The 54,495-nt window shown below is 63.5% G+C and carries 57 protein-coding genes and 1 pseudogene (1 of these 58 only partly in view); 25 read left to right on the forward strand and 33 right to left on the reverse strand.

Annotated features, from left to right (window positions below):
- Positions 1-118: 118 nt before the first annotated feature.
- Entirely contained in the window at positions 119-580 is a 462-nt protein-coding gene (locus ACIPZB_RS16205; protein WP_008097628.1) for an Lrp/AsnC family transcriptional regulator, read from the reverse strand.
- 125 nt (positions 581-705) lie between these two features.
- Between ACIPZB_RS16205 and ACIPZB_RS16210 the strand changes: the two genes are divergently transcribed.
- Positions 706-1,890 (forward strand): trans-sulfuration enzyme family protein, encoded by a 1,185-nt coding sequence (locus ACIPZB_RS16210; protein ID WP_400641536.1) that lies wholly within the window; start codon positions 706-708, stop codon positions 1,888-1,890.
- Positions 1,891-2,013: 123 nt separating this feature from the next.
- On the opposite strand, the gene ACIPZB_RS16215 is transcribed toward ACIPZB_RS16210, so the two are convergent.
- Complete coding sequence (locus ACIPZB_RS16215) at positions 2,014-2,250, reverse strand: YdcH family protein (RefSeq protein WP_400641538.1); 237 nt, start codon at positions 2,248-2,250, stop codon at positions 2,014-2,016.
- A 115-nt stretch (positions 2,251-2,365) separates the two neighbouring features.
- On the opposite strand from ACIPZB_RS16215, the gene ACIPZB_RS16220 reads away from it, so the two are divergent.
- The 5 genes from ACIPZB_RS16220 (at position 2,366) to ACIPZB_RS16240 (ending at position 6,992) form a co-directional block, all read left to right on the forward strand.
- Positions 2,366-2,731 carry a 5-carboxymethyl-2-hydroxymuconate Delta-isomerase gene (locus ACIPZB_RS16220; RefSeq protein WP_400641540.1) on the forward strand — a complete coding sequence of 122 codons (366 nt, stop codon included), beginning with the start codon at positions 2,366-2,368 and terminating at the stop codon, positions 2,729-2,731.
- 162 nt (positions 2,732-2,893) lie between these two features.
- Positions 2,894-4,531, forward strand: a complete 1,638-nt coding sequence (locus tag ACIPZB_RS16225) for a phosphoethanolamine transferase (RefSeq protein WP_400641542.1) — start codon at positions 2,894-2,896, stop codon at positions 4,529-4,531.
- Between the two features lie 102 nt (positions 4,532-4,633).
- On the forward strand, positions 4,634-5,767 hold the full coding sequence (rnd, locus tag ACIPZB_RS16230; protein WP_400641544.1) for a ribonuclease D: 1,134 nt from the start codon (positions 4,634-4,636) through the stop codon (positions 5,765-5,767).
- The gene (locus ACIPZB_RS16235) at positions 5,764-6,057 is read left to right on the forward strand and encodes a YcgL domain-containing protein (RefSeq protein WP_400641545.1); all 294 of its coding nucleotides are present in this window, start codon (positions 5,764-5,766) and stop codon (positions 6,055-6,057) included. The genes rnd and ACIPZB_RS16235 overlap by 4 nt, the downstream gene beginning before the upstream one ends.
- Positions 6,058-6,059: 2 nt before the next feature.
- Entirely contained in the window at positions 6,060-6,992 is a 933-nt protein-coding gene (locus ACIPZB_RS16240) for a D-2-hydroxyacid dehydrogenase (RefSeq protein ID WP_400641547.1), read from the forward strand.
- Between the two features lie 130 nt (positions 6,993-7,122).
- Here the strand turns inward: ACIPZB_RS16240 and ACIPZB_RS16245 are convergent, their stop codons facing one another.
- Positions 7,123-7,716, reverse strand: coding sequence for a nitroreductase family protein (locus ACIPZB_RS16245; RefSeq protein ID WP_008095686.1), 594 nt, complete (start codon positions 7,714-7,716; stop codon positions 7,123-7,125).
- Positions 7,717-7,861: 145 nt separating this feature from the next.
- On the opposite strand from ACIPZB_RS16245, the gene ACIPZB_RS16250 reads away from it, so the two are divergent.
- Positions 7,862-8,311, forward strand: coding sequence for a YcgN family cysteine cluster protein (locus ACIPZB_RS16250; protein ID WP_400641548.1), 450 nt, complete (start codon positions 7,862-7,864; stop codon positions 8,309-8,311).
- Between the two features lie 42 nt (positions 8,312-8,353).
- Positions 8,354-9,562 (forward strand): hypothetical protein, encoded by a 1,209-nt coding sequence (locus tag ACIPZB_RS16255; RefSeq protein ID WP_400641550.1) that lies wholly within the window; start codon positions 8,354-8,356, stop codon positions 9,560-9,562.
- Positions 9,563-9,689: 127 nt separating this feature from the next.
- Here ACIPZB_RS16255 and ACIPZB_RS16260 read toward each other — a convergent pair whose 3' ends face one another.
- The 3 genes from ACIPZB_RS16260 to ACIPZB_RS16270 all read right to left on the reverse strand — a co-directional run bounded on the left by ACIPZB_RS16260 (position 9,690) and on the right by ACIPZB_RS16270 (position 11,068).
- Complete coding sequence (locus tag ACIPZB_RS16260; RefSeq protein ID WP_400641552.1) at positions 9,690-10,013, reverse strand: DUF2892 domain-containing protein; 324 nt, start codon at positions 10,011-10,013, stop codon at positions 9,690-9,692.
- A 102-nt stretch (positions 10,014-10,115) separates the two neighbouring features.
- Positions 10,116-10,586, reverse strand: a complete 471-nt coding sequence (locus tag ACIPZB_RS16265; protein ID WP_400641554.1) for an RNA methyltransferase — start codon at positions 10,584-10,586, stop codon at positions 10,116-10,118.
- 110 nt (positions 10,587-10,696) lie between these two features.
- Positions 10,697-11,068, reverse strand: coding sequence for a YajD family HNH nuclease (locus ACIPZB_RS16270; protein WP_008095668.1), 372 nt, complete (start codon positions 11,066-11,068; stop codon positions 10,697-10,699).
- A 132-nt stretch (positions 11,069-11,200) separates the two neighbouring features.
- On the opposite strand from ACIPZB_RS16270, the gene ACIPZB_RS16275 reads away from it, so the two are divergent.
- Positions 11,201-11,479 carry a hypothetical protein gene (locus ACIPZB_RS16275; protein WP_400641556.1) on the forward strand — a complete coding sequence of 93 codons (279 nt, stop codon included), beginning with the start codon at positions 11,201-11,203 and terminating at the stop codon, positions 11,477-11,479.
- Between the two features lie 125 nt (positions 11,480-11,604).
- On the opposite strand, the gene ACIPZB_RS16280 is transcribed toward ACIPZB_RS16275, so the two are convergent.
- Positions 11,605-13,647, reverse strand: coding sequence for a S9 family peptidase (locus ACIPZB_RS16280; protein ID WP_400641558.1), 2,043 nt, complete (start codon positions 13,645-13,647; stop codon positions 11,605-11,607).
- A gap of 82 nt (positions 13,648-13,729) precedes the next feature.
- Between ACIPZB_RS16280 and ACIPZB_RS16285 the strand changes: the two genes are divergently transcribed.
- From ACIPZB_RS16285 to ACIPZB_RS16315, 7 genes are all read left to right on the forward strand, one after another.
- Complete coding sequence (locus ACIPZB_RS16285) at positions 13,730-14,230, forward strand: MFS transporter (protein WP_400641560.1); 501 nt, start codon at positions 13,730-13,732, stop codon at positions 14,228-14,230.
- Between the two features lie 15 nt (positions 14,231-14,245).
- On the forward strand, positions 14,246-15,019 hold the full coding sequence (locus tag ACIPZB_RS16290; RefSeq protein WP_400641562.1) for a class II glutamine amidotransferase: 774 nt from the start codon (positions 14,246-14,248) through the stop codon (positions 15,017-15,019).
- Between the two features lie 9 nt (positions 15,020-15,028).
- Positions 15,029-15,550: a DUF2937 family protein gene (locus ACIPZB_RS16295; RefSeq protein ID WP_400641564.1), complete on the forward strand. Its 522-nt coding sequence runs from the start codon at positions 15,029-15,031 to the stop codon at positions 15,548-15,550.
- A 127-nt stretch (positions 15,551-15,677) separates the two neighbouring features.
- Positions 15,678-17,048, forward strand: a complete 1,371-nt coding sequence (locus ACIPZB_RS16300) for a sigma-54 interaction domain-containing protein (RefSeq protein WP_400641566.1) — start codon at positions 15,678-15,680, stop codon at positions 17,046-17,048.
- A gap of 164 nt (positions 17,049-17,212) precedes the next feature.
- Positions 17,213-18,361, forward strand: a complete 1,149-nt coding sequence (locus ACIPZB_RS16305) for an iron-containing alcohol dehydrogenase (RefSeq protein WP_400641869.1) — start codon at positions 17,213-17,215, stop codon at positions 18,359-18,361.
- Between the two features lie 162 nt (positions 18,362-18,523).
- Entirely contained in the window at positions 18,524-19,330 is an 807-nt protein-coding gene (locus ACIPZB_RS16310; protein ID WP_400641568.1) for an N-acyl homoserine lactonase family protein, read from the forward strand.
- A 128-nt stretch (positions 19,331-19,458) separates the two neighbouring features.
- On the forward strand, positions 19,459-20,010 hold the full coding sequence (locus tag ACIPZB_RS16315) for a hypothetical protein (RefSeq protein ID WP_400641570.1): 552 nt from the start codon (positions 19,459-19,461) through the stop codon (positions 20,008-20,010).
- Positions 20,011-20,179: 169 nt separating this feature from the next.
- On the opposite strand, the pseudogene ACIPZB_RS16320 reads toward ACIPZB_RS16315, so the two are convergent.
- A pseudogene (locus tag ACIPZB_RS16320) lies at positions 20,180-20,487 on the reverse strand (transposase); the annotation flags it as partial.
- Between the two features lie 111 nt (positions 20,488-20,598).
- Complete coding sequence (locus ACIPZB_RS16325) at positions 20,599-21,510, reverse strand: LysR family transcriptional regulator (RefSeq protein WP_400641572.1); 912 nt, start codon at positions 21,508-21,510, stop codon at positions 20,599-20,601.
- A 129-nt stretch (positions 21,511-21,639) separates the two neighbouring features.
- Here ACIPZB_RS16325 and ACIPZB_RS16330 point away from each other — a divergent pair, with 129 nt between their 5' ends.
- Genes ACIPZB_RS16330 through ACIPZB_RS16345 form a run of 4 tightly spaced genes read left to right on the forward strand, consistent with a single transcriptional unit; the run spans position 21,640 to position 25,321 of the window.
- Positions 21,640-22,926 carry an MFS transporter gene (locus ACIPZB_RS16330; RefSeq protein WP_008093447.1) on the forward strand — a complete coding sequence of 429 codons (1,287 nt, stop codon included), beginning with the start codon at positions 21,640-21,642 and terminating at the stop codon, positions 22,924-22,926.
- Positions 22,927-22,935: 9 nt separating this feature from the next.
- Positions 22,936-23,715: a 5-oxoprolinase subunit PxpA gene (locus ACIPZB_RS16335; protein ID WP_400641574.1), complete on the forward strand. Its 780-nt coding sequence runs from the start codon at positions 22,936-22,938 to the stop codon at positions 23,713-23,715.
- On the forward strand, positions 23,712-24,407 hold the full coding sequence (pxpB, locus tag ACIPZB_RS16340; protein ID WP_400641576.1) for a 5-oxoprolinase subunit PxpB: 696 nt from the start codon (positions 23,712-23,714) through the stop codon (positions 24,405-24,407). Before ACIPZB_RS16335 ends, pxpB begins: the two co-directional genes overlap by 4 nt.
- The gene (locus ACIPZB_RS16345) at positions 24,404-25,321 is read left to right on the forward strand and encodes a biotin-dependent carboxyltransferase family protein (RefSeq protein WP_400641577.1); all 918 of its coding nucleotides are present in this window, start codon (positions 24,404-24,406) and stop codon (positions 25,319-25,321) included. Before pxpB ends, ACIPZB_RS16345 begins: the two co-directional genes overlap by 4 nt.
- 117 nt (positions 25,322-25,438) lie before the next feature.
- Here ACIPZB_RS16345 and ACIPZB_RS16350 read toward each other — a convergent pair whose 3' ends face one another.
- From ACIPZB_RS16350 to ACIPZB_RS16360, 3 genes are all read right to left on the reverse strand, one after another.
- Positions 25,439-26,617: a VWA domain-containing protein gene (locus ACIPZB_RS16350; RefSeq protein WP_400641579.1), complete on the reverse strand. Its 1,179-nt coding sequence runs from the start codon at positions 26,615-26,617 to the stop codon at positions 25,439-25,441.
- A 12-nt stretch (positions 26,618-26,629) separates the two neighbouring features.
- Positions 26,630-27,475 carry a MoxR family ATPase gene (locus ACIPZB_RS16355; protein WP_176517845.1) on the reverse strand — a complete coding sequence of 282 codons (846 nt, stop codon included), beginning with the start codon at positions 27,473-27,475 and terminating at the stop codon, positions 26,630-26,632.
- Between the two features lie 230 nt (positions 27,476-27,705).
- Complete coding sequence (locus ACIPZB_RS16360; RefSeq protein WP_400641581.1) at positions 27,706-28,779, reverse strand: DUF748 domain-containing protein; 1,074 nt, start codon at positions 28,777-28,779, stop codon at positions 27,706-27,708.
- Positions 28,780-28,910: 131 nt separating this feature from the next.
- Here ACIPZB_RS16360 and cysK point away from each other — a divergent pair, with 131 nt between their 5' ends.
- The 3 genes from cysK (at position 28,911) to ACIPZB_RS16375 (ending at position 32,288) form a co-directional block, all read left to right on the forward strand.
- Complete coding sequence (gene cysK, locus ACIPZB_RS16365) at positions 28,911-29,885, forward strand: cysteine synthase A (protein WP_400641583.1); 975 nt, start codon at positions 28,911-28,913, stop codon at positions 29,883-29,885.
- Between the two features lie 139 nt (positions 29,886-30,024).
- Entirely contained in the window at positions 30,025-30,960 is a 936-nt protein-coding gene (locus ACIPZB_RS16370; protein ID WP_400641585.1) for an aspartyl/asparaginyl beta-hydroxylase domain-containing protein, read from the forward strand.
- Positions 30,961-31,406: 446 nt separating this feature from the next.
- The gene (locus ACIPZB_RS16375; RefSeq protein WP_400641587.1) at positions 31,407-32,288 is read left to right on the forward strand and encodes a DMT family transporter; all 882 of its coding nucleotides are present in this window, start codon (positions 31,407-31,409) and stop codon (positions 32,286-32,288) included.
- A 6-nt stretch (positions 32,289-32,294) separates the two neighbouring features.
- Here ACIPZB_RS16375 and ACIPZB_RS16380 read toward each other — a convergent pair whose 3' ends face one another.
- From ACIPZB_RS16380 to ACIPZB_RS16465, 18 genes are all read right to left on the reverse strand, one after another.
- Entirely contained in the window at positions 32,295-32,765 is a 471-nt protein-coding gene (locus ACIPZB_RS16380) for a DUF4265 domain-containing protein (RefSeq protein WP_400641588.1), read from the reverse strand.
- A 160-nt stretch (positions 32,766-32,925) separates the two neighbouring features.
- Positions 32,926-34,155, reverse strand: coding sequence for a hypothetical protein (locus tag ACIPZB_RS16385; protein WP_400641590.1), 1,230 nt, complete (start codon positions 34,153-34,155; stop codon positions 32,926-32,928).
- 422 nt (positions 34,156-34,577) lie between these two features.
- Positions 34,578-35,537, reverse strand: a complete 960-nt coding sequence (locus tag ACIPZB_RS16390) for a PDR/VanB family oxidoreductase (protein ID WP_400641592.1) — start codon at positions 35,535-35,537, stop codon at positions 34,578-34,580.
- A 14-nt stretch (positions 35,538-35,551) separates the two neighbouring features.
- Positions 35,552-36,586: a Rieske 2Fe-2S domain-containing protein gene (locus ACIPZB_RS16395; RefSeq protein ID WP_400641594.1), complete on the reverse strand. Its 1,035-nt coding sequence runs from the start codon at positions 36,584-36,586 to the stop codon at positions 35,552-35,554.
- A gap of 20 nt (positions 36,587-36,606) precedes the next feature.
- Positions 36,607-36,834, reverse strand: coding sequence for a recombinase-like helix-turn-helix domain-containing protein (locus tag ACIPZB_RS16400; protein WP_400641596.1), 228 nt, complete (start codon positions 36,832-36,834; stop codon positions 36,607-36,609).
- Positions 36,835-36,844: 10 nt separating this feature from the next.
- On the reverse strand, positions 36,845-37,813 hold the full coding sequence (locus ACIPZB_RS16405) for a VOC family protein (protein ID WP_400641598.1): 969 nt from the start codon (positions 37,811-37,813) through the stop codon (positions 36,845-36,847).
- A complete protein-coding gene (locus ACIPZB_RS16410) occupies positions 37,810-39,288 on the reverse strand; it encodes an aldehyde dehydrogenase (protein ID WP_400641600.1) in 1,479 nt (492 codons plus the stop codon). The genes ACIPZB_RS16405 and ACIPZB_RS16410 overlap by 4 nt, the downstream gene beginning before the upstream one ends.
- A 10-nt stretch (positions 39,289-39,298) precedes the next feature.
- Positions 39,299-40,102 (reverse strand): aspartate dehydrogenase, encoded by an 804-nt coding sequence (locus ACIPZB_RS16415; protein ID WP_317661797.1) that lies wholly within the window; start codon positions 40,100-40,102, stop codon positions 39,299-39,301.
- A gap of 10 nt (positions 40,103-40,112) precedes the next feature.
- Positions 40,113-41,795, reverse strand: a complete 1,683-nt coding sequence (locus ACIPZB_RS16420) for a thiamine pyrophosphate-binding protein (protein ID WP_400641602.1) — start codon at positions 41,793-41,795, stop codon at positions 40,113-40,115.
- Positions 41,788-42,585: an SDR family oxidoreductase gene (locus ACIPZB_RS16425; RefSeq protein ID WP_317661799.1), complete on the reverse strand. Its 798-nt coding sequence runs from the start codon at positions 42,583-42,585 to the stop codon at positions 41,788-41,790. The genes ACIPZB_RS16420 and ACIPZB_RS16425 overlap by 8 nt, the downstream gene beginning before the upstream one ends.
- A gap of 1 nt (position 42,586) precedes the next feature.
- Positions 42,587-43,405 (reverse strand): IclR family transcriptional regulator, encoded by an 819-nt coding sequence (locus ACIPZB_RS16430; protein ID WP_317663755.1) that lies wholly within the window; start codon positions 43,403-43,405, stop codon positions 42,587-42,589.
- Positions 43,406-43,410: 5 nt separating this feature from the next.
- Positions 43,411-44,268: an alpha/beta fold hydrolase gene (locus ACIPZB_RS16435; protein ID WP_400641604.1), complete on the reverse strand. Its 858-nt coding sequence runs from the start codon at positions 44,266-44,268 to the stop codon at positions 43,411-43,413.
- A gap of 4 nt (positions 44,269-44,272) precedes the next feature.
- Positions 44,273-44,812, reverse strand: a complete 540-nt coding sequence (locus tag ACIPZB_RS16440) for a cupin domain-containing protein (RefSeq protein WP_317661802.1) — start codon at positions 44,810-44,812, stop codon at positions 44,273-44,275.
- 15 nt (positions 44,813-44,827) lie between these two features.
- Positions 44,828-45,595, reverse strand: a complete 768-nt coding sequence (locus ACIPZB_RS16445) for an SDR family oxidoreductase (RefSeq protein ID WP_317661803.1) — start codon at positions 45,593-45,595, stop codon at positions 44,828-44,830.
- Positions 45,592-46,368, reverse strand: coding sequence for an ABC transporter permease (locus ACIPZB_RS16450; protein ID WP_317661804.1), 777 nt, complete (start codon positions 46,366-46,368; stop codon positions 45,592-45,594). Before ACIPZB_RS16450 ends, ACIPZB_RS16445 begins: the two co-directional genes overlap by 4 nt.
- A gap of 29 nt (positions 46,369-46,397) precedes the next feature.
- Positions 46,398-47,399: an ABC transporter substrate-binding protein gene (locus ACIPZB_RS16455; RefSeq protein WP_400641607.1), complete on the reverse strand. Its 1,002-nt coding sequence runs from the start codon at positions 47,397-47,399 to the stop codon at positions 46,398-46,400.
- Positions 47,400-47,430: 31 nt separating this feature from the next.
- Positions 47,431-48,267 (reverse strand): ABC transporter ATP-binding protein, encoded by an 837-nt coding sequence (locus tag ACIPZB_RS16460; RefSeq protein ID WP_400641870.1) that lies wholly within the window; start codon positions 48,265-48,267, stop codon positions 47,431-47,433.
- Between the two features lie 443 nt (positions 48,268-48,710).
- The gene (locus tag ACIPZB_RS16465; protein ID WP_400641609.1) at positions 48,711-49,592 is read right to left on the reverse strand and encodes a DMT family transporter; all 882 of its coding nucleotides are present in this window, start codon (positions 49,590-49,592) and stop codon (positions 48,711-48,713) included.
- A gap of 247 nt (positions 49,593-49,839) precedes the next feature.
- Between ACIPZB_RS16465 and aceK the strand changes: the two genes are divergently transcribed.
- Entirely contained in the window at positions 49,840-51,549 is a 1,710-nt protein-coding gene (gene aceK, locus ACIPZB_RS16470; RefSeq protein WP_400641611.1) for a bifunctional isocitrate dehydrogenase kinase/phosphatase, read from the forward strand.
- A gap of 66 nt (positions 51,550-51,615) precedes the next feature.
- On the opposite strand, the gene ACIPZB_RS16475 is transcribed toward aceK, so the two are convergent.
- Positions 51,616-52,476, reverse strand: a complete 861-nt coding sequence (locus tag ACIPZB_RS16475; RefSeq protein WP_400641613.1) for a DUF6279 family lipoprotein — start codon at positions 52,474-52,476, stop codon at positions 51,616-51,618.
- A 130-nt stretch (positions 52,477-52,606) separates the two neighbouring features.
- Between ACIPZB_RS16475 and ACIPZB_RS16480 the strand changes: the two genes are divergently transcribed.
- On the forward strand, positions 52,607-53,443 hold the full coding sequence (locus tag ACIPZB_RS16480) for a S1 RNA-binding domain-containing protein (RefSeq protein ID WP_400641615.1): 837 nt from the start codon (positions 52,607-52,609) through the stop codon (positions 53,441-53,443).
- Positions 53,444-53,445: 2 nt separating this feature from the next.
- On the opposite strand, the gene ACIPZB_RS16485 is transcribed toward ACIPZB_RS16480, so the two are convergent.
- Positions 53,446-53,826 carry a hypothetical protein gene (locus tag ACIPZB_RS16485; RefSeq protein ID WP_008098775.1) on the reverse strand — a complete coding sequence of 127 codons (381 nt, stop codon included), beginning with the start codon at positions 53,824-53,826 and terminating at the stop codon, positions 53,446-53,448.
- Between the two features lie 222 nt (positions 53,827-54,048).
- Positions 54,049-54,495: the 3' end of a nitrous oxide reductase family maturation protein NosD gene (locus ACIPZB_RS16490; protein WP_400641617.1), read on the reverse strand. Its footprint extends 1,023 nt past the window's final position; the window shows 447 of its 1,470 coding nt (coding positions 1,024-1,470); its start codon lies beyond the right edge, outside the window — the gene reads right to left on this strand; its stop codon occupies positions 54,049-54,051.

Genomic DNA, 54,495 nt, shown 5'->3' on the forward strand with positions numbered 1-54,495 from the left:
ACAACTACCTGTCGCCAATTGCTATGGAGCAACAGGTAGCTTGATCACCGTAATCGGTGTCCGGCAAAACTTGACCAGAACAGCTTGCCGGCGATAGGGCCGGTACAGTCAGCACCGATCAGGAGCGATGCACCGGATAGGCCGTGGTGTACTTCATCTGCTCCATGGCAAAACTGGAGGTGATATTGGAAAGCCCATCGGTACTGGTAATCAGCTTCTTGTAGAACCGGTCGTACGCGGCAATATCCCCCACCACCACGCGCAGCATGTAGTCCCAGTCCCCGGACATGCGATACACCTCCATCACCTCTTCGAACCCCGTCACTGTCGTGGCGAACTGCTCCAGCCAGGCGCTGTCGTGGCGCTGGGTCTTGAGCTGGACGAACACCGTCAGCCCCAGCCCCAGGCGCTCGGGGTCGAGCAGGGCGACGCGGCCAACGATGTAGCCGTCTTCTTCCAGGCGCTTGACCCGTTTCCAGCACGGCGTGGTCGACAGGTTGACGGCTTCGGCCAGGTCCTTGAGCGAGACCGAGGCATCGCGCTGGAGCAGGGTAAGAATGTGCTGGTCGAAGCTGTCCATATCGATCGGGAACCGGTAAGAAAAATATTCCCCAGCCTACCGCAGCATTAGAAAAATTTCCTGCCGGTGTGGGCGTTGTCGCGGCCCGTGGTTGTGCGATAGTTGCAGCCTTACCCTCACTGCCAATGGGCCTGACCATGTCCGACAAGCCGCGCAATTTCGCCACCCTAGCCATTCACGCCGGCGAGCAGTCCAGCGTCGCCGACAATGCGATCTTTCCGCCGATCTACACCGCCAGCTCCTACATCAAGCGCAGCCTGGACGATAACCCCGAGTACGCCTACAGCCGCGTCGGCAACCCCACCCGGCATGCCTACGAAACCTGTGTCGCAGCGCTCGAAGAAGGCGTTGGCGCGGTCGCTTGCGCATCCGGGGTGAACGCCACGGCCACCGTGCTCGAGCTGCTGCCCAAGGATGCCCACGTGGTGGTGATGAACGGTGTGTATGGCGGCACCTTCCGCATCCTCGAAGACTACCGTGGCCGTACCTCGGGCCTGACCACCACCTACGTCGACCTCAACGACCTGGAAGCCGTGGCCGCAGCGATCAGGCCCGAGACCCAGCTGATCTGGATCGAGTCGCCGACCAACCCGTTGCTGCACCTGGTCGATATCAAGGCTGTCTGCGACCTGGCGCGGGCGCGTGGCATCCTCACCTGCATCGACAACACCTTCTGCTCGCCGTGGAACCAGCGCCCGATCACCCTCGGCGTGGACCTGGTGATGCACTCGGCCAGCAAGTACATCGGCGGCCACTCCGACCTGACCGGCGGCGTGGTGGTGGCGGCCAACGACGCGCTGCTGGCGCGCCTGCGCAAGATCAGCATGGCAGTGGGCGCGATCCAGGGCCCGTTCGACTGCTACCTGGCGCTGCGCGGGTTGAAGACCCTCGACGTGCGCATGGAGCGCCAGTGCGCCAACGCGCTGCAGGTGGCGCGCTTCCTCGAAGGCCACCCGCAGGTGGAGCAGGTCTATTACCCAGGGCTGGAAAGCCACCCGCAGCATGAGCTGTGCAAGCGCCAGATGCGCGCGGGCGGGGCGGTGGTGGCGATGAAGGTCAAGGGTGCTGATCGGGCGGCGCTCAACCGCCTGGTGGAAGCCTTGGGGATCTTTGTCCTGGCCGACTCGCTGGGCGGGGTGGAGAGCATGATCAACCATTCCTGGAGCATGTCGCACAATTCCTTGAGCCCGGAGCAGAAAGGGGCGATGGGGATCGGCGAGAACCTGTTGCGGCTGTCGGTGGGGATCGAGGACTATCGGGATCTGATCGAGGATCTGGATGGGGCGTTGAAGGCTTCGGCTGGGGTGTGATGGCTGCTGGCCCTCTCGCCGGCAAGCCGGCTCCCACAGGGATATCACAACCCTTGAGGCTTGCGCTGTACCTGTGGGAGCCGGCTTGCCGGCGAGAGGGCCGGTTGATTCAGCCGAAATCGATCAGGACTTCGGCGGATGGATGATCCGTTCGATCTTGTCCTTGATCAGCAGGCGCTCCCTGCGCAGGCGAGTGACGGTTTCGTCGTTGGTGCCATTGCCTTCGGCGGCCACCACCTCTTTGTCCTTGGCGTTGTATTCCTTGTGCAGCTTGTGAAGGTCCTGGTCCTTGTCTATCAGTGCCTGGAATGCGTCAGCGGTAACGTGCAAGTCAGCGAGCAGATCATGCGGAACTGGCATTTCTTCACCTCTGTCAGGGTTGTCGTTAAGTCCTGACCTTTGAGGATAGCCGCCTTTGCGCAGGTAGGGGACTGGGGTAGGCTGTCGCATCCCCTCTACGCCTGGAACCCGCGCCATGCCGCACCTGAACCTGGAATACAGCGACAACCTGCCCGCGCTGAATGTCGACGTGCTGCTGCTGCGCTTGAACCACACCCTGGTCGGCAGCGGTCAATTCGCCGACGAGGCGGATATCAAGAGCCGTGCCCAGGCTTTCCAGCAATACCGGGTGGGCACCGCGCCAGGTGAGCGGGCGTTCGCCCACGTGCGCCTGGCGATCCTCAGCGGGCGCTCGTCCGAGGTCAAGCAACAACTGTCCCACAGCCTGCTGGAGGTGCTGCGGGAAGCCATCCCGGAGCAGCCCGGCGTGGACCTTCAGCTGTGCGTGGAAGTGCTCGATATCGACCGCGAGCCTTATGCAAAGCTTCGCCTGCCAGGCTGAATGGCAGCTGAATGAACCTTATTTAATTGTCCAAAGGCGCTGTTTCACGGATTTGTTGGCGTCTTTTTCACAAAATATTGATGGTGCGCTTTCTAGAGTTCGCACACTTTCCCGCGGTGCCGTCAGCTGGCGGGTTGATAACTACTCTTGAATGCGAACACCATGCTAAACATGAAATCCCTGCGGACTGAATGGGTCACGCTGCTGGCCAGCCTGTACCTGCTTATCGGCTTCAACATGTTTCTCTGGGAGCACCTGCAACAGATGGTGCCCGCCGGTTTGCCTGGGCTGTGGCTGAGCCTGGCGTACGCCACGCTGATGCTGTTCGCGTTCAACTTGATATTGACCCTGTTCGCTTTTCGTTATGTGCTCAAACCCTTGTTGATCGTGTTGTTCATGAGTGGCGCGGGGGTCGCTTACTTCATGAACCAATATGGCGTGCTTATTGATGCCGGCATGTTCCGCAACATGGCCGAGACCAATATGACGGAAGTGCGCGACTTGCTGTCTTTGAAGTTTGCCGCCTATATCTTGTTTCTTGGGGTGTTGCCGTCGGTTCTGCTGTGGAAAGCGCCAATCGCCTACCGCGCCTGGCACCGGGAATTGTTCGGCAAACTGGTGGTCAGCGGTGCCTGTGTCGTCGCCCTGGGCTCGGTAGCGCTGGTCAACTACCAAGGCCTGTCGTCGCTGTTTCGCAATCATCACGAACTGCGCCTGATGCTCACCCCGAGCAACATCGTTGGCGCCTCCATCGGTTATGTCAGCGAGCGCGTCGGCACGGCTGCCCGGCCTTTCCAGAACTACGGCGAAGATGCCAAGCGCGATACGGCCTGGCAGCACCATGAGCGCAAGTCGCTGACGGTGCTGGTGGTGGGTGAAAGTGCGCGGGCTGATCATTTCGGCGTCCTGGGCTATGAGCGTGATACCACGCCGAACCTGGCCAAGGAGCAGGGCCTGCTGGCGTTCTCCGATGTGCATTCCTGCGGCACTGAAACCGCCGTGTCGGTGCCTTGCATGTTCTCGGGCATGCCGCGCAAGGACTACGACGCCCGCGTGGCGAAGAACCGTGAGGGCCTGCTCGACATCCTCCAGCGCGCGGGCCTTGCGGTGCAGTGGCGCGACAACCAGTCGGGCTGCAAGGGCACCTGCGACCGCGTGCAGTTCATCGATGTCAGCAACCTCAAAGACCCGGCACTGTGCGCCAACAATGAATGCCATGATGAAATTCTCCTGCAGGGCCTGGGCGAGCTGATCGACAACCTCGACAAGGACACCGTGCTGGTGCTCCACCAGATGGGCAGCCACGGCCCCGAGTACTTCAAGCGCTACCCCAACGCTGGCGAACGCTTCACCCCGGTGTGCCAGAGCAATGCCCTGAACCAGTGCAGCGAGCAGGAAATCATCAACGGCTACGACAACACCCTGGCCTATACCGACAAGGTGCTGTCGTCGCTGATCGACACCCTGCGCAGCAAGCAGGACAAGGTCGACACGGCGATGATCTATCTGTCCGACCACGGTGAGTCGCTGGGCGAGTACAACCTGTTCCTCCACGGTACCCCTTACGCCATCGCCCCGGAGCAGCAGAAGCACGTGCCGATGCTGACCTGGTTCTCCGACAGCTACAAAGCAGACTTCGGCCTGGACACCGACTGCCTGGCCAAGCTCAGCAGTGCGCCGCTGTCGCAGGACAACCTGTTCCACTCGATGCTCGGCCTGTTGCAGGTGCGCACCGAGGTCTACAAGCAGTCGCTGGACATGTTCGCCAGCTGCCGCCCTTGGCTGGCCGCCAAGCGCTGAACCCTTCCTGTCAACAGTCCATCGAAGGCGCGGTGGTCGCCAGGTTTCACCCACAGCGCCCGCGCCGTATATACTGCGCGCCAATGTTAGTGGGAGAGCCTCGTGGCCATCGAAATACACTGGATCCGTGACGACCAGACCCTGGCCGAAGGCTGCCGCAAGTGGCGTGAACTGCCCTTCGTGGCAGTGGACACCGAATTCATGCGGGTCGACACCTTTTACCCCAAAGCCGGCCTGATCCAGATCGGCGACGGCCAGTGCGCTTTCCTTATCGACCCGTTGCTGATCAATGACTGGCAACCGCTGGCCGATCTGCTCGACGACAGTGGCGTGGTCAAGGTTCTGCATGCCTGCAGCGAAGACCTCGAGGTGCTGTTGCGCCTGACCGGCAAGCTGCCGCAGCCGCTGTTCGACACGCAATTGGCAGCCGGTTACCTGAACCTGGGCTTCTCCATGGGCTATTCGCGCCTGGTCCAGGAGGTGCTGGCCATCGAGCTGCCCAAGGGCGAAACCCGCTCCGACTGGCTGCAGCGGCCGCTGTCGGATACTCAGGTCAGCTACGCCGCCGAAGATGCCGTGCACCTGGCCGAGCTGTACTCGGCCCTGCAACCACGGCTGTCCGACGACAAATACGCCTGGGTGCTGGATGACGGCGCCGAACTGGTCGCTGCGCTGCGCCGCGAAGTCGAGCCAGAGACCCTGTACCGCGATGTCAAGCTGGCCTGGAAGCTGAGCCGCCAGCAATTGGCCGTGCTGCGCGAGCTGTGTGCCTGGCGCGAGCGCGAGGCCCGCAGCCGTGATGTGCCACGCAACCGCATCCTCAAGGAACACTCGCTGTGGCCCATGGCCAAGATGCAGCCGGACAATTTGTCGGCGCTGGCCAAGATCGAGGAAATGCACCCGCGCACCATCCGCCAGGACGGTGCCCACCTGATCGAGCTGATCAAGCGCGCCGCCAGCCTGCCGCCTGAGCAATGGCCACCGGCGTTGCCCGAGCCGCTGCCGATCGAAGCCTCTGGCATCCTCAAGCGCCTGCGCGCCATCGGCCAGGCCGAAGGCGAGCGACTGGGCATCGCCCCGGAGCTGATGCTGCGCAAGAAAACCCTGGAAGCGCTGCTCAAGAGCGGCTATCCCGATGGCCCCTATCAACTGCCCGATTCGCTGCGCGGCTGGCGCCGTGAGCGGATGGGCCAGGCCCTGCTGGACGACCTGTCAGGCGCCGGAGAAACCCGATGAAACGCATCTGCTCGATCTACAAGAGCCCCCGCAAGAACGAAATGTACCTCTACGTGCTCAAGGCCGACGGCCTGGAGCGCGTGCCCGAGGGCCTGCTGCCGTTCTTCGGCACCCCCAAGCACGCCTTCGACCTGGTGTTGAGCCCCGAGCGCAAACTGGCCCGCGAGGACATCGCCAAGGTGCTGGAGAACCTCGACAACCAGGGCTACCACCTGCAGATGCCGCCGCCGGACGATGAGTACATCGAGCACCTGCCCGAAGAGTTGCTGCGCCGTAACGACCCTGTCTGACCATGCGCGTTCTGATCGCTGAACACAGCCACGACCAATACGCCCAGTTGCTCGCCGAAGCGGCCCCAGACCTGGAAATCCTGACCAGCGGCGACTCCGCCGAGCTGGCCGGGCAGGCTGCGCAATGCCCGGTGTGGCTGGGCCAGCCTGACCTGCTGGCAAGCCTGCTGCGCCAGGGCCACAAACCGGCCTGGATGCAGTCGACCTGGGCAGGCATCACGCCGTTGCTGGGCGAGGGCCTGCCGCGTGATTACCGCCTCAGCCGCGCGGTGGGCATCTTTGGCCAGGTGATGGCCGAGTACATGCTCACCTACATGCTGGGCCACGAGCGCGAGGTGCTGTCGCGCCTGGTCAGCCAGGTCGAGCGGCGCTGGGACGACCGCCCCGGACGCACGCTGGAGGGACGCAAGGTACTGATCGTCGGCACTGGTGACATCGGCCAGCGCGTGGCCGAGTTCCTCGTGCCGTTTGGCGTGATCTTGTACGGTGTGGCGAGCAGTGCCCGCAGCCAGGCGCCGTTCGTCGAGGTGGCGGGGCTTTCGGAGCTGCCGCGCCTGGTCGGGCAGGTGGACTATGTCCTCAACCTGCTGCCGGATACGCCGGCCACCCATGACCTGTACGATGCGGCGCTGTTCCAGCAGTTTCTGCCCACCGCCCTGTTCATCAATGCTGGGCGTGGCGCGGCAGTGGTCGATGCCGACCTGGTGGAGGCGTTGAAGGAAGGGCACCTGGCGGGCGCAGTGATCGATGTCTGCCGGCAGGAGCCATTGCCGCAGCGGCATCCGTTCTGGACGGCGTGGGGGTTGTTGCTGACGGGGCACAGCTCGGCGCCCACCTCGCCGGCGGCGATGGTGCGGCTGTTCGTCGAGAATCTGCGGGCTTATGCGGCGGGGCAGGGGCTGCGCGGGGAAGTGGATTTCGCCCGGGGCTATTGATGTGTGCTGGCAGTACCGGCCCTATCGCCGGCAAGCCGGCTCCCACAGGTACTGCGCAAGGCTCAAGGGCGGCGCCATTCCTGTGGGAGCCGGCTTGCCGGCGATAGGGCCAGTACAGGCAACATAAGGCTTACAGGCTGAAATCACCTTCCGCCGCCAGCTCGCTCAGCGGCTTGCGCGGGCTCGGCACTTCACGCGCCTGCAGGGCCTCGTCCAGGCTGGCCTTGTCGCCCAGCTTGCCGATCGCCACCATGGCATGCAGCTCATAGCCCTCAGGCACCTTCAGCTCGGTACGCGCCAGTTCCTTGTCGAACCCGGCCATGCCGTGGGTATGCCAGCCGCTGATGCTCGCCTGCAACGCCAGATGGCCCCAGGCAGAGCCGGTGTCGAAGGTATGCCACAGGGCAGGTTTCTCTTCGCTGGCGCCCGGTGCTGCAAAGGTCGTCTTGGAAATCACCAGCACCAGCGCCGAAGCCTGTTGCGCCCAGCTGCGGTTGAACGGCACCAGCAGTTCCAGGTAGCGCGCCCAGTTCGGCGTGTCGCGGCGGGCATAGAGGAAGCGCCACGGCTGCGAATTGTAAGCCGACGGTGCCCAGCGCGCGGCTTCGAGGAAGCTCAACAGGGTCTCTTCGCTGATCGGCTCGGCGGTGAAAGCACGGGGCGACCAACGGTTGATGAACTGCTCGTTGATCGCGTAATCGGCGATGCGGGGGGTGGCGCTCATGGCTGCTCCTGCAATGGGACGGGAAACTCCGCACGCTACTGCGTCCACTCGCCACTGACAAGCGGTCTGGCGTTGCCGAAGGCCAGGCTCTAGACTGGCGCCGCCGCGCGCCGCGGCGCCAGAATGAATGCAGGAAACCCGTGTGATGATCGCTGACAGCGCGCCGTTCTGGCGGCGCAAGACCCTCGAACAACTCGACCCGCAGGAATGGGAGTCGCTGTGCGACGGCTGTGGCCTGTGCTGCCTGCAAAAACTCGAGGATGAAGACGACAACAGCGTCTACTACACGCGTATCGCCTGCAAGCTGCTGGACCTCGACACTTGCCAGTGCAGCGACTACCCCAACCGCTTCGCCCACGTGCCCGATTGCATCCAGCTGACCCCAGGCAAGGCCGACCAGTTCAAGTGGTTGCCGAGCACCTGCGGTTATCGGCTGGTCAGCGAGGGCAAGGATCTACCGGCCTGGCACCCGCTGGTCTGCGGTGACCGCAAACAGGTCCATGAACAGCGCATTTCCCAGTCGGGGCGTATGCTCAGTGAGCATGATGTGGATGAAGACGACTGGGAAGAGCACCTGATCTTCCGCGCCAGCTGAGCAGGTCTGGCCCGTCGCCTCTGGGGAACAAGGAGTTTCTGTATGCGTTGCCAGCTGTTGCTGTTACTGGGCGTTGTAGCCTGTTCGCCGGCCTGGGCGAAGAAAGTCGACCTCGACTACCAGGTGCGCCTGTTGCCCGCCAGTGGCCAGGCCGAAGTGCGCCTGACGCTGGGTGAAGGCAGCGCGGTGCGCAGCCTGGACTTCGACCTTGGCAAAGCGAATGCCTACAGCGGTTTCCAGGCTGACGGCCAGTGGCAGCAGCAGGGCGAGCGGGGTGTCTGGCACCCGGCAGCGGGCAAGACCAGCCTCAGCTACCGGGTGAAGCTGGACCAGAAGCAGCGCAGCGGCGCCTATACCTCCCGCATCACGCCGCACTGGGCGCTGTTCCAAGGCGATCAGCTGGTCCCGCCCGCGCGCCTCGACCAGCAGGACGGCACCGAACTGGTGGCCCGGTTGTCGGTCGACCTGCCCGAGGGCTGGCAGAGTATCGAAACGGCCTGGCCGCGCATTGGCAAAGACAAGTTTCGCATCGATAACGTGTCACGCCTGTTCGATCGCCCAACCGGCTGGATGCTCGCCGGCGACCTTGGCAGCCGCCGCGCACGGCTAGGTGAAACCGACGTGACCGTGGCCGCACCGGTGGGGCAGGGCATGCGGCGGATGGACAACCTGACGTTGCTGACGTTCGTCTGGCCGCAGTTGCAGGCGATGTTCCCGCGCAACCCGCCGAAGCTGCTGCTGGTCGGTGCGCGCGATGGCATGTGGCGCGGGGCGATGGCGGCGCACGGTTCGCTGTACCTGCACAGTGGTCGGCCGATGGTCAGCGAGAACGGCAGCAGCCCACTGTTGCGCGAGCTGGTGCAACTTTTCGCGCAGATTCGGGTGCGTGACAACAGTGACTGGCTTGGCCAGAGCCTGACCGAATACTACGCCAACGAACTGTTGCGCCGCGCCGGCGGGATGAGCGATGACCGGTACCAGGTGTGGCAGGCGCGGTTGCAGAAGCAGGGCGCCAAGGTCACCCAGTTGCGCGCCGCCAAGGCCAGTCCGGCGCAGGTGGCGCGGGGGGTGCAGCTGTTACAGGCGCTGGACAAGGAAATCCGCATCCATACCCAGGCCAAGCGCTCGCTGGATGATGTGACCCGTGCGCTGATGCGCCTGCCGAGTGTCAGCACCGAGGAGTTCGTGCAGATCAGCGAGAACGTGCTGGGGCGCCGGTCGGAGGTGTTGCAGAGCAAGGCGCTGCAATAAGTATCCAGAGTCCGCACTGGCCCTATCGCCGGCAAGCCGGCTCCCACAGGTTCGGCGCAAGTCTCAAGCAAGGCGCTGTACCTGTGGGAGCCGGCTTGCCGGCGATAGGGCCTGAGCAGACAACCCTTTACTCACCGGTCACCGTCACCCCTCGGGTAGCCGCCCGGGCACTGCGCTGCAGCGCCTCCAGCTCCGCCGCACTGCGCTCGATGTCCGAACGCAAGCGGTGATATTCCTGGCGATGCTGCTGCCACCAGGCCTTGGTCGAGCAGTGCCCGCTGACCCCACGCGCCACGGCCAGGCCGCCCACCACCATCTGCAGCAGCCCGACCAGGCCACCATGGCGCAGCCCCTTGCTGAACATCAGCGCCCCTCCGGCCAGCGAACCGACCCGTTCCAACCCCTGCACGTTGTGCTCCGAAGTGCCCGAAGCAGAATGAATATCAAGCATGGCCAAGCCTCCCTGTGATGTGTAAGCAGCTGACCCGTGGCCGGCGAGCGCCGTTCACTCGGCATGCCGGGCGGTCGTGGGTGGCCTCACAAAGGTGACTTTTTACTTGAACTTCGGCCCAGACCGGGTATTGAGCCCCTTGGCCAACCGGTCATACAACACCACATTCACCGTCGCCGCCAGGTTCATGCAACCCTCGGTCGGAATGTAGATGGTCTCTTCGCACCACGCCCGCACATCGGCACTCAAGCTGCCGTCTTCCGGCCCGAAGATGTAGATGGCGCGGTCCGGGTGGGTGTACTCGGGCAACGGCCGGGCGCCGTCAACCAGCTCAACGGCCACCGGGGTGCAGCCCAGGGGAATGATGCGCTGCAGATCGTCGATACCAATCAACGGAATGTCGTAATGCACCCGCTTGGTATCGGTGACGAAATCGCGCGCGCGTTCATAGCGCTTGCCGGTGTAGAACACCGAGTTGACGCCGTAGCAACCCGCTGCGCGCATCACCGAACCGACGTTCTCCGCAGACTTGGGGTTGAACAGGCCGATGCAGCTGTACCGTTTGTTTGCCACGTGCCGGGGCCTTTCGCAAAAAAAGCGCGATTATACGGGCTTGCCGGCAGCAGCGGGGGCCGTATCGATGGGAAGCATCGATGGGAAGCGTCGATGGGAAGTATCGACGGTCAGTCCTTCTTGAGCATCCCAGCCAGGGCGGCGAACGGGTTGTGCGTGGCCTTGGCGATGCTCGGCGTGCTCAGGGAGCCTTCGCTGAAGTACTGCTGGTCGGTGTAGCGCGAGTGCTCGTTGTCGTGGCAGTACAGGCACAGCAGTTCCCAGTTGGAACCGTCCTGCGGGTTGTTGTCGTGGTTGTGGTCACGGTGGTGCACGGTCAGCTCGCTCAGGCGCTTGCCGGCGAACTCGCGGGCGCAGCGGCCGCAGACGTGCGGGTACATCTTCAGGGCCTTGTCGCGGTAGCCCATCTCCTTGTCGCGCTTGGCGTCGGCGAGGATGCGGTCGAGGCGGGCGGTGGCGGCGGAAGTGGAAGCCGAACTCATGGTGTTTCCTTTGTTCTGATCAGGCATGTGGCGGTTATACCAATGAGTCTAGCGCGCTTGCAGGGCAAGCGGACAGGCAAAAACGCCAATAACGGCGTAGCCTGTAGGAAGGTTCCCGACAGGAGGTTGCTGATGTTTCATGCGATCCTTGCCGCGTTGCTTGTCGCCGCCATGCCCTTGGCCGAGGCGGCGAGCACGCCACCACGCTTGAACACGCCCGTGCCCGGTGCGCCCGGCACGCCGACGCCCACGCCGTACCCGCAAATTACCCCGAGCACGCCGCCCAAGGCCTATGACAACAAACCAGGCTCACCGCTGTTGCCGCCGATGCCGGTGCCGGGGCCGCCGAAGGACCAGCCGCTGCCTGGGTTGCGCCAGGAGCCGGCGAAACCGGTGGTGGAGGATGATTAGCGAAAAAGCTGAGGGCCTTATCGCCGGCAAGCCGGCTCCCACAGGTACAGCGCAATGCTTGAGGCTTGCGCCGAACCTGTGGGAGCCGGCTTGCCGGCGATAGGGCCCCCGATCAAGCGCGCGTCTTACGCCACGCCCAGCTCATTGAAGACAAACGCATATTCCAGCGCCACATCCCGCAGCCCTTGGTAGCGCCCACTCATGCCGCCGTGACCCGCCCCCATCTCGGTCTTGAGCAGCAGCAGGTTGTCGTCGGTCTTGCGCGTGCGCAGGCGCGCCACCCACTTGGCCGCTTCCCAGTACTGCACGCGGCTGTCGTTGTAGCCGGCGACCACCAGCATGGCTGGGTAGGCCTGGGCGCTGACGTTCTCGTAAGGCGCGTAGGCCTTGATCCGCTCGTACACCTCGGGCTCCTCGGGGTTGCCCCATTCGTCGTACTCGGTGACGGTCAGCGGCAGCTCGGGGTCGAGCATGGTGTTGAGCACATCGACGAACGGTACTTCGGCAATGGCGCAGCGGAACAGCTCAGGGCGCTGGTTGAGCACCGCACCCATCAACAGGCCACCGGCGCTGCCGCCGCTGATGGCCAGGCGATCGGACGCTGTCACGCCTTGGGCGATCAGGTGTTCGGCGCAGGCGATGAAGTCGCTGAAGCTGTTGTGCTTGTGTTCCTGCTTGCCGGCGCGGTACCAGGCTTCGCCCAGCTCGCCACCGCCGCGCACATGGGCGATGGCAAAGCCCACGCCGCGTTGCAGCAGGCTCAGGCGGGCATGGGAAAACCATGGGTCGAGGCTCTCGCCGTAGGCGCCGTAACCGTACAGGTAGAGCGGCACGGTCTTGCCTTGGTCTTGCTTGCGGCGGACCAGGCTGATCGGCACCTGGGTGCCATCGGCGGCGGTGGCCCACAGGCGCTCGCTGACGTAGTCGTCGGCATCGAATTCGCCCAGCACCGGGGTTTGCTTGAGCACCACCTGGGCGCCCGTGGCCAGTTCCAGCTGGCGTACCTGCGCGGGGCGGTTGAGTGCTTCATAGCGCAGGCGCACGCGGCGGCTGACGAATTCCAGGCTGTCCTGCACGTACAGGCTGTAGGCCGCGTCAGGCAGTTCCACCCGGTAGCTGGCAAGGCCTTGCGGGCGAACCTCGATGATCGGCAGGCCGCCTTCGCGCAGGCTCAAGGTCAGGGCGCTGGCATTCAGGCTGAGGCCTTCGAGCATGATGTCGTCGCGGTGGGGCACCAGCAGCTGCCACTGCGCGCGGGTCGGCACCTGCTCGACCGGGGCCTGATACAGGGCGAAGTTGATGCCGTCCTGGTTGGTGCGGATGAACCAGCGCCACTGGCCGTCGAGTTGGCCGTGGTCGGGGAAGTATTCGTGGCCTTCCACCCGTGGCGCCAGGCAGGTGAAGGCGGCCTGCGGGGTGAGGGCATCGAGCACCCAGGCTTCGCTGGTGGTCTTGCTGTTGAGCAGCAGCACCAGTTGTTGTTCGGAGCTTGTGCGATAGCAATGCAGGAAGAACCGGCCATCGGGCTCTTCGAACACGGTCTGCGCGTCGTCCTCGCCCAAGGTGTAGCGACGCAGGCGCCAAGGGCGGTGGGTGTCGTCCAGTTCGGCGAAGAACAGCGTCTGGTTGTCGTTGGCCCAGGTCAGGCTGCCGTCGCAGTCGTCGAAGGGCAGGGTGGTCAGGCTGCCGCTGGCCAGGTCCTTGACGTACAGGGTGTAGATTTCGTCGCCGCTGGTGTCGAGGCTGTAGGCCAGCAGGCGGTGGTCGGGGCTGACACTGAAGGCACCCAGGGCCAGGAAGCCACCGTCTGCCAGGGCGTTGGGGTCGAGCAGCAGCTGTTCCTGCTGCTCGTCCACGGTATTGGAGTCATCCGCCGGGCGCGGGCAGCGGTAGTGGCGCGGGTACTCGTCGCCTGCCGTGGTGCGGGTGTAGTACAGGTACGGGCCCCAGGGCGAGGGCAGCGACAGGTCGGTTTCGAGGATGCGACCCTTGATTTCTTCGAACAACTGCTCGCGCAGGGGCGCCTGGTCGGCCAGGCAGGCCTCCTGGTAGGCGTTTTCCGCCTGCAGGTAGTCGAGTACTTCGGGCGTGTCGCGCTGTTGCAGCCAGGCGTAGGGATCGGCGCCCTGGTCCTGGCGGGCGATGGGGGGCTGGAGCGCGTTGGGCATCGGTGTTCTCTTGGCTGGGGGGCGCCTGCGCCCGGAAAAGTGTTTATCATAGGCGTCTCTTTGCCTGGCTTGCACGATCACCATGACCGAGAACGACTATACCCTCGCCTGGGGCCTCTACGCCGTGGCCGCCTTGGGCTGCCTGTGGGTGGGTTTCAAAATCACTGGCTGGATGTGGCGTTGGCTGCGTGAGCCGCTGCGGGTGATCCTGGCGGTCCTGCTGCTGACCCCGACCGTGGTCGACCCGGCCAAGGATGCGGTTGCCCCGGCCATCGCCATCACCACCCTGGACCTTGCCTTCAAGGTAGGCAACAACGCCTGGCGAGCGGTTTCCGACTTTGCCATGTACGGCATGATCGCCTTTGCGCTGTATGCGCTGTTCGTGCTGCTGCGCTGGCCCTTGGAAAAACGTGCCCGCGAGCGCCGCGAACAGGCCGAGGCCGCTGCCCAGCGCCAGGCCGCCGAGGACGCCCGGCTCGACGCCGGCGCGCCACTGGCCGCCGAACGCCGCGACCGTTACCGCGATGACCCGCCGCCCACCGCGCCTTCTGGCGGCCGTGGCCGGGTCGAGCCCCGTTTGTAAGCGGAGACTGCGAACATGTGCGAACTGCTGGGCATGAGCGCCAACGTCCCCACCGACATCGTCTTCAGCTTCACTGGCCTGATGCAGCGCGGTGGCCGTACCGGCCCGCACCGCGACGGCTGGGGCATCGGTTTCTACGAAGGCCGCGGCCTGCGGCTGTTCCAGGACCCTGCCGCGAGCAGCGAGTCGGAAGTGGCCAACCTGGTGCAGCGCTACCCGATCAAGAGCGAGGTGGTCATCGGCCACATCCGCCAGGCCAACGTCGGCCGGGTATGCCTGTCCAACACTCACCCGTTCGTCCGCGAGATGTGGGGCCGCAACTGGTGCTTCGCGCACAACGGCCAGCTCGGCGATTTCAACGGCGAGGCGACCTTCTACCGGCCCATCGGCGACACCGACAGCGAGTCCGCCTTCTGCGACCTGCTCAACCGCATCCGCGCCGCCTTCCCGGAGCCTGTCGAAGTGGAACAGCTGCTGCCGGTGCTGGTCGAAGCCTGTGCCGAGTACCGCGGAAAAGGCGTGTTCAACTGCCTGCTCAGCGACGGCGACTGGTTGTTCTGCTTCTGCTCGACCAAGCTGGTCCACATCACCCGTCGCGCGCCTTTTGGTGCCGCACGGTTGAAGGATGTCGACCTGATCGTCGACTTTCACACCGAAACCACCCCCAATGACGTGGTGACGGTGATTGCCACCGAGGCCTTGACCGAGAACGAGACCTGGCGGCGCTACGAGCCCGGCCAATGGGCCCTGTGGCGGCACGGGGAATGCGTGACGCAAGGCCAGAGCTAAGGACGCTGCATGTTCAGAAGTTACCTGCGGTTGCTGCTGTTCACCTTCGGCCTGCTGGCCGGTATCCAGGTCCCGGGGCTGGTCAAGGACTACAGCCAACGGGTCGAGGCGCATCTGTTCGAATCACGCCAGGCGCTCGATGGTTTCAAGCAGACCGCCGAGCGCTTCTTCAAGGGCGACCTGCAGGCGCTGGTGCGGCATTACCACAGCAGTGACGACCCGGTGTTCAACAGCGATGCCAACAGTATCGAGAGTCTGTTGATGCGTAATCAGTTGCTGGAGAACGAGTGGCAGGCACTGCAGGGGTCGTGGTTGACGACGACCTGGCATGTGCTGGTGCAGCCGGATCCGCAGTTGCGCGAAGAGACGCTCAAGGGGTACAGCTATCAGATTCTGCTGGTACCCGAGGCGATAGGCTGGGGCGTTGGGGCAGGGTTTGTGCTGGCGTTCGTGGTCGAGAGCCTGTTGCTGGGGATTGGCTGGGTGCTTTTGGGTGGGCGGCGCAAGGCGGTCAAGGAGAGCTGGCGTTGATTCATGATGGCCCGGGAAACCAACGGCGATTCACGAGACTTCGCACTTGCCGTTCTCTCTGAAAGATTAAGGCCACTGCGTCAGCAAACGTCTTACACTGACGTTTTTGCTAGCTCAGAGCGTTGCTGTGAACTTCACTGATCAAACCTTCGATACGATTCTGAACGCACTGCACGACGGCGTTTACATCACGGATGGTGCAGGGATTACCGTTAAGGTAAACAGCGCGTACGAGCGTCTTACCGGACTGCAGAGCGAACAGCTCATCGGTCGCAGCATGCACGACCTGGTACGCGACGGTGTCGTTTCGCAATCCGCATCCTTACGCGTACTCCAGCAAGGCGCTCCGGTTTCCGTTATGCAGAGCCTCGGTAACGGCAAGAAGCTGTTGGTGAGCGCAACGCCTATCTTTGAAAATCGCCGCATCAGTTACGTTGTCAGCGCCGTACGTGACATGACCGAGCTTCTGCGCATGAAGCATGAAAGGGATGAGCTTGCTGGGCTCAAGAAGCTGCGTCAGAGCACTGCGCAGTTGCATGCGGGTGAATATGAAAAACTGGCTCAGTCCTCGCTGGTCTTTGACCAGGCGCAAACAGGCTCGCTTTTCGCGCAGGCACGACGTGTAGCAGGCAGTGACGTGAAGGTGCTGCTGCTAGGTGAAACCGGTGTCGGCAAAAGTCTCGTCGCTCAGTACATTCACAATGCCAGCGCTCGGGCCAACGAGCCTTTCATACCGCTCAACTGCGGAGCAATGCCAGAAAACCTGATCGAGGCGGAATTGTTTGGCTACGCGCCAGGGGCGTTCACTGGCGCAGCGGCCAAAGGGAAGCGAGGGCTCCTGGAGCTGGCGAACCACGGGACGTTGTTCCTTGACGAAATTGGCGATCTGCCGTTGTCGCTTCAGGTCAAGCTTCTGAAAGTTATCGAGGAGAAGCGGTTCATTCCGGTGGGTGGGCTTGAATTACGCGAAGTAGATATCCGAATCATAAGTGCCACCCACCATGACTTGCGACAGAGAGTCGAGCAGGGGTTGTTCCGTGCTGACCTGTACTATCGACTGAACGTGGTGCCCATCCACATTCCCGCGCTTCGTGAGCGCGCCGGAGAGATCCCCACGCTGTTGGAGCATTACCTGGGGCACTTCAACGAACGCTATGGGCGCAAGATGATGTGGGGGCTGGAAACCCTGGATCTGCTCTGTGAGTACGCATGGCCTGGAAATATCCGTGAGCTGATCAATTTGGTCGAGCGTTTGGTCGTCATCTGCGAAAGTGACACGATCGAGGCGTTGGATCTCCCTGAGGAAATCCTCAACCTTCATGATGATCGCTTGGATCAAAACCGCCTGCCGCTGCGCAAAGTTCTGGAAAACGCAGAGCGCAGCGCAATCCTTTCAGCAATGCGCGTCCACAAGACCACGCGGCTGGCAGCCAAAGCGTTGGGTGTCAGCCAGGCTACCGTCGTTCAGAAGATGAAACGCTGGGAGAGATCTGATTAGGTTTCTGATCGGCAGCCGTTTTTCCGATTGAAATCGTGATCGCCAGTTCGTGTCGCAGGCTAGCCATAGCGAGGCAAAACCCAGCAAACACGGGCCTTCCAAGAAATTGGCACATGTTTTGTTATCTCTTCGTTCATCTCAATAAAAAAAATGAGGATGAGTCGATGAGTGTTGCTGCCTTTCAAATCGCCAATAAACTCCTGACCGGCCCCAGCGCGGTTGATCAGCTGGACGCTGAATTGACCCGGCTGAAGGTTAATAATCCTTTAATCGTGACCGATGCGATCCTGGTCAAGTCGGGCACCGTTGACCTCGCTTTGGCCCACCTGGGTGGCCGCCGCTATGGTCTCTATGACCAGGTTCAACCAGAGCCTGAAATCAGTTTGGTCGAAGACTGTACTCGTGCCTTTCGCGAGGGTGGCCATGACGGGCTCATTGGGCTGGGGGGCGGAAGTGCTATCGACATCGCCAAAGGGGTCGCCGCCTTCGCCGGTCACGATGGCGCGTTGGCCGAGCTGTTCGGCGTCGATCAAGTACGCCGCAAAGGCCCCCCGCTGATCGCCATTCCTACTACAGCGGGCACAGGTTCGGAGGTCACTAACGTGGCGATCTTCTCCGACAAACAGGCACAGCTCAAGAAAGGCATCGTGAGCGACTACCTGCTGCCTGATGTGGCTCTCGTGAGTCCGGTCATGACGCTCACTTGTCCTCGCAGCGTGACCGCTGCCAGCGGTGTCGACGCGCTCGTGCATGCGATCGAAGCGTACCTTTCGATCAATCGCTCGCCGATTACCGATGCCATTGCGCTTGGAGCGATCAAGGTGATAGCTCGGGCTTTGCCCAAAGCGTATGCCAACCCGGATGATCTTGTTGCTCGCGAAGACATGGCGACGGCGAGTCTGATGGGTGGCATGGCATTTGGAAACGCAGGCGTGGGGGCAGTACATGCGCTGGCCTATCCGCTCGGCGGGCGCTTCAAAATAGCACACGGCGTCAGCAACGCTTTGCTGCTGCCCTATGTAATGCGCTGGAACAAGCTTGCCTGTGCGGAGCGTCTTCGCGACGTCGCACAGGCAATGGGCGTGAATGTCGTGGGCTTGAGCGATAGCCAGGCTGCAGACGCTAGTGTCGATGCGATGGCTGAACTGTGCGCTGCCGTAGACATTCCTGCCGGCCTTCGCGCTTTCAACGTTCCAGAGGACGCTTTGGCACCCATGGCCGAGGAGGCCAGCAACATTGACCGCTTGATGCGCAATAATCCCCGCAAGCTCACGGCCGCAGATATCGAGGCGATCTATCGATCTGCCTGGTAATGGGGAGTTGGTTTTTGTTTTGAGCGTCAATTTGTTAGAGTGCTATTTAATGAGTTCAGTCTTTGAGGCTTAGTGGTTAAATATTTAGTGTGGTGTGGCAGAGCCGTACTGAAAGGTCTCGGTGTCTGAAATCTTACCGTCATGGTTTAAAGGGCTATTGCTATGGAAGACGTTAAATTATATGCAATGACATGTGGCTGGATTACCATGCCTTATGGGTTTTTCATGGCAGGTGAAACAGGGGATCTGGCCATTCCTGTGCCATGCTATTTGATCGAACATCCGAAAGGTACGGTGTTGTTTGATACGGGGCTGGAGTTGCCTTTGCAATCGGAAGATCCGGCGGTGGTAAAAAAATCACTCGGGGTTTTTGCTGATCTCACGACGGTCAACTTTGTGCCTGGTGAAGATGTCGCTAAACGGTTGGAGGCTTTTGGTGTCGACCCCTTGAAAATAAACTTCATCATTAATTCTCATCTGCATTTTGATCATTGTGGTGGCAATGCTTGCATTCCTAATGCGCGGTTGGTGATCCAAAAGCGTGAGTGGGAGGCTGCAAAAAATGAAGAAAACATCGAAAAAGAAATCTATTCACCTCGCCATTATGATTTAGGTCATGAGCGCCTTGAGATTGATGGCGAACATGATCTGTTTGGTGATGGTTCGGTTGTGCTGATTCCTAGTTATGGACACACGCCCGGGCACCAATCGCTTAAAGTCAACGTAGAGGGTAAAGATGTCATCATTACCGCAGATGCTTGCTACTTGAAGGCCTCTCTTGAAAAAATGACGCTTCCCGATGCCATGGTCGTGAATGATGCTCAGGGAATGATTAACAATTTTAACTTGTTTAAGCGGCTTCAATCTAAAGGCGCATTTGTACTGTACGGGCATGATCCCGAACAGTCAAAGTTACTCACGGATGGTTCAATTCGCAGAGTTGGTTTGGAGACGCTCGCGAGTTTATAAGGGAATTTGTGATGCATCGTGCGGGTTTCTCGCACGTGAAGAGCTTGATTTTTCAAGCGAAGTAGATAAGTCCTGTTTTATGGCAGGGCATGCCAAATGTTTAACGTAAACTATAACAAGGAATAATTATGAATCCTGCATTGAAAGTCTCTTTGTTTTTGGCCGCAGGGATTGCAGCCTCCCCGGTTTTTGCAGCGCCGACTAACACTGCCTTGCCAGACAGTTGTGCGAAAGATGCGAAGGGGAACTATAGCCAGGAATATGATGTTCCCTGTAAAGCCTTGGATAACTTCCTGACAACATTCAATGCTAAAGATGAATTGGCTTGGGCCAAGACATTGAATTACCCGCACGTGCGCATGTCCGGTAACCAAGTCACTGTTTGGCAAACCCCTGAAGCTTATGCCAAAGATCAAAACCTGCAGCAGCTTGCAAAGGAAATTGGCTGGGAGAATACACGCTGGGACTACCGTTATGTTGTTCAATCCGGCAGTGATGGCAAAGGAAACGCAAACAAATATCACGTCGCGCTTTCATTTACACGCCTTGACAAAGCGGGTAACCCGATCCCCGGTCATACTTTTGACTCCTTCTACATTATTACCAATGTCGACGGTCATTGGGGGACTCAATTCAGATCAAGCATGGCTGGTTCTTTGCACGGAAAATCGGCTTATTGATACAGCTGAGGCGGTATAATATTGCCTAGATAAAAGTTGGGGCTTTCCGGCTCCAACTTTTATTGCGTTACGTTCCTCTGGACTTCCCTGATCTTGAGTTTGAAGAGGTGGTACGTCCGGAGCTTCGTAAGCGCCCATAAACCCCACCAGACCAAAGATCGCAGTGCGATTAGCTATGCGGTCGCGGCGTGCAGTTCCACGGCAGGAGCGCCTCGAAGTCTTCCACTGAGGACGCTGGGGCAGGCGCTCCAGTGCGTGGCGCAGCCACGCATAAGGCTCTTTGCCGTTGGCGTTGGCCGTCTCGACCAAGCTATAGAGTTGAGCACTGGCCGTTGCGCCTTTTGGCGTATCGCTGAACTACCAGTTCATTCTGCCGATCACAAATGGGCGGATCGCGCGTTCTGCAGCGTTATTGTCGATCGGCAAATAGCCATGCTCGACATAGCGTTCCAGCTTGCTCCTGTTGCTGGCCATGAACGCCGAGCGGCCCTATCGCCGGCAAGCCGGCTCACACAGAGACCGCGCAGTTCACTTACCTGTGGGAGCCGGCTTGCCGGCGATAGGGCCGGTACTGGCACTGGAAAACCATCAGACCAGCACAATCCTCTGTCCCCCGACATCCCGCGCATACCGCTCCAGCACCTGCCGGCACACCCCGACCACCTCATCCACCAACGCTACCCCGGTCTGCCAGGCGACGACCAGTTCCAGGCTAGGCGGTGGCTGCAAGCCTTCGAGCAGGACCAGTTCGCCGCGGCTCAGCTCTTCACCGACCAGTGCCGGCGGCAATGCACCGATGCCGAAGCCATCGCGCAGCAGGCGGGTAATCGCCGCCACCGAGTTCACGCAGTTCAGACGCGGGGCCTGGGCGCCTGCGGCCTGCAGCATGCTGAGCACTTCCTGGTGGGGCCGCGAGTTCTTCGAGAAGGTCACGATCCGCTCGCGGGCCAGTTCGGCCAGGGACGCGTAATCGCGGTGCTGGGCGGCACCGGCAGCCACCACCCAGCCCATGGGGTAGCGCGCCAGGTCCAGGCTGCGGATCGACTGCTCGCGCAGCAGGTCGGTCTGCAGGATCACGTCGAGAAAGCCTTTTTGCAGCTGTTCGCGCAAGTTCAGCGCGGTATCGGCGACCAGTTCGATCTCTACCTGGGGGTAGCGCTCGGTAAGTTCCGCCACCAGCGCGCTCATCCAGGTATGAATCACCGTGTCCATCACGCCAAGGCGAATGCGCCCGACCTTGGCCCGGTCGCTGTCCAGCGACTGTTTCATGGCCTTGGCGGTATCGAGCATGCGCTCGGCGTACTCCAGCACCTTGGCGCCCTCCGGGGTCAGGCTGACGCCCCGTGAGTCGCGCAGCAAAAGCTTCACCCCAAGGTCGGCCTCCAGCGCAGCGATGCGGCTGGAGACCGACGCCTGGGTGGTGAACAGCTTTTCGGCAGTGAGACGAAAGCTCTTGAGCCGGGCGACCCAGACGAAGGTTTCGAGGAAGCGAAGGTTCATGATCAGTTTTTCTTGTTCCAGACCGGCGGTTTTTCTCGTTGGACGCATCTGGCGCGGCCTCTGAACAATGATGGCAGGCCGCGACGCCAGACGTCGCCCATAAAACAATACCAACAAGCCGAGGCAAGCATGAACCCCACCGGCGTGCAGCAACAGGTTTCGCCCTCATCTTCCAGCGGGCCTTTCGCCTGGTACCGCGATATCGACTCCCAGCAACGACGCACCTTCTGGAGCTGCAAGATCGGCTATGGCCTGGACGGCATGGACACGCAGATGCTCAGCTTCGTCATCCCTACGCTGATCATGATGTGGGGCATCAGCACCACTGAAGCCGGCCTGATCCACACCAGCACCCTGATCGCATCGGCCGTCGGTGGCTGGATCGCCGGCATTCTATCCGACCGCATCGGCCGGGTGCGGACCCTGCAACTGACAGTGTTGTGGTTCGCCTTCTTCACCTTCCTTTGCGGCTTTGCCCAGAACTACGAACAACTGCTGATCGCCCGTACCCTGATGGGCTTCGGTTTCGGCGGCGAGTGGACCGCAGGTGCGGTACTGATCGGCGAAGTGATCCGCGCCCAGGACCGTGGCAAGGCGGTCGGCATGGTGCAGTCCGGTTGGGCCCTGGGCTGGGGCCTGACGGCGATCCTCTATGCGCTGCTGTTCTCCTGGCTGCCTGCTGAGCAGGCTTGGCGCGCACTGTTTCTGCTCGGTCTGGTACCGGCCATTTTCGTGATCTTCGTCCGCCGCCTGGTCAAGGATCCGGAGGTATACCGCCAGGCCAAAGCGGTGGAAGAGGCCGCAGCGCCTTCGCACTTCTACGAGATTTTCGCCCCCGGCATGCTCTGGACCACCGTGCGCGCGTCCTTGCTGACCACCGGTGCGCTGGGTGGCTACTACGCCATCACCTCGTGGCTGCCAACCTTCCTCAAGAACGAGCGCGGCCTGAGCGTGCTGGGCACCGGCGGCTACCTGGCGATGGTGATCGTCGGCTCCTACGTGGGCTACGTGATCAGCGCGTACCTGTCCGACATCCTGGGGCGCAAGAAGAACTTCATCCTGTTCGCCGTGGGTTCGTTCATCATCGTGCTGCTCTACACGCAGATGGCGGTGAGCGATGACCTGATGCTGTGGCTGGGCTTCCCGCTGGGCTTCTTCGCCTCGGGCATCTTCAGTGGCATGGGCGCGTTCCTTACCGAGCTGTTCCCCACCCGCATCCGCGGTTCGGGGCAGGGCTTCTGCTACAACATCGGCAAGGTGATCGCGGCCGTGTTCCCATTGCTGATCGGCCTGCTCAGCCAGAAAGTACCGCTGGGCCTGGGGATTGGCGCCTTCTCCGCGGTGTCCTACGGTGTGGTGATCCTGGCGGCCTTGAGCCTGCCGGAAACCTGCGGCAAACAACTCAAGGCGCGCTGAGGTAGGCACATGAACATCGACACGGGAACCCGCCAGGTGAAACGCCTGCTACTCAATTGCGACATGGGCGAAAGTTTCGGCAGCTGGCGCATGGGCCGCGATGCCGAGGTGATGCCCTACATCGACTGCGCCAACATCGCCTGCGGCTACCATGCGGGCGACCCCGGCACCATGCGCCGCACCGTGGCCCTGGCGTTGCAGCACGGGGTCGCCATCGGCGCCCATCCGGCCTACCCGGACCTGGTCGGTTTCGGCCGTCGCTCCATGGCCTGCAGCAACGACGAAATCCGCGACCTGCTGCATTACCAGATCGGCGCGCTGCAGGGCATCTGCAAAGCCCTCGGCGGCCAGGTGGCCTACGTCAAACCCCATGGTGCGTTGTACAACGACATGATGGCTGACCCGCTCAAGCTGCGCGCCGTGCTCGAAGCCATGGCCGCCTACGACAGTGGCCTGCCCTTGATGCTGATGGCCACCGCCGACAACAGCGCTGCCCAGGCGCTGGGCGATGAAATCGGCGTGCCATTGTGGTTCGAGGCCTTCGCCGATCGTGCCTACACCGCCAGCGGCCATCTGCGCTCGCGAAGCCTGCCCGGTGCGGTGCATCACGACCCGGCACTGGTGGTCGAGCAGGCCCTGCGCCTGGCCCGTGGCTATGCGCTGGTGGCCGACGACGGCAGTGCTTTGCGCCTTCAGGCCAGCACCCTGTGCGTGCACGGCGACAACGACAGTTCGGTGGCGGCGGTGCGGCAGATTCGACAGGCGCTCGATGGGTTGGAACAAGCATGAAAGTACGCATCGAAGTCGTGGCCATCGACAGCCTGATGGTGCGCCTGTTCGACAGCATCGATGAAGCCAACATGCCGTGGATGCTCGCGGCCAGCCAGCGCCTGAGTGCGGCCTTGGGCACGCACCTGCTGGACCTGGTGCCGTCCTACACCACGCTGATGGTGCAGTTCGATCTGCCGCCAGCCGAGGCCAAGGCACTGATCGTCCAGGCCCTGGACGGGCTGCAGCCGGACACCGGCAGCGCGGGTCGTCGCCATGAGATCCCGGTGTGGTACCACGCCAGTGTCGGCCCTGAACTGCCGGTGCTGGCAGCGCGCAGCGGCTTGAGCGAGGACGAGGTGATTCGCCTGCACAGCGAGCGCGACTATCCCGTGTTCGCCCTGGGCTTCGCGCCAGGCTTCGGCTTCATGGGCCTGGTGGACCCACAGCTGGCCACGCCACGCCTGAGCACCCCGCGCAAGCGGGTGGCGGCGGGCAGCGTGGGCATCGCCGAGCGCCAGACGGCGGCATACCCGGCGGTCTCGCCGGGTGGCTGGAACCTGATTGGACGCACACCGGTGCGCCTGTTCGACCGTGAGCGCGAAGGTTACAGCCTCCTGCAACCCGGCGACCGAGTGCGTTTCGTGGCGGTTTCCCATGCCCAGTTCCTGGCGTTGGGCGGTGATGACAGTCCGTTGGAGGCGGGGGCATGAAGCAGCTGATGATCGAGGCCAGCACGCCGCTGTGCCAATTGCAGGACGGTGGACGTTTCGGCGTGCGCCATCTGGGCGTGACCCAGGGCGGGGCACTGGACTGGGTGGCGATGTACTGGGCCAACTGGCTGTTGGGCAACGCGCTGGATGCACCGGTGATTGAAGTGGCGTTGGGCGGTTTCAGTGTGCTGGCCGAACAGGACTGCGTGCTGGCCCTGGCCGGTGCGGATCTGGATGCACGGGTCGATGACCAGCCTCTGGCAGCCTGGCGCAGTTTCACCCTGGCGAAGGGGCAGCGCTTGACCTTGAGGCAGCCGAAGCAGGGCGTACGCGCCTACCTTGCGGCGCCGGGTGGGTTCCACGGGGAAGCGGTGCTGGGCAGCTGTGCCACGGTGGTGCGTGAAGAACTGGGTGGCATCGATGGGCTGGGGGCTGCGCTGGGCAAAGGGCAACGGCTGAGCTTCGCCGGTGGCCCGGCAGCGCTGCGCGAGGTGCCCGAGGTGCTGCGGCCGGGTTATCCGCAAAAGCCACTGCTCGATTTGGTGATGGGCGCGCAAATTGGCGATTTCAGCGGTACCAGCCTGTTCGAGGCGTTCAACAGTGACTGGACGCTGGACAGCCGGGCCGATCGCATGGGTATCCGTTTGCTCGGGCCGCAGCTGGTCTATCAGGGCGCGCCGATGATTTCCGAAGGGATCCCGCTGGGGGCGGTGCAGGTGCCGCCGGACGGGCAGCCGATCGTGCTGCTCAATGACCGGCAGACCATTGGCGGTTATCCGCGGCTGGGGGCGTTGACGCCGTTGGCATTGGCGCAGCTGGCGCAGTGCATGCCGGGGGTATCGGTGCGGTTCAGGGCGGTGGTGCAGGATGAGGCTTGGCGGGGGCAGCAGGCGTATCTGCAGCGTTGGCGGTGACGCTGACGGCCCTATCGCCGGCAAGCCGGCTCCCACAGGTAACGCCACAAGTCTTGAAATCTGTGGGGTACCTGTGGGAGCTGGCTTGCCAGCGATAGGGCCGGTACAGACTGGCAACTATTTGGACAGATACCGCATCCCTTCTTCCAACCCCTGCAAGGTCAGCGGATACATCTTGTCCTCGATCAAGTCCCGCACCAGGTGGGTCGACGCCGTGTAATCCCAGGCCTGTTTCGGATACGGGTTGATCCAGATGATCTTCCTGAACTTCTCCATGAAGCGCTGCATCCACACGTAGCCGGCCTCTTCGTTCCAGTGCTCCACGCTGCCACCCGGCTGGGTGATCTCGTAGGGCGCCATGGCCGCGTCGCCGACGAAGATCACTTTGTAGTCATCGCCGTACTTGTGCAGCAGGTCGAACGTGGAGAACCGCTCCGAGGTACGGCGCATATTGTTCTTCCACACCGACTCGTAGACGAAGTTGTGGAAGTAGTAATACTCCAGGTGCTTGAACTCGGTCTTGCAGGCCGAGAACAGCTCTTCGCAGACTTTGACGTGGGCGTCCATCGAGCCGCCGATGTCGAACAGCAACAGCAGCTTCACCGTGTTGCGCCGCTCCGGGCGCATCTGGATGTTCAGCAGCCCGGCATCGCGTGCGGTGTGGTCGATGGTGCCGTCGATATCCAGCTCTTCGGCGGCGCCTTCGCGGGCGAACTTGCGCAGACGGCGCAGGGCCAGCTTGATGTTGCGCGTACCCAGCTCGACCTGGTCGTCGAGGTTCTTGTACTCGCGCTGGTCCCACACCTTTACCGCCTTGCCCTGGCGCTTGCCGGCCTCGCCGACGCGGATGCCTTCGGGGTTGAAACCGCCCGAACCGAACGGGCTGGTGCCACCGGTGCCGATCCACTTGTTGCCGCCGGCATGGCGTTCCTTCTGCTCTTCGAGGCGTTTCTTGAACGCCTCGATCAGCTTGTCCAGGCCACCCAGGGACTGGATCTGGGCGCGCTCTTCATCGGTCAGCGAGCGTTCGAACTCCTTGCGCAGCCAGTCTTCGGGGATCAGGGCTTCGAGGTGCTGGTCAAGGTTCTCCAGGCCCTTGAAGTAGGCCGAGAACGCCCGGTCGAACTTGTCGAAATGGCGCTCGTCCTTCACCAGGATGGCCCGCGCCAGGTAGTAGAACTCGTCCATGTCGGCGAACACCACGCGCTTTTGCAGGGCGTTCAGCAGGTCGAGCAGTTCACGTACCGACACCGGCACCTTGGCCGCGCGCATTTCATTGAACAGGTTGAGCAGCATGGCCGGCTCCTGTCAGCGGTTGCCGCGCCGGCTCATGAAGGCCAGGCGTTCAAGCAGCTGCACGTCCTGTTCGTTCTTCACCAGGGCGCCAGCCAGCGGTGGAATGGCCTTGGTCGGGTCGCGCTCGCGCAGCACCGCTTCGCCGATGTTGTCGGCCATCAGCAGCTTGAGCCAGTCGACCAGCTCGGAAGTGGACGGCTTTTTCTTGAGGCCCGGCACCTTGCGCACATCGAAGAACACGTCCAGCGCCTCGCTGACCAGCGATTGCTTGATGTTCGGGTAATGCACATCGACGATCTGCTGCAGCGTGGTGCGGTCGGGGAAGGCGATGTAGTGGAAGAAGCAACGGCGCAGGAAGGCGTCGGGCAGCTCTTTTTCGTTGTTCGAAGTGATGATGATGATCGGGCGCTGCTTGGCCTTGATGGTCTCGTCGATCTCGTAGACGTAGAACTCCATCTTGTCGAGTTCCTGCAGCAGGTCATTGGGGAACTCGATGTCGGCCTTGTCGATCTCGTCGATCAGCAGGATGACCCGCTCTTCGGCCTCGAAGGCTTCCCACAGCTTGCCTTTCTTCAGGTAGTTGCGCACGTCGTGGACCTTGTCCACGCCCAGCTGCGAGTCGCGCAGACGGCTGACCGCGTCGTACTCGTAGAGGCCCTGGTGGGCCTTGGTGGTCGACTTGATGTGCCAGGTGATCAGGCGGGCGCCGAAGGAGGCGGCGAGCTGTTCGGCCAGCATGGTCTTGCCGGTGCCGGGTTCGCCCTTGACCAGCAGCGGGCGTTCGAGGGTGATGGCCGCGTTGACCGCCAGTTTCAAGTCGTCTGTGGCGACATAGTCGCGGGTGCCTTCGAACTTCATCGGGAGTGTCCTCTGTGGGGTGCCCGTTGCGGCTCTATCGCCGGCAAGCCGGCTCCCACAGGTGTTCCACACGTCTTGAAATCTGTGGGGTGCCTGTGGGAGCCGGCTTGCCGGCGATAGGGCCAGTGCAGGCAGCGTATGTTTGTAATTTGCCAACGACTATAACGCGGGCCTCGGCAGCTGGAAACGCAGACCGGCTATTCAGTCCCTGAATGGCCCGTCACACCCGCTCAGTCGGAATCGGGCGCCGACTTCTCATAACGTGCATTGAACGCCTGGATGAACCCGTTGCGCAGGATCTGCAAAAACGCTTCGAAGGCACTGATGTCCTGCTGGTGCACGCTACCGCTGAGCTCCACACGGGTGGCAAACTGGTTCTTCGGCTGGTTCTTCAGCACCGTTTCGCTGGCCCCCACCAGCGCTTCCCACACCGAGCGGAAGAAACCCTTGTTCTTGTTCTCCACGTCCTGCTGCCAGTTGAACACATCGACATCGCGCAGCAGCGGCTTGATGTAGCCGTTCAGGCGGCCGTTTTCCGCCTGGGCCTCGATCACCACATCGCCGTGGCCGGCATTGAAATCGAACTTGCCGTAGGCACTGGCGAAGTCGTTGAGCCTGCGCAGCTCGATACCGGTGGCGCGCAGGCGGAACTGGAAATCGTCGAAATCGCTGAACGGGTCGAAGGTGGCGCGGCTCTCGACCTTGGCGTCGCCGAGCATCAGCGCCGTGGCCTCGAAGCTGGCGTCGCGCCGGCCTTTCTTGTCGCGCACATTGGTCAGGTTGCGGATGCTGGCATCGAGCTGGGTGGCCTTGAGGTCGACGGGTGGTTTCGAGGTGAAATTGCGGAAGGTCAGCGTGCCGTTTTCGAGGCGGACTTCGTTGAGGGTGATGGGCAGCAGTTTTTCCAGTTGCTGGCGCCAGTCCGTGCCCTGGCCGGTCTGCGAGGCCTGCTTGCTGCCGCCGTCGACGAAGTTGAGCACGGGGCGCACGAAGGTGACCTCGGCCACCACGGCGCGGTCGTACCACAGCGAATGCCAGCTCACCGACAGGTCGATCAAGGGGGCGTCGAGCAGTGGCACGGGTACCTTGCCGCTGGTCTTGACGATCTTCAGCCCGTTGATCTGGTACGCGCCGCGCCACCAGGCGAGGTCCACGTCGGCGACCTGGCCGCGGTATTCACCCATGTTGGCCAGGCGGTCGTTGAGGTAGTCGCGCACCAGGTAAGGCAGCGCCAGGTGCAGCGCCAACAGCAGCACGACCAGGCTGGCGAGGCCGACCAGCGGCCAGCGATAGCGGGCGTTCATCTAAGGCTCTCCGGGGCGGGTTGCACGGTTGACCACACGCGCTGTCGGGGAGTTCGAACAGGCTTTACTGGCTGCAAAGGCAGGCTTACCCTTTAAGTCTTTCCCTGCTATTTCATGCCAAGGAACCTGCCATGAGCCGTATCTACGCAGACAACGCCCATTCCATCGGCAACACGCCGCTGGTGCAGATCAACCGCATCGCCCCGCGTGGCGTGACCATCCTGGCCAAGATCGAAGGGCGCAACCCCGGCTATTCGGTGAAGTGCCGGATCGGCGCGAACATGGTCTGGGACGCTGAAAGCAGCGGCAGGTTGAAGCCGGGCATGACCATCGTCGAGCCCACCTCGGGCAATACCGGGATTGGCCTGGCCTTCGTCGCCGCCGCGCGCGGCTACAAGCTGATCCTGACCATGCCGGCATCGATGAGCCTGGAGCGGCGCAAGGTGCTCAAGGCCCTCGGCGCCGAACTGGTGCTGACCGAGCCGGCCAAGGGCATGAAGGGCGCGATCGAGAAGGCCAACGAGATCGTCGCATCGGACCCTGAGCAGTACTTCCTGCCTGGGCAGTTCGACAACCCGGCCAACCCGGCCATCCACGAAAAGACCACCGGCCCGGAAATCTGGAACGACACCGACGGTGCGGTCGATGTGCTGGTGGCCGGTGTCGGCACCGGCGGCACCATCACCGGCGTGTCGCGCTATATCAAGCACACCCAGGGCAAGTCGATCCTGTCGGTGGCGGTGGAACCTGTGGCCTCGCCGCTGATCAGCCAGACCCTGGCCGGCGAAGAGCTCAAGCCCAGCCCGCACAAGATCCAGGGTATCGGTGCCGGCTTCGTGCCGAAGAACCTTGACCTGTCGATCGTCGACCAGGTCGAGACGGTGACCGACGAAGAATCCAAGGCCATGGCCATTCGCCTGATGCAGGAAGAGGGCATCCTCTGTGGCATTTCCTGTGGCGCGGCAATGGCGGCTGCGGTGCGCCTGGCCGAGAAGCCGGAGATGCAGGGGAAGACCATCGTGGTGATCCTGCCGGACTCTGGCGAACGCTACCTGTCGAGCATGCTGTTCAGCGACCTGTTCAGCGAGCAGGAAAACCAGCAGTAAGCCCGCAGGTTTGTTGCACAATCCTCAACAGTGAGATGCCGCTCGGGCGGTTTTTCACTGGGCGGGATGTGTTTATGATGGCAGGATGATTTTCCGGAAGCAGGCAGCGGGGGCCTGCTTCTTTTCAAAGGAGTGTTGCATGACCTATTCCTTCGCCGCCAAGGCAGGTGTCTTGTTGGTGTTCTTCGGCAGTGTGCTGTTCGTGCACTTGCGCGGTAAGGCGCGCTTGCCGGTGTTGCGCCAGTTCGTCAACCATTCGGCGCTGTTCGCTCCCTACAACAGCCTGATGTACCTGTTCTCCGGCGTGCCGTCCAAGCCGTACCTGGACCGCCAGCGTTTTCCGGAGCTGGATGTGCTCAAGGACAACTGGCAGGTGATTCGCGAAGAGGCGATGCACCTGTTCGACGAGGGCTATATCCGTGCTGCAGCCAAGGACAATGATGCCGGCTTCGGTTCGTTCTTCAAGAAGGGCTGGAAGCGTTTCTACCTGAAGTGGTACGACAAGCCGCTGCCATCAGCCGAGGCGCTGTGCCCGAAGACCGTCGAACTGGTCAGCGGCATCCCCAATGTCAAGGGTGCGATGTTCGCCTTGTTGCCCGGTGGCAGCCACCTGAACCCGCACCGCGATCCGTTCGCAGGTTCGTTGCGCTACCACCTGGGCTTGTCGACGCCAAACTCCGACGCCTGCCGCATCTACGTCGATGGCCAGGCCTACGCCTGGCGTGACGGCGAGGATGTGATGTTCGATGAAACCTACGTGCATTGGGTGAAGAACGAAACCGATGTTACCCGGGTGATCCTGTTCTGTGACATCGAGCGCCCGCTGAGCAACCCGCTGATGACCCGCATCAACCGCAAGGTCAGTGCCTTCCTCGGCCGCGCTACTGCGCCGCAGAACACCGATGACGAGCGCGTGGGCGGGATCAACCAGGCGTATGCCTGGAGCAAGCGCTTCAGCAACCGGATCAGCACCCATGTGAAGCAGTTCAAGCGTGCCAACCCGAAGGTCTACCGCATTCTGCGGCCGGTGCTGGCAGTAGTGGTGGCTTACCTGCTGTATCGGTGGCTGTTCTGAAGTTTTGGTGCCTGTTCGGGCCCTATCGCCGGCAAGCCGGCTCCCACAGGTAATGTAGGAGCCGGCTTGCCGGCGATAGGGCCCGGTCGAACAGCACAAGAATCAGCTATTGCCCATCATCCGACTCAACGCTATATTCCAGACCATTCACTTCCTCGAAGACCCTGTTCATGCCAGCCATGCCTTCCACCACATGCTTTGCCATCGCGCCAGTCGCGGGCAGGGTCGTGCGTGGCAGCCAGCAGCCGGTCATGATCAGTCATTACCCACCACCTGTCAGTGGCGTCGTCGGCGGCGTAGCTCCGCCTCGCTGCGTGGTCGTGCTGGGCTGATCGGCTTCTGGCCGCATCCCTTCGCACACGCAACCTACTGAACACGGTCGGCTACTTCCCTTACTGAAGCACACGCCCACCGTTCGGCTCATTTGCCCGAATACAGGTGCATACATGTCTGTCTTTACCAAAGCATCCGTGGCCTCGGCGGCCACCACCAGCCTGTTCGTCCTGCTGTGGAGCAGTGGCGCCATCGTTTCGAAACTCGGCCTTGCCCATGCCAGCCCCTTCGCCTTCCTGCTGTTGCGCTCGGCATTGGCACTCACCGGCTTGCTGCTGATCGGCCCGTTGCTGGGCCTGCGCTGGCCGCGCAGCCGCGGGGCTGTCCTGCGGGCCCTGGGTACCGGCTGCGTGCTCCTCGGCGCCTACCAGATCTTCTACCTGCTTGCGCTCAATACCCATGTCACCCCCGGCGTCATGGCCACGGTGATGGGCGTGCAACCCCTCCTCACCGTGGTGCTGATGGAGCGGCAGCGCTCGTGGAGCCGGCTGTTCGGGCTGGGCCTGGGGCTGGGTGGGCTGGTGATGGTGGTCTACCAGGGCATCAACCTGGGCGGCGTGTCGCTGCTTGGCATGCTGTTCGCCTTGCTGGCACTGGCCAGCATGACCTTTGGTTCGATCCTGCAGAAACGCATCACCGACAACCCCATGGGCACGCTGCCGCTGCAGTACCTGGCAGGGTTCGCCCTGTGTGCGGTGTTTGCGCCGCTGCAACCGCTGCATGTCGAGTGGAACGCCAGTTTCATCGGCGCGCTGCTGTGGATGGGCCTGGTGGTTTCGCTGTTGGCGACCCTGCTGTTGTACCGGCTGATCGCCAAGGGCAACCTGGTCAACGTCACCAGCCTGTTCTACCTGGTGCCGGCGGTGACTGCGGTGATGGATTTGCTGATCTTCGGTAACCGCCTGGCGCCGCTCAGCCTGCTGGGCATGGGCCTGATCGTGGTCGGCCTGCTGTTCGTATTCCGCAAGCCGGCGGCGCGGCTGGCCGAAGCGTAGCGCGCGCTAGCGGAATTCTTCGGGGATGGTGTGGCGCAGCACGCCCTCCTCGAAGTCGAGGGTGCCGGCTTCACGTTGGGTCAGCAGGTAGTAGAGGAGGGTGTCGAGTGTATGCGTAGGCGGCACTTCGACGGCCAGCATCCTCACGGCCTTCTCGACCTGGTTGGGGCAGCCGAAGTCCTCGAGCGCTGCACGCACCTGTTCGAGGTCGCCCGCGGCCTTGACCAGGATGCGCAACACCGACGCGCCGCCACTGTGCTGCAGGGCTGCAAACCACGACTGCTCGCCATCCTCGCGGATGCTGATGGTGTCGCCGGGAGCGATGCCGTAGGCATAGAAGGGGATGCTGTCGACCTGGTAGCCAGCGTCGGTGCGTTTTGCCCAGAGGCCTTCGACCGAAGCGGGTGGGTAGCCTTGGGCATCCGGCTCCAGGCGCCAGAGCACGATCTTGTAGGCTGAGGTTTGCTCAGGGGGCATGGGGCATTACGGGTCAGGAGGGCTGCCTATCGTAATGCGCTTTGGCTGTGTTGTCTGTACCGGCCTCATCGCCGGCAAGCCGGCTCCCACAGGGACAGCACTGACCGCCTGTAGGAGCCGGCTTGCCGGCGATGAGACCAGTACAGACAGCATCAAGATTTCAGAAGTAGTAACCGATGTTGATATTGGTCCGGTAATACCAGTCATTGCTGCCCACCGAGCCGGTGCTGGTCCACCCCGTACCATTCTCCGCTCCACCAAACGGGTTGGCATTACGCGCCCAGGTCAGGTCGACCCAGGCCATGATCGGCATGGCCAGAAACTGCGCGCCGACGGTGAACATCTGCGAATCGTCCCAGCCATGCTTGTCCTTCATCATCCGGCTGTAGTCGGTGTACAGCTTGATCTTCTTCAACTGGCCCAGCTTCGGCGTGAACACGTCATAGCCGACGTTGAGCGCACCGATGGTCGCCTTCGAGGCAATCAGGTACGCCGGGGTCAGGCCATTGCCGCCCATCAGCACCGCATCGTCGCTGACGCCGGCCGGGTTCTTCGGGTCGTACTCATAACGGATCGCCTGGCCTGTCACGGTCCAGGGCCCCTGGTTGAACAGTGCGTGCACGCCGCCCGCCCAGTAGTCGCCGTCATCATGGGTGGTGGCGTTGTACAGCTCGGCGGCTGCCAGGGAAGCGCCGAGCTCGGTCTTCCAGCCATCGCCGCTGAAGGTACGGGCTACGCGGGCATTGAGCTGGTTGCGCTTTTCGTTGTCCTGGCGCGATTGGGTGAAGGGCACGGCATTGTCGTCGAGGTCGGCATAGCGGCCGACCTCCGGCGAGTAGCGCAGGCTCGAGGGCAGCATGCGCGGGAAGTAACCGAGCTGCAGGTCCCATTGGGCGTCCTTGTAGCTGTATTTCAGCCCGGTGCCGGCGCTGACGCCATAACCCATGAAGAACGGAATGTGGTAGCTCCAGCCGAACTGCGGGTAGGGCTCCAGGCCGAATGGCTTGAACGGTGCGCCGAGTTGCAGGTTGGCTTGCGGGCTGAAACGGTAGCCGATGTAGCCGCGGTCGATGGAACGCTTGCCATCGTCCTGGAACCAGTAGCCGACATCGCTGAACCACTGGCGATGGCTGGCCTGCACGTCGAGTCGGAAGGTGTCGAAAAGGAAGCGGCCGTTGTTTTCGGTGGTGTCCCAGTGTTCGTCGCGGTAGTTGACGCGCAGCGCGCCGCCGATGTCCAGGCTGCTCTGGCCGTCGTCACTGCGCCAGGCAATGTGCGGGAAGGGCTTTTTCGCCGTGGGTGGCTGGTCCGGGGCCGCGGGGCCGGGTTCGGAGGCGAAGCTTGTGCAACTGCCGAGAATGAGACCGAGGCTTATCACATATCTGTTCATGCCGTGCCCTGCAAGGTTGGGTGGTTTTCCGCAGGCAAAGGGGGAGCGTCGCCCTGAGTTGCGGGTTTATTGTTTTATGGGTGATATGTTGTTTTACGCAGGGAATAGAGCAGGTTCTGTGCCAAGCACTTGGATTAATAAAATAGCTAGTAAAAACAATTATTTATATTTGAAACAAAGCAGTTTGTGCCGTATCTGGAACGGGCTGAAAGTTGGGTTACCGTTATGCCCACTTGTTGTGCAAGTGTGCCTTTGTTTGTATCAGTCAGGGCCTCATCGCCGGCAAGCCGGCTCCTACAGGGTTCCAGGCCTGTGGTGTACCTGTGGGAGCCGGCTTGCCGGCGATGAGGCCCACTGAGCAGGCCAAAAAAAACCGACCCCCAAGGGGCCGGTCAAGGTTACGCGTGAGCAACGCATTCACATCAAAGATCAAGCACCAACCGCCGGCTCTTGCACCCGGACACACACACCATCATCGATCGGTTCGCCGCTCGCTCGGCCTTGGTCAGCACGCCATCGCGGTGGTCCACGTCGCCGTCCAGCACCCGCGTCTCGCAAGAGCCGCACACCCCCTCGCGGCAGCTGTACTCGATGTCGCAACCCGCTTCGAGCAGTACATCCAGCAGGTTCAGCCCAGGCTCCACGGTCACGGTCTTGCCGGACTTGCTCAACTCGACGCTGTAGCGGTCTTGTGCATCGGCAGACGGCGCCACCTCCGCGGCGGTGAAGCGCTCGATATGCGCATGCGGGTAGCCCAGCCGTTCGCAGGCCTGCTCGAAGGCATCCAGCATCGGCGTCGGCCCGCAGCAGTAGAAGTGCGTATCGGCAGGGCGACCCTGCAGGTAGCCGGCCAGGTCCGGCAGGCCGCCCTTTTCGTCGTTGAAGTGATAGATCACCTTGGCACCAAGCCCGCTGATCTCCTCCAGCAGCGCGGCTTCGGCGCGCGAGCGGGCGCAGTAGATCAACTCGGCCGAACGCCCCATGGCCAGCAACTGGCGGAACATGCAGTAGATCGGCGTGATGCCGATGCCGCCGGCCACCAGCACGCTGTGGCTGGCGCGGGTGTCGAGGGCGAAGTTGTTGCGCGGCGGGGAGACCTGCAACTGCGTACCTACCCGCAGTTGCTCGTGAACATAGCGCGAGCCCCCGCGGCTGGCGCGGTCACGCAGGATGCCGACCACATAGCGGCCCTGGTCGCTCGGCGCATTCAGCAGCGAGTAGCTGCGCAGCAGGCCGTTGGGCAGGTGCAGGTCGATGTGCGAGCCGGCCTCGAACGGGGCGAACACGGTATCGCCCCAAGGGCGCAGCTCGACGCTGATGATGCCTTCGGCTTCATGGCGCAGGGTATGCACCAACGCGCTGAGGGTAGGAGAGTTGGACATCGGTCACCTCAGGTTCAGGCCAGTTGCCGGGTTTCGATCAGGGCCAGTTGTTCCTTGGCCTTGCCCTTGAGGTAGCGGCGCAGGCGCACCACGCCCAGGTCGTGCTGGTAGAGGTTTTCGCGCTGGTTGGCGTCGAACTCCATGAATTCCAGCAGCACCCGGTCCTGCTCCAGCACCGCCCAGTGGCGCGCCTCCAGGCGGTTCTTGTAAAGGAAGCGCCAGGTGTCGCGCTGCCAGCCGGTCAACGGCCGTGCGCGCCAGTGGAACACCGCCGACAGCGCGCGGCTGCTCGGGGTGTAGCTGCCGATGATGGTGAAGTTGCCGCCCGGGCCGCCGGTCTTCGGGTAGGGGATTTCCAGGCGCAGCCAGTGGCAGCCGTTGTCGAGGAATTCGGTCCAGTCGAAGTTGACCCCGCGCTGGCCTTCCTTCTCGAAGAAGAAGCCTTGATCGGTGTCGCGGGTGACGAACTTGGCGGTGGCTTCGCCCTCGCTCATGGAGTGCGACATCTTGTGCAGGTAGGTGCCGTGCATCGGGTCCATGACGTTGTCGAGCACGTAGCGGTAGTCGCCTTTCCACTCGGTGTAGCAGAGGAAGCTGCTCCACTCGGGCGAGGTCAGCTGCTCGGGCAGCACCAGCTCGGGCGGTGTGTCCAGGTGCGGGTCGGTGGCATTGAACAGGAAGATCGCGCCGGCGGCCTCACGGGTATGGAACATTCGCGTCGGACGGCTGCCTTCGAGCTTGCAGCCCGGGCTGCCCGGCACCTTGGTGACGGTGCCGTCGCAGCGCACTTCGACGCCATGGTAAGGGCACTGCAGGCGGTCGCCCAGCACCGGCCCCTGGGACAGCGGGGCACCACGGTGCGGGCAGTGGTCTTCGAGGGCGTGGACGCTGCCATCGTTGTCGCGCCACAGGGCGATCTTGTAGCCCAGGCGGCGAATCGAGACAGGTCTGTCGCTCAGCAGCTCCGACGGCAGGACCGGGAACCAGAGGTCTTTCAGGCCATTGGCCAGGTGTTGTTCAACCGGGTCGACGGTGATGTGCATGTTCATCTTGTTCTACCTCCGGAGGGTCATTCGCCCAGCCGTGCCATCAGGGTTTTAAAGGCTTCTTCGGTCCACTCTCCGCGGGTGAGCGGGCAGGGCGGGCCGGCCAGGTCGAGGTGGGCGAGCAATTCGCCAAGCTCGCTCACGCCATTGCCGTAGGCGCGTTCGATCGAGTCGCCGAGTAGGTCCTCGAACGGTGTGTTGGGGCGTTTGCGTGCCTGGTGGGGCTGCAGGTAAACCTCGGTTGTGCTCATGGGATCGACCTCAATCTTGTTTGGGCTTGTCAGTGAGGAACTTGCCTTGCGGCGCTTCGGCATGTTGCTGGCGCCGGGTGTTGCCGTCGATGCCGCCGGCGATCGCCCATTCGGCGAATACCGTCGGGCCGGGTTCGAACTCGCGCGGTTGCCACTCGCCGGTCAGCTGGTCTTCGTCGGCGTAATACTCGACCAGCGCGCCGGCGGGGTTCTTGAAGTACCAGAAGAACGCCGACGACACCGGGTGACGGCCCGGGCCGATCTCCGTGGCCCAGCCGCAGCGGGAGATGTGCATGCCGCCGCCGAACACCTCGTGCAAGTCGCGCACGGTGAAGGCCACGTGGTTGAGGCCGGCGCGCGGGGCTGGCAACTGCAGCATGAACAGGTCGTGGTGGCCGCCCTCCTCGGCGGTGCGCAGGAAGGCGCCGCGGTTGGGGTAGCGGTCCGAGGCCTGGAAGCCGAAGCGCTCGTGGTAGAACGCCTCGCAGGCATTGACGTCCTTGACGAAGAACACCACGTGGCCCACTTCGATGGGCGTGGCGCGTTCGTAGACCGGCGCCGGCTTGTTGATGCGGCCCTTGGTCTGCCAGGTGTTGTGGCCGCTGCACTCGAGGTCCAGGGCGCGCTTGCGGGTGACCTGCAGGCGGATCGCCAGGCCGTTGGGGTCGGTGCAGCCGATGCGGCCGTTGCCTTCCACGAAACCAGGGTCGTTGGCGATGCGCTGGCTGTACAGCGCAAGGTCGGCCTGGCTTTCGACACCCCACACCACTTCGCGCACGGTCGAGCCGGGTTCGATCGCTGCCGGCAGGCCGGGTTTGTCGATGGCCGCCAGCACCACGCGGCAGCCGTTGAGGGTTTCGAAGATCACTTCGTCGGGCTGCTCGCTGACCTTGCTCAGGCCCCAGTCGGCAAAGAAGCGCGCGCAGGTGGCGAGGTCTTCCACGCCGTAGGTGACTTCATCGATGCCCAGTACGCTCATTGCCCTGCCTCCACGCCGGCCCAGGCCAGCGGTTGTTGGTTCATGCCCCAGTAGAGGCTTTTCTGTTCCATGTACTGCAGGATGCCCAGGCGGCCTTTTTCGCGGCCCAGGCCGCTATCACGCCAGCCGCCGAACGGCGTCGAGATGGAAAACTGCTTGTAGGTGTTGATCCATACCGTGCCGGCTTGCAGCCTGCGGCCCAGGGCCCAGGCGCGTTTGTAGTCGCGGCTCCAGATGCCGGCGGCGAGGGCGTAGAGGCTGTCGTTGGCCTGGGCCAGCAGTGCTTCTTCGCTGTCGAACGGCATTGCCACCAGTACCGGGCCGAAGATCTCTTCCTGGCACACCTGCTGGTGGTTGGACAGGCCTTCGAGGATGGTGGGCGGATAGAAATAGCCCGCGCCACTCGGGCGCTCGCCGCCCAGACGCAGGCGGCCACCTTCGGCCAGGCCCAGGGCCACGTAGCGCTCCACCGATTCGCGGTGGGCGGCGCTGATCAGCGGGCCCATCTGGGTGCGCTCGTCGGCCGGGTCGCCCAGGCGCAACTGCGCGGCGGCGGCAGTCAGGCGCGCCATGAACGGCTCGTACAGGGCGCGCGCGACGAACAGCCGGGAGCCGGCGATGCAGGCCTCGCCGGAGGAGCTGAAGATGCCGTAGAGCACGCCGGCGACCGCGTGATCGAGGTCGGCGTCGTCGAGGACGATGGTCGGCGACTTGCCGCCCAGCTCCAGCGACACCGGCATCATCTTGTCGGCGGCAATGTGGGCGATGTGCTTGCCGGTGCGGGTGCCACCGGTGAACGACACGCGCTTGACCAGCGGGTGGCGGGTCAGGGCATCACCGAGCAGCGAGCCCTTGCCCGGCAGCACGCTGACCAGGCCCTTGGGCAGCCCGGCCTCTTCGCAGATGCGCGCCAGTTGCAGGGCCAGCAAGGGGGTGATTTCCGCCGGCTTGATCACCACCGCATTGCCGCCGGCCAGGGCCGGGGCAACCTTCTGCGCTTCGCTGGCGATCGGTGAGTTCCACGGGGTGATGGCCGCGACCACGCCCATCGGCTCGTACACGCTCATGCTGACGAAATCGCCGCGCGACGGGGTGATGGTTTCTTCCAGCGTCTCGCAGGCGGCGGCGAAGAACTGGAAGGTGCCGGCCGCGCTGGCGACCAGGGCACGGGTTTCGTTGATCGGTTTGCCGTTGTCCTGGCGCTGCAGTTGCGCCAGTTCCTCGGCGCGCTCGCGGATCAGGTTGGCAATGCGCTGCAGCACAGCGGCGCGTTCATGAGGTTTGCGCTGGGCCCAGCCGCTGTGCAGGAAGGCCTGGTGCGCGCCCTGCACGGCGGCCTCGACATCGTCCAGGTTGGCGGCGTTGAGCCAGGCCACCGGCTCGCCGGAGGCCGGGTAGCAGGTGGCGTAGCGTTCGCCGCCGCCCAGGCGCCAGGTGCCGGCGATGCAGATGGGTAAGGTCTGTTCCAGAGTCATTGGCAGTCCCCTAGATGGAAATGGCATGGGCGTGGTTGCCGAGGGCGCGCACCACGCTGTAGACGGTCAGTGCCGAAGTCTTCGGGTTGGCCGCCAGCGGCTTGCCGCGCAGGCTCATCTCGAAGCGGCCGAAGGCGCCGCGGGCTTCGACCTGGTGCACGTTCTCCTCGCTCAGCGGGTCGGCGATCAGGGTCACGCGGGTGCGGTCCAGGCCCAACCCCGCCAGCGACAGGGTGGCGGCGACGTTGGCGTTCTTCGGGTACAGCCGCGCCGCCTCGCGGGCACTGCCGTCGAAGATCACCATCGCCTCGCCCAGCGTGTCCAGGTTGCAGACCTGCTCGGCTGGGGTGTTCTTCCAGGCCCGCGCCGGCTTGCGGCCGATGTAGGTGACCGCATCCAGGCCGCCGACCTTGGCCGCCGACAGCGCATCGATGCCGCCAATGGCGCCAGGCAGCAACTCGATGCGCGTGTTGCCACGTGCCGCAGCCGCCTCTAGGCGCTCGACCAGGCCCGGCTCGGAGAGTGCGCCCACCGAGACGATCAGGCACGCGATACCGCGTTCCAGCGCCGGCAGCACGTGCTCTTCGATGGCCATGTGGCCGGCGCACTCGACCAGCAGGTCGGGGTGCGCATCGGCGGGCAGGGCGGTGAGTACCCGTGGCGGCTGGCGGAAACTGGCCAGGCGCTGGCGCACCAGGTCTTCGGAGCCGGCCGAGGCGATCACCGCATCGACGCACAGTTGCGGGTCGTTCTCCAGCAGTTCGAGCACGCTGACGCCAATGGCGCCGCAGCCGATCATGGTGATATGCAACATGGCGATGTCCTCAGGCCGTGGCCTTCTGCGCCTTGGTTTCGCTGTTGGGCGGGCCGGCGAACTGGGTGGCGAAGCCGCCGACGCTGAGCATGTCGACTTCCAGCAGGAACGGGCCTTGCTCGCCCAGGGCGCCTTCGAGCACGTTGCCGAAGTCCTTGAGGTCGCTGACCAGCCCATGGCGCAGGCCGAGCGACTCGGCGAGCTTGGCGTAGTCCGGGGTGTGCAGTTCGACATAGGCATGACGGGCGCCGTAGATGGCGTCCTGGATGTTGCGGATGACACCGTAGCGCTGGTCGTTCATCAGCAGGATGACCACGTTGGCGTTCTCCTGCACCAGGGTCGCCAGCTCACCCAGGTTGAGGATGAAACCACCGTCGCCGGCCAGGGCGAACACCTTGCGCCCAGGGGCGGTTTCCGCCGCTGCCACCGCTGCGCCGATGCCCATTGCCAGGCCTTGGCCGATACCGCCACCGAGGGCGTGCACGCCCGACAGCGGGTGGTACAGGTTGAGCAGGCGGTTGCCCCAGATGCTGTTGGACAAGGTCACGTCGCGCACCCAGGTGAAGTTGCGCCCGGTCTGCGCCTGCAACTGCTCGACCAGCGCCGAGTAAGGGCCCAGGTCGGCGACCAGTTGCTTGCGTGCCTGTTCACGCACGGTCTTGAGCTCGGGCAGGAAGTTCGGGTCGATGTTCAGGCGACCCTGCAGGCGGTCGGCCAGGCCTTCCAGGGCCAGCGCGGCATCGCCGCAGATGAACAGGTCGCTGGGGTAGCTGCGGCCTTCGATGGCCGGGTTGACGTCGATGCGCAAGGTGGTGCGCGGCAGCTTGAGGGCGTACTTGAAGGTCTCGTTGCTGCGCAGGCGCGAGCCCGCGACCACCAGGGCATCGCAGGTCTGCATGAAGCCTTCGACCAGCTTGTTCTGCGAGAAGGCGCCCAGGCAGCGGGCGTCGTCTTCGTTGACCACGCCGCGGCCCTGGGTCGAGGTGATCACGCCGACGCCCATGTCGAGCAGGCGCTTGACCTGCGCGCCGGCATGCCGGGCGCCACCGCCCAGCCACAGCAGCGGGCGGGTGGCGCTGGCCAGGCGCTCGGCGACCAGGTCGAGTGCTTCGGCGGCCGGCGCGGCGACCGGGATCGGCAGCGGCGACAGGTCGGTCGGCATGGGGATGAAGGCCGACTGGATATCGATCGGGATCTCCACGCTGACCGGGCCGGTGGGGGCGGTCAGGGCGGTCTGCACGGCGAGCTTCAGGGTGCTCAGCGCGGTCTCCACGCTGCGCACGCGGAAGGCCGCCTTGGACACGGCCTTGAGCATGGTCAGCTGGTCGCGTGCTTCGTGGATGTAGGCCAGCTCCTGGTCCAGATAGGGGGTTTCGATCTGCCCGGTGAGGTGCAGCAGCGGGGTGCCGGCGGTCAGTGCCTCGACCATGGCCCCGGCAGCATTGCCGGCTGCAGTGCCGGTGGAGGTCAGGCAAACGCCCAGGCCACCGCTGCTGCGGGCATAGGCGTCGGCCATGTTGGTCGCCCCGGCTTCGCCGCGGGCCATGACGAAGCGGATGTTGCCGCGCACGGCGAAGGCATCGAGGATCGGCATGTTGTGGATCGAGATCACGCCGAACGCCGCCTTGACGTCGCATTGCTCGAGGAACGCGGTGATGACGGCACCGACGGTGACAGTGTTTTCGTTACGCATGGCGGGACAGGCCTCCGGATACATCGATATGACTGCCAGTGGTGTAGGCCGACAGGGGCGAAGCCAGGAACAGGATCGCCTGCGCCGCTTCCTTCGGCAGGCCAAGGCGGCCCAAGGGGATTTGTTTGCGTTGCGCCAGTTGCGCGGTCCATTGCGACCAGTCCAGCTCGCGCGCTTCGCGGGCTTCGAAGCGGCGCCGCCATTGCCCGGATTCGACCAGGCCGATGAGGATGCCGTTGACCCGGATGCCGTGTTCGGCGAATTCGAAGGCCATCGAGCGCACCAGGTTCTTCAGCCCGGCGCGCGCGGCCGAGGTGGCGACCATGTGCGGCTCGGGCTGGCTGGCCAGCAGCGAGTTGACGCAGACGATCGAGGCGTTCGCTTGCCCCTGCAGTTGCGCCATGAAGGCGCGTACCGGGTGGATGACCGAGAAAAACTTGAGCTGCAGCTCATCGCTCCAGGCCTGGTCGGTGGTGTCGGCGAAGGTCGACACACGGCCTTGGCCGGCGTTGTTGACCAGCACCTGGGCCGGGCCGAGCGCTTCCAGGCTGGCGGCGGCGAAAGCCTGCACGGAGGAGGCGTCGAGCACGTCGCAGACCTGGGCCAGCAGGCGTGCCTCGGGGAAGTGTTCGCGCAGTCGCGCTTCGGCGCTGCGCAGGCGTTCTTCGTTGCGCCCGCAGAAGGCCACCCGGGCGCCGGCTTCGAGCAGCAGTTCGACGCAGGCGTAGCCGATACCGGACGAACCGCCGGTGACGATCACGGTGCTGTCTTGCAGTTGGTAAGGGTTCATGTCAGTCCCTCATCAACGCGGTGACGCGGCCGTGGCCTGCGTTGGGCGTGTAGTTGAGCAGCCGCGACAGCTCATCGGCGCTGGTGCGGACCTGCCCCAGCAGGTTGTCGAAATTGACGTGGCCGATCTGCACGGTCGGGATGGTCAGGCCGAGCGCCGCGACCACCTGGCCGCTGGCATCGCGCACGGGGGCTGCGACCGTGGAGATGGTCGACTCGAAGAAGCCTTCGCCGCTGACATAGCCGCGCAGGCGATCGGCCTGGACCAGGTCGAACAGCTCCAGCACGGTCTTCGGCGTGCACGGCGAAAACTGTTCCAGATGTTCCTCGGGGTAGAGCTCGCGCAATTCGCCCAGGCTCAGGTCAGCCAGCAGGATGCGCCCCAGTACCGTGGCGTGGGCCGGCAGGCGGGTGCCGACGGTGACGGCGCTGGAGAACACCGAGGGTGGCGAGACCTTGGCCACGTAGACGATCGAGCGGCCGTCGCGCACCACCAGGTTGCTGGGGTAGTTGAGGTGATCGCAGAGTCGGGCCAGCAACGGTTGGCCAAGCTCGGTCAGTTCCAGCGAGGCCAGGTATTCGAAGCCCAGGCGCAGTACCGACATGCCCAGGCGGTACTCGTTGCCGCTGCGGGTGACGAAGCCCATGGTTTCCAGGGTGGTCAGCAGGCGGAAGATGGTCGAGCGTGGCAGCGACAGGCGCCGCGCCAGTTCGGGGGCGGTCAGGGTGCGGTTCTGCCGGCTGAATTCGCACAGCAGCAGCAGGCCGCGTTCCAGGCCCGGGACAATGTACTTGTCCTGGTTTTCCTTCAACGGATCCATATCGTTCATAGCACGCTACCTGTTTCAGAGGCGTCCAGGGCGCGGGCCAGCAGGCCCGTTACCGTGTCAGGTTGTTCGATGGCGCAGGCATGGCCGGCGCCGGGTATCAGCTTGAAAGGTGCCCCGAGGGCGGCGGCCAGGGCCTGGCAGTCGTCTGGGCGAGTGATAGCGTCGGCACTGCCGCAGTGCACCTCGCAGGGCACCGCTTGCGGCGCATGGCGCAACAGGTCGTCACCGCACAGCAGCTCGATGGCCTGGCGGTAGCCGTGTGGCAGCAGCCGCGCCATGTTCCACTGCACCCAGGCCAGCGCTTGGCTGCTGGCGCTGGCGGACAGCAGATGGCCACTGCGTTCGCGCGCCATCTGCGCGATGCCCATCTGCGCCAAGCTGTGCAGGCGCTTGCTGCGCACCGCCTGGCCTTGTTCGGGTTTAGCGCCATAGCCACGCGCCGGGCTGAGCAGTACCAGGCGGCTGACGCGATGCGGGTGGGCCTGGGCGAACGCGGCGGCGGTCAGCGCGCCGAGCGAATGCCCAACCAGCACGCAGCGCTCGATCGCCAGGGCGTCGAGCGTCTGCAGCAGGCGCCCGGCATAGGCGCAAGCGTCGGGCGCAGCCATCGGCAAGGGCGTGGACTGGCCGTAACCCGGTGCATCCCAGGCGATCACCCGCGCCCGCTCGCTCAAGCCCAAAGCCACCTGCAACCAGCTGGCCGCGCCCGAGCCGATGCCGTGCAGCAGCACGATGGCGTCGCCGCTACCGGCTTCGCGCACGGCTTGTTGGCCTTGGCCCAGGCGCAGCAGGCGCTCGCCAAAGCGCTGGTCGAGCTGGCTGAGCAGCGGGGTGATGGGGGTGATCGGCTGCATCGGCTTACCCGCGCTTGATCGAGGCCAGCGGGTGCGCTGGCGGGTAGGTCGGGGTCACCGGCTTCTTGGCGCCGAGCATCACGCACATCAGCGCGTCTTCATCGCCGATGTTGATCTCTTCGCGGTACACCCCCGGCGGCACCGAGATCAGGTCACGGTCGGTGAGGACGGTCTCGAAACGCTCGCCATCCTTCTCGATGATCACCTTGAGCTTGCCGCGCAACACGAAGAACACTTCCTCGACGTCGGTGTGCAGGTGGGGCGGGCCCTCGTGGCCGGCCGGGATGACCATGGTGGAGAAGGTGAAGTGCTCGGACGGGATGGTGTTCATGTCACTGCCCACACCCGTGCCGCCGGTGCCCACGTAACGCATCTGCGCGCGGCGGAACTTGGGGTCGTAGTCGGCCTGGAACTTCAGCGCGTCCCAGTCGTAGCGGCGGGTTTCATAGCGGGCAATGCGGGTCTGCATCCAGCTGGCGAGGTCGGCGTCGGCCGGGCGGTCCCAGGATTTCGGGGCTTCGTTTTGCACAGAGAGGTCGGTCATGAAGGTCTCCTTTGCTCAGGGCATGACGAACCCGCCGTTGACCGGCAGGGTTTGTCCAGTGATGAAGCGCGACAGGTCGGACAGGGCGAACAGCACCGCGCCACTGACGTCATCGGGCAGTTGCGGGCGCTGGATGGCCCGTTGTTCGGTGTACAGGCGGTGGCGGGCCTCGGGCACGTAGGCGGTGGCCTCGACCAGTACCAGGCCGGGGGCGATGGCATTGACGGTGATGTTGGCATTGCCCAGCTCGCGGGCCAGGCTGCGGGTCATGGCGATCACCGCGCCCTTGCTGGCGACATAGGCCAGCAGGTTGGGTGCGCCCCACAACGGCGTATCGGAGGCCAGGTTGATCACCGCGCCACGGCCGCTCTCACGCAGTGCCGGCAGGGCGGCGCGGGTCATCAGCCAGGTGCCGCGCACGTTGACCTGCATGACCTGGTCCCAGGTTTCGATGTCCAGCTCTTCGCAGCTCTTGCCGCCGGAGTTGGTGATCGAGGCGTTGTTGACCAGGCCGTCGAGGCCGCCCAGGCGCTTGACCGTGCGTTCGATGCAGGCCTCGATGGATTCGGGGCTGGCCAGGTCCAGGCTGACGCCGCTGACATCCAGGCCCATGCCGCTCAGCTCGCAGGCGGCCTGTTGCACGCGGCCGGCCAGCACATCGGCGATCACCACCCGGGCACCGGCCTGGGCGATGGCCTGGGCGAAGGCATAGCCCAGGCCGCGGGCGCCACCGGTGACCAGCACGCGGCGGCCTTCGAGAAGGTTGTTGAAGCTGCTCATCATTGGCTACTCAGCATGGCTTTGGGGAGGTAGTGCAGGACGCGCTTCTCGGCCCAGACCACGGCGCCATAGGCGAGCACGCCGATCAGGGTGAGCATGACGATGGCGACAAACACCCCGGCGGTGTTGCCCTGGCCTTCGGCATCCACCAGCAGGAACCCCAGGCCCTGGTTGCCACCGACCAGCTCGCCGACGGTCACCCCGATCACCGCCAGGGTCGAGGCGATGCGCAGGCCGGAGAACAGCGCGGCCATGGCCGAGGGGAACTCCACCAGGCGGAAGATCTGCCAGCGGCTGGCGTTCATGGTGCGCACCAGGTTGATCATGTCCGGGTCGACGGTGCGGATGGCCGAGAGCACGTTGATCATCACCGGGAAGAACACGATCAGGATGGCGATGAGGATCTTGGGGTAGATGGTGTAGCCGAGCCACATCACGAACAGGGGTGCGAAAGCCACCTTGGGCGCGATCTGCAGGGCCAGGATGTAGGGCGAGAGCATGGCTTCGGCCGAGGGCGAGAGGCCCAGCGACACACCGATGGCCACGCCCAGCAGGGCACCGAGGGCGAAGCCGACGATGATCTCGAAGGCGGTGATCAGGGTGTGTTCGAACAGGCCACCGGACTGCCACATGACCAGGCTTTCCTGGGCAACGCGGCTCAGTTGCGGCATGACGAACTCGGGCATGCCGACCAGCCCCGGGCCCCATTGCCAGAGCACCAGGAACAGGACCAGCAGGGCGACGCTGCCGGCCACGGACGGGTTGAGGTTTCTCATCGGGCGATTACCTTGTTATGGCCACGGCTTCACTTGGCCGCAGTGTTGGTTTCGATGAACTGGTTGCTGTAGAGCTCGTCGAGCTTGGGCTCGCGGGTGACGATGCCTTCGCTGACGTAGAACTTGCGCACGGTGTCCAGGCGCGCTGGGTCGATGCGCCCGAGCACCGGCTGGCCGGCGTAGACGTACTCCACGTACAGGCGCAGGGTTTTCTCCAGTGAGGCTTCCTTGCCGGCATAGGCGGGGACGGCGCGGGCGAAGGTGGCGGCGGCGGCCTTGGGGTCGTCGATGATGTCCTGCAACCCGTGCAGGGTGGCCTGGACCACACCGCGAACGATCTGCGGGTGATGTTCGATGGCGTCGTCGGAGGCGAGGATCGCCTGGGCCATGCTCTCGAACACCTGCTCACGCGGAATCAGCGCGTACTTGAGCCCGGCGTCCTCGGCGTTGACCACCCAGTCTGGCACCCCGGCCATGGCCTGGGCCTTGCTGGCCGAGAACAGTTGCCACACGCCCGACGGGCCGGCGGCCTGGATATCCACGTCGTCCTTGCTCAGGCCCGCCTTGCGCAGCGAGGCGAGCAGGGCGTAGTAGGTGGTGTCGGAGTAGGACATCACGGTCAGGGTCTTGCCCTTGAGCTGCTGGATCGACTGGATGTTCTCGCCGGCGTTGGTGGCGATCATGGTCACGCCGCCGCCTCCGAGCACAGCCACCGCGCGCACCGGGATGCCGTTGGGGCGGACGATGATCGGCGTGTCGCCGATGGCTCCGCCGACCAGGGCGTTGCCGGCGCCGATCTGCTTGGCCACGTCGACCCCGCCCTTGGCGGCGATGAAGGTCAGGTCCAGGTCCTGCGCCTGGTAGTAGCCCTTTTCCTTGGCGATGATCCACGGCGCGAACGCCGGCAGGCTGGGCGGGGCAGGCAGCAGGTAGGTGACCTTGGTCGGCTCGGCCTGGGCCTGGGTGGCCAGGCCCAGGGCGAGGGCGGCCAGGGCGCTGTATGCCACGCGCTTGAGGTGTGTGGTGAACATGCTAACTCCCGGGTGATGTGGGGGGCGTCGGTCAGTGCAGGTCGAGGTCTTCGCCGACCTTCAGCAGATCCATCAGGCGGCCGGCCAGCGGGCCGATTTCCGGCAGCTTGCGGCGCTCCAAAGGGTTGTTGCGGTGCGGCAGGTCGATCTCGATTTCCTCGATGATCGTGCCGGGGCGTGCGCTCATCACCAGCAGGCGGTCGGACAGCGCGATGGCCTCGACCAGGTCGTGGGTGATGAACAGCGCGGTCTTCTTTTCCTCGAACAGCATCTGTGCCAGGTCCTGCTGCAGGATCATCTTGGTCTGTGCATCCAGGGCCGAGAACGGCTCGTCGAGAAACAGCACCTGCGGGTCGATGGCCAGGGTGCGGGCCAGCGCGGCGCGCTGGCGCATGCCACCGGACAGCTGGAACGGGTAGTGGTCGGCGAAGCCTTGCAGGTGGCAGCGCTTGAGCAGATCCTCGGCGATGACCTTGCGCTGGGCGGCGGGCATGCCCTGGATCTCCAGGCCCAGCTCGACGTTGCGGCGGATGCTGCGCCACGGCATGAGCAGGTCTTTCTGCAGCATGAAGGCGACTTTGGGCACCGGGCCGTTGACGGCTTCACCGCTGACCAGCACCTCGCCTTCGGTGGGGCGGTACAGGCCGGAGCCCATGTTGAGGATGGTGCTCTTGCCGCAACCGGACGGGCCGATGATGGACACCACTTCGCCGCGGCGGATCTGGAAGTTGACGTTGCGAATGGCGAACGGCGCATCCGGCTGGCCCTTGGCGGGGAAGGCCTTGCCGACGTTGCGGAATTCGATTTCCGTCGGCGCCTGGTCGCTGTTGCGTTGCGGCTCGTGCCACTGCGGAGCGATTGCGTACATCTCTTTCACAGCCATGGGAGCGTTCTCTGGTCTGTTTTATAGGTGATACGCCGTTTAGTGCATGAACAATGCCAGCTGTAAAATTTCCCTGAAATAATTGGAAAGTGCTTATTTATTAACAGGTTGCAGGTTGATATCGGTTTTGTTGGTGTTTTATATGTGAAACAAGGTTTTCTATATGGCACGAAAATGCCCAGCAACTGCGCATGAGGCGATGCTCGTGCGTGGTTGCTGGGCATTTTGGGTAACGTGAAAAGTGGCGTGGTTTCGCAGGTGAAACAACGCTGGATTCATCGCCGGCAAGCCGGCTCCCACAAGGGCAGCAGTGATCTTTTGTGGGAAGCAAAGGCAGCAGTGATCTTTTGTGGGAGAAAGGACAGCACTGATCTTTTGTGGGAGCTGGCTTGCCAGCGATTGGGCTGCACAGCAGCCCCTGCGGTCGATCAGGCACTACGCCGCGCAGGCTTGAGCACCAGCCACAGCGCCGCAGCAATCAGCATCCCGCCATACAGGTGCCCCATCGACAGCGGCTCATCCAGCAGCCAAGCGCCCCATAGCACGCCGAACACCGGAATCAGGAACGTCACGGTGCTGGCCTTGACCGGCCCGATCTCGGCCAGCAGGCGGAAGTACAGGATGTAGGCGAAAGCGGTGCACAACAGCCCCAGGCCCAGCAGTGACATCCACACCTGCCAGCCGCCCCAGCTGGCGGGGGGCTGGGTCAGTGCGCTCCAGGCGAACAACGGGGTCATCATCAGCGTGGCGCCGAGCATGCTGCCCAAGGCCGAGAGGCGGCTGTCCAGGCCACTGATCCAGCGCCGGGCGAGGAACCCGGCAAAGCCGTAGCAGGTGGTCGCCGCCAGGCAGGCCAGGGCGCCTTGCAGCAACGCCATGTCCAGGGCCACCGGGCCGGCGCCGCTGAGGATGCCGACGCCGAACAGGCCAAGGAAGATGCCGCACAGTTTTGCCGGCGTCATCGCCTCGCGGAAGAACAACGCGCCGATCAACACGCCCATCAGCGGTGTGGTGGCATTGAAGATCGCCGAGTAGCCCGCCGGCAGCACCTGCGCTGCCACCGAATAGAAGGTGGCCGGAATCCCCGAGTTGATCATGCCCAGCACCAGGCAGGCGCCGAGCTTGCCTTCGAAGTTCCAGCGCACCCGGGTGGCCGCGAGGATGGCGATCAGGCCCAGGCAGGCGATCGATACGCGGAAGAAGGCGGTGGGTACGGTGCCCAGCTCGGGGGCGATGATGCGCATGAACAGGAAGCTCGCCCCCCAGACGGCGGCAAGGGTCAGCAGACGGGTCAGGGCGATGGGGCTCACAGCGGTCTCCAGGTACAAGGCAGGGCGCGAGTGTACGCGAGGGAGTGGGGTGGGTTCTTGTGCTTTCTTGCGGTGTGAATCTGTTCGGGCCTTATCGCCGGCAAGCCGGCTCCCACAGGTACAGCGCAAGCCTCAAGGGTGTGACCTCCCTGTGGGAGCTGGCTTGCTGGCAATGGGGCCTGCGGGCCTCGCAAAACGCCAGGGGCGACTAAGCTGTCTATCTCACCCCCTCAGCGAGGTGTCTCGCATGACCGAGCACTGGCCTGCCGGCGAAATCGCCCGGATGATCCTCGACGGCTTCGACGACTACCGCGAGCACTTTCGCCGCATCACCCTCGGCGCCCGCGAGCGCTTCGAGCAGGCTCGCTGGCAGGACAGCCAGCGAGCGGCGGCGGCGCGCATCAACCTCTATGAGCGCAAGGTCGGCGAGGTCAATGGCTGGCTGCGCGATGGCTTCGATGACGAGGTGTTGCTGCAGGTCGAACAATGGCCGCTGGTCAAGAGTGCCTATATCAGCCTGATCGACCCGCGGCTGGACGATGAACTGTCGGAGACCTGGTACAACTCGTTGTTCTGCAGCCTGTTCAGCCATGACCTGATCAGCGATGGCTGCATGTTCATCCACACCACACGGCCTTCGATGCGTGGCCATGAGCGGGCCGCGCAGACCCGCACCTACCGGCTTGAAGCCAACCTCAAGGGCCTGCTGCGGGCGATCTTCGCCGACCATGCGTTCGCCTACGGTGACCTGGAAGGCGACCTGTCACGCCTCGAAGAGCAGTTGCGCGAATGCCTGCCGGACTGGGTGTGTAAGGACCCGGCACTGGCCGTGGAGCTGTTCGTGCCGGTGCTGTATCGCAACAAGGGCGCCTACCTGGTCGGTCGGTTGTACAACGCCGACGAGCAGTGGCCGTTGGTGATTCCGTTGCTGCACCGCGAGGGCCATGGCATCGAGGCCGACGCCCTGATCACCGACGAGGCCGAAGTGTCGATCATCTTCTCCTTCACCCGCTCTTACTTCATGGTCGATGTGCCGGTGCCGGCGGAGTTCGTCAACTTTCTCAAGCGCATCCTGCCGGGCAAGCACATTGCCGAGTTGTACACCTCGATCGGCTTCTACAAGCACGGCAAGTCGGAATTCTATCGGGCGCTGATCAACCACCTGGCCAACAGCGAAGACCGTTTCGTGATGGCGCCCGGTGTCCGCGGGATGGTCATGAGCGTGTTCACCCTGCCGGGCTTCAACACCGTGTTCAAGATCATCAAGGATCGCTTCTCGCCGTCGAAGACCGTCGACCGTGCCACGGTGATCGACAAGTACCGCCTGGTGAAGAGTGTCGACCGGGTCGGGCGCCTGGCCGATACCCAGGAGTTCGCCGATTTTCGTTTTCCATGCGGCAAGTTCGAGCCCGAGTGCCTGGCTGAACTGCTGGAAGTGGCACCGTCCACCGTGGCCCTGGAAGGCGACACGGTGTTGATCCGCCACTGCTGGACCGAACGGCGCATGGTGCCGCTGAACCTGTACCTGGAGCAGGCCAGCGAAGCCCAGGTGCTCGAAGCACTGGAGGATTACGGGCTGGCCATCAAGCAGCTGGCGGCGGCGAACATCTTTCCGGGTGACATGCTGCTCAAGAACTTCGGCGTCACCCGGCATGGCCGGGTGGTGTTCTACGACTATGACGAGATCAGCTTCCTGACCGAGGTGAATTTCCGCCACATTCCGCCGCCGCGCTACCCGGAGGACGAGATGTCGGGTGAGCCGTGGTACTCCATCGGGCCGCACGATGTGTTTCCTGAGGAATTTCCGCCGTTCCTGTTCGCGGATATCGGCCAGCGGCGGTTGTTCAGCCGCTTGCATGGGGAGCTGTATGACGCCGATTACTGGAAAGGGCTGCAGGCGGCGATCCGGGACGGGAAGGTGATCGATGTGTTTCCGTATCGGCGCAAAGGGCGATGATTTCTGGTTGGCTGGGCTGGCCCTATCGCCGGCAAGCCGGCTCCTGCACGGTAAGGCCGGGCCTGATCAACCCTTCATGCACTTGAGCTCACTGAAATCGGTACGCACCTTGGCCAGCTGTTCCTGCAGGTTCCGGCGCTGCGCGGGGGTACTCTGGTGCAGCAGGTCGATCAGCAGGCTGCGCGCTTGCTGCTCGCTGTTCTGGAAGGCGATGCGGTACTCCGGCGTCCACAGGCTCTCCTTGCGCTGCAGCAGCCGCGCCAGGCGCGGCTCGAAGCTGGCGTCGCTGCGCTGGTTCATGGCCAGCAGCAACTGTTGCTGCCAATGGGCGCGGTTGGCAATCGACTGACGGTTCTGGTCGCCGAGCGCCTGCGACCAGCTCAATACTCGCAGACGCTGGGCAGCAGTGAGTTCGCCGAACCACGGCACCAGGCGTTTTTCCATGCGCTCGGCGCGGCGGGCAATCTGCTTGGGCAAGGGCGTATCGGCGTAGAGTTTCTGACGTTCGCTGATGTCTTCACGGAAGGCTTCGCGCATTTTCGCGACCTGGGCATCGCTCATGCCGCGCAGCAGCTCGGTGGCCGAAGGGGTGATCTGTTCGGCGACGCGGCCTATGGCCTGACGCGCTTCGGTCGTGCGCTGCTGCAGGGCCTGGTCGGTCACCTGGTCCTCGGCGACCATGTCGCGCACCCGGTCCAGCCAGTCGAGGTAGCCGGGCAACTGGGTCTGGCAATGCCAGGCCAGGTGCTGCTTGAGCCGTTCGTCGAGCAATGTCTTCTGCTCGCGGTTCATCGCCAGGTACTCACCCAGTGACCAGGGCACCAGCCGGTCGAGGTTGCGATAGGCCAGGTCGATGCGGCTGCACGCCGCCAGCACCAAGGCGCAACCGAGGGTGATGAGCAGGGCTTTGGACAGGCGTAGAGGCATGTGCTGATCCTTGCAGTGGCTGGCCACTCGGTAGACGCAAGGGCCACGCAACGGTTCCGCCGAATCAGCGGTGGGGCAGCGCGCGGGCTTCAGGTGTAGAATAGCCGCCTTGTCTTGAGGAACATCGGAAATGGCTCTGCTTGGGCGTTACAACAGTTTGCAAATCGTGAAACACGTGGAATTCGGCCTGTACCTGGATGGCGGCGCCGACGGCGAGATCCTGCTGCCCGGGCGCTACATCCCGAAGGACGCGGAAACCGAGGTCGACGACTGGTTGAACGTGTTCATCTACCTGGACAGCGAAGACCAGCTGATCGCCACCACCGAAAAGCCCAAGGTCCAGGTCGGCGAGTTCGCCAGCCTCAAGGTCAAGGACATCAACGGTGCCGGAATCTTCCTCGACTGGGGCCTGTCCAAGGACTTGCTGATGCCGTACTCGGAGGAGGCGCGGCCGTTGAAGGTGGGTGACTACTGCGTGGTGCACGTCTATCTCGACAAGCGCACCCGCCGCATCACCGCCACCTCACGCCTGGACCGCTACCTGGACCGTACGCCGGCCGAGTACCCGGTCGGCCAGCCGGTCGAGCTGCTGGTGGCCGGGCAGACGCCCATGGGCTTCAAGGCGATCATCAACAACCGCCATTGGGGCCTGATCCACAAGAACGAAGTGTTCAAGTTCCTGCGTTCGGGGATGCACGAGAAGGGTTACATCAAGGAAGTGCGCCACGACGGCAAGATCGCCCTGAGCCTGCAGCCGGTCGGCCAGGCCCTGGCCGAAGGCCTGAATGAGCAGATCATGGCGCGCCTGGAGGCCGAGGGCGGGGTATTGCCGGTGTGCGACAAGAGCGACCCGGAAGTGATCAGCCGCATGTTCAATGTCAGCAAGGGCAACTTCAAGAAGGCGATTGGCGCGTTGTTCAAGCAAGGCCGCATCGTCATCCATGACGATCGCATCGAGCGGACCTGAAATCAGGCCTGTACGAAGGGCTTGAAGTCGAGCTGGTCGCCACCCGGGCGGGTGTCGCGCAGCAGCGAGTCGCGGTCGGCGCTCAGCGCCAGGCTGATGGTCGAGCGGCGCTTGCCGGGGTTGCGCACTTCCATCTGCTCCTGGTGAGCCTTGATGAAGTTGGTGGGCACCTTGAGGTGCTGCAGCTCATCGGTTTCGGGGGTGTGCAGCAGCAGGTTGACCCAGTCCGGCTGGCCTTTGCGCAGCAGTGCCACCGGCACTTCGAACCACCACAGGTTGCGTTTGCGGTCGAGGATGGCGAACAGGGAGTTGGCGCTGGTGAGTACCGGTTTGGCCAGCGCTTGGTTGCGACGGGCGATGGCGGCGGGTTTGTCGAGTTTCATGCAGGTTCCTGCGGGTTGACGCTTGATTAGGGCTGCATTGTGAGGGGTGGCGGGTAGCGGGGCAAGATCTGCTGGCCTAATCGCCGGCAAGCCGGCTCCCACAGGTACCCCACAGTTTTCAGAACCTGTGCTGCCCCTGTGGGAGCAACTGTCTTGCTCAATATCCTGAAGCCTGCGCGATCCCTTGTGGGAGCCGGCTTGCCGGCGATAGGGCCGGTAGCCTCAGCGACGAACCGGCAGGCTCAACTCCGAGGTCGCCCCCTCGGCCGTGGTCACCGTCGCGGTAAAGCTGCGCAACCCTCCGGCATTCTGCAAAGGCTGGGCAAACCGCGCCTGGCCCTTGTCATCGCTGTTCACCAGCACTTCCCCCAGATACTGCTGCGCTTCAGTCCCCTCCGCCTCGGCATTGCCGAACACTTCGACCCGCAACAGGCTCGACGCCGGCCCTTGTACCTCGCCACGCAGTACATTGCCGTCCAGCGCCACCAGCCGTGGCGGCTGCTGATTGTGGTTGGGCAGTGGCTGGCACGGCTTAGGCTCGCCCTGGGCATCGCAGATGATCGCCTGATCCTGCTTGGGCAGGTCCGCACCCACGCCGCGCGAACCGACGTACAACGCATGGGCCTGAGCCGGCACCCCGAAGACGATGGCGCCCGTGCGCTGATCCGC

Origin of the sequence: Pseudomonas sp. NPDC089396 (assembly GCF_044749545.1) — a bacterium.
Classification (GTDB): domain Bacteria; phylum Pseudomonadota; class Gammaproteobacteria; order Pseudomonadales; family Pseudomonadaceae; genus Aquipseudomonas.

Bases quoted from the DNA above. Each gene is read 5' to 3' on its own strand.
- cysK (WP_400641583.1), top strand. From the start codon at position 28,911: ATGAGCCGTATCTACGCAGACAACGCCCATTCCATCGGCAACACGCCG.
- ACIPZB_RS16460 (WP_400641870.1), bottom strand. From the start codon at position 48,267: ATGTACGCAATCGCTCCGCAGTGGCACGAGCCGCAACGCAACAGCGAC.
- ACIPZB_RS16285 (WP_400641560.1), top strand. From the start codon at position 13,730: ATGACCGAGAACGACTATACCCTCGCCTGGGGCCTCTACGCCGTGGCC.
- ACIPZB_RS16350 (WP_400641579.1), bottom strand. From the start codon at position 26,617: ATGCTGCTCAACCTGTTCAATGAAATGCGCGCGGCCAAGGTGCCGGTG.
- ACIPZB_RS16405 (WP_400641598.1), bottom strand. From the start codon at position 37,813: ATGAGCGTACTGGGCATCGATGAAGTCACCTACGGCGTGGAAGACCTC.
- ACIPZB_RS16485 (WP_008098775.1), bottom strand. From the start codon at position 53,826: ATGAAACTCGACAAACCCGCCGCCATCGCCCGTCGCAACCAAGCGCTG.
- ACIPZB_RS16425 (WP_317661799.1), bottom strand. From the start codon at position 42,585: ATGAACCCTTACCAACTGCAAGACAGCACCGTGATCGTCACCGGCGGT.
- ACIPZB_RS16295 (WP_400641564.1), top strand. From the start codon at position 15,029: ATGTTCAGAAGTTACCTGCGGTTGCTGCTGTTCACCTTCGGCCTGCTG.
- ACIPZB_RS16410 (WP_400641600.1), bottom strand. From the start codon at position 39,288: ATGACTCTGGAACAGACCTTACCCATCTGCATCGCCGGCACCTGGCGC.
- ACIPZB_RS16415 (WP_317661797.1), bottom strand. From the start codon at position 40,102: ATGTTGCATATCACCATGATCGGCTGCGGCGCCATTGGCGTCAGCGTG.
- ACIPZB_RS16385 (WP_400641590.1), bottom strand. From the start codon at position 34,155: ATGAACAGATATGTGATAAGCCTCGGTCTCATTCTCGGCAGTTGCACA.
- ACIPZB_RS16475 (WP_400641613.1), bottom strand. From the start codon at position 52,476: ATGCCTCTACGCCTGTCCAAAGCCCTGCTCATCACCCTCGGTTGCGCC.
- ACIPZB_RS16315 (WP_400641570.1), top strand. From the start codon at position 19,459: ATGAATCCTGCATTGAAAGTCTCTTTGTTTTTGGCCGCAGGGATTGCA.
- ACIPZB_RS16220 (WP_400641540.1), top strand. From the start codon at position 2,366: ATGCCGCACCTGAACCTGGAATACAGCGACAACCTGCCCGCGCTGAAT.
- ACIPZB_RS16400 (WP_400641596.1), bottom strand. From the start codon at position 36,834: ATGAGCACAACCGAGGTTTACCTGCAGCCCCACCAGGCACGCAAACGC.
- ACIPZB_RS16255 (WP_400641550.1), top strand. From the start codon at position 8,354: ATGCGTTGCCAGCTGTTGCTGTTACTGGGCGTTGTAGCCTGTTCGCCG.
- ACIPZB_RS16240 (WP_400641547.1), top strand. From the start codon at position 6,060: ATGCGCGTTCTGATCGCTGAACACAGCCACGACCAATACGCCCAGTTG.
- ACIPZB_RS16260 (WP_400641552.1), bottom strand. From the start codon at position 10,013: ATGCTTGATATTCATTCTGCTTCGGGCACTTCGGAGCACAACGTGCAG.
- ACIPZB_RS16330 (WP_008093447.1), top strand. From the start codon at position 21,640: ATGAACCCCACCGGCGTGCAGCAACAGGTTTCGCCCTCATCTTCCAGC.
- ACIPZB_RS16210 (WP_400641536.1), top strand. From the start codon at position 706: ATGGGCCTGACCATGTCCGACAAGCCGCGCAATTTCGCCACCCTAGCC.
- ACIPZB_RS16205 (WP_008097628.1), bottom strand. From the start codon at position 580: ATGGACAGCTTCGACCAGCACATTCTTACCCTGCTCCAGCGCGATGCC.
- ACIPZB_RS16325 (WP_400641572.1), bottom strand. From the start codon at position 21,510: ATGAACCTTCGCTTCCTCGAAACCTTCGTCTGGGTCGCCCGGCTCAAG.
- ACIPZB_RS16305 (WP_400641869.1), top strand. From the start codon at position 17,213: ATGAGTGTTGCTGCCTTTCAAATCGCCAATAAACTCCTGACCGGCCCC.
- ACIPZB_RS16430 (WP_317663755.1), bottom strand. From the start codon at position 43,405: ATGGATCCGTTGAAGGAAAACCAGGACAAGTACATTGTCCCGGGCCTG.
- ACIPZB_RS16355 (WP_176517845.1), bottom strand. From the start codon at position 27,475: ATGAAGTTCGAAGGCACCCGCGACTATGTCGCCACAGACGACTTGAAA.
- ACIPZB_RS16270 (WP_008095668.1), bottom strand. From the start codon at position 11,068: ATGAGTTCGGCTTCCACTTCCGCCGCCACCGCCCGCCTCGACCGCATC.
- ACIPZB_RS16455 (WP_400641607.1), bottom strand. From the start codon at position 47,399: ATGTTCACCACACACCTCAAGCGCGTGGCATACAGCGCCCTGGCCGCC.
- ACIPZB_RS16225 (WP_400641542.1), top strand. From the start codon at position 2,894: ATGCTAAACATGAAATCCCTGCGGACTGAATGGGTCACGCTGCTGGCC.
- ACIPZB_RS16360 (WP_400641581.1), bottom strand. From the start codon at position 28,779: ATGAACGCCCGCTATCGCTGGCCGCTGGTCGGCCTCGCCAGCCTGGTC.
- ACIPZB_RS16280 (WP_400641558.1), bottom strand. From the start codon at position 13,647: ATGCCCAACGCGCTCCAGCCCCCCATCGCCCGCCAGGACCAGGGCGCC.
- ACIPZB_RS16290 (WP_400641562.1), top strand. From the start codon at position 14,246: ATGTGCGAACTGCTGGGCATGAGCGCCAACGTCCCCACCGACATCGTC.
- ACIPZB_RS16370 (WP_400641585.1), top strand. From the start codon at position 30,025: ATGACCTATTCCTTCGCCGCCAAGGCAGGTGTCTTGTTGGTGTTCTTC.
- ACIPZB_RS16250 (WP_400641548.1), top strand. From the start codon at position 7,862: ATGATCGCTGACAGCGCGCCGTTCTGGCGGCGCAAGACCCTCGAACAA.
- ACIPZB_RS16440 (WP_317661802.1), bottom strand. From the start codon at position 44,812: ATGACCGACCTCTCTGTGCAAAACGAAGCCCCGAAATCCTGGGACCGC.
- ACIPZB_RS16335 (WP_400641574.1), top strand. From the start codon at position 22,936: ATGAACATCGACACGGGAACCCGCCAGGTGAAACGCCTGCTACTCAAT.
- ACIPZB_RS16445 (WP_317661803.1), bottom strand. From the start codon at position 45,595: ATGATGAGCAGCTTCAACAACCTTCTCGAAGGCCGCCGCGTGCTGGTC.
- ACIPZB_RS16345 (WP_400641577.1), top strand. From the start codon at position 24,404: ATGAAGCAGCTGATGATCGAGGCCAGCACGCCGCTGTGCCAATTGCAG.
- aceK (WP_400641611.1), top strand. From the start codon at position 49,840: ATGACCGAGCACTGGCCTGCCGGCGAAATCGCCCGGATGATCCTCGAC.
- ACIPZB_RS16215 (WP_400641538.1), bottom strand. From the start codon at position 2,250: ATGCCAGTTCCGCATGATCTGCTCGCTGACTTGCACGTTACCGCTGAC.
- ACIPZB_RS16390 (WP_400641592.1), bottom strand. From the start codon at position 35,537: ATGTCCAACTCTCCTACCCTCAGCGCGTTGGTGCATACCCTGCGCCAT.
- ACIPZB_RS16380 (WP_400641588.1), bottom strand. From the start codon at position 32,765: ATGCCCCCTGAGCAAACCTCAGCCTACAAGATCGTGCTCTGGCGCCTG.
- ACIPZB_RS16235 (WP_400641545.1), top strand. From the start codon at position 5,764: ATGAAACGCATCTGCTCGATCTACAAGAGCCCCCGCAAGAACGAAATG.
- ACIPZB_RS16245 (WP_008095686.1), bottom strand. From the start codon at position 7,716: ATGAGCGCCACCCCCCGCATCGCCGATTACGCGATCAACGAGCAGTTC.
- ACIPZB_RS16375 (WP_400641587.1), top strand. From the start codon at position 31,407: ATGTCTGTCTTTACCAAAGCATCCGTGGCCTCGGCGGCCACCACCAGC.
- ACIPZB_RS16275 (WP_400641556.1), top strand. From the start codon at position 11,201: ATGTTTCATGCGATCCTTGCCGCGTTGCTTGTCGCCGCCATGCCCTTG.
- ACIPZB_RS16420 (WP_400641602.1), bottom strand. From the start codon at position 41,795: ATGCGTAACGAAAACACTGTCACCGTCGGTGCCGTCATCACCGCGTTC.
- ACIPZB_RS16435 (WP_400641604.1), bottom strand. From the start codon at position 44,268: ATGCAGCCGATCACCCCCATCACCCCGCTGCTCAGCCAGCTCGACCAG.
- ACIPZB_RS16395 (WP_400641594.1), bottom strand. From the start codon at position 36,586: ATGAACATGCACATCACCGTCGACCCGGTTGAACAACACCTGGCCAAT.
- ACIPZB_RS16450 (WP_317661804.1), bottom strand. From the start codon at position 46,368: ATGAGAAACCTCAACCCGTCCGTGGCCGGCAGCGTCGCCCTGCTGGTC.
- pxpB (WP_400641576.1), top strand. From the start codon at position 23,712: ATGAAAGTACGCATCGAAGTCGTGGCCATCGACAGCCTGATGGTGCGC.
- ACIPZB_RS16310 (WP_400641568.1), top strand. From the start codon at position 18,524: ATGGAAGACGTTAAATTATATGCAATGACATGTGGCTGGATTACCATG.
- ACIPZB_RS16480 (WP_400641615.1), top strand. From the start codon at position 52,607: ATGGCTCTGCTTGGGCGTTACAACAGTTTGCAAATCGTGAAACACGTG.